This window comes from bacterium 336/3 (assembly GCA_001281695.1).
In the GTDB taxonomy this organism is placed as follows: Bacteria; Bacteroidota; Bacteroidia; order Cytophagales; family Thermonemataceae; genus Raineya.
This window is the reverse complement of record LJIE01000001.1, coordinates 2,082,280-2,139,950: the sequence shown is the minus strand read 5'-3', so window position 1 is coordinate 2,139,950 and position 57,671 is coordinate 2,082,280. Positions and strand designations below refer to the sequence as shown.

Annotated in this window: 49 protein-coding genes and 5 pseudogenes (2 of these 54 only partly in view); 28 read left to right on the top strand and 26 right to left on the bottom strand. The window is 32.3% G+C overall.

Annotated elements, in window-relative coordinates; genetic code table 11:
• The 6 genes and pseudogenes from AD998_09910 to AD998_09885 all read right to left on the bottom strand — a co-directional run.
• Window positions 1–1,092 carry the start of a valine--tRNA ligase gene (locus AD998_09910; GenBank protein KOY86417.1) on the bottom strand. It extends 1,599 nt beyond the left edge of the window, so 1,092 of the gene's 2,691 nt are visible here — the first part of the coding sequence; the start codon lies at window positions 1,090–1,092; its stop codon lies beyond the left edge, outside the window.
• A gap of 31 nt (window positions 1,093–1,123) precedes the next feature.
• Window positions 1,124–1,462, bottom strand: coding sequence for a hypothetical protein (locus AD998_09905; GenBank protein ID KOY86416.1), 339 nt, complete (start codon window positions 1,460–1,462; stop codon window positions 1,124–1,126).
• 55 nt (window positions 1,463–1,517) lie between these two features.
• Window positions 1,518–1,706 (bottom strand): annotated as a pseudogene (locus AD998_09900) (hypothetical protein).
• A 355-nt stretch (window positions 1,707–2,061) separates the two neighbouring features.
• Complete coding sequence (locus tag AD998_09895; protein ID KOY86415.1) at window positions 2,062–2,766, bottom strand: hypothetical protein; 705 nt, start codon at window positions 2,764–2,766, stop codon at window positions 2,062–2,064.
• 98 nt (window positions 2,767–2,864) lie between these two features.
• The gene (locus tag AD998_09890) at window positions 2,865–3,629 is read right to left on the bottom strand and encodes a hypothetical protein (protein ID KOY86414.1); all 765 of its coding nucleotides are present in this window, start codon (window positions 3,627–3,629) and stop codon (window positions 2,865–2,867) included.
• Between the two features lie 45 nt (window positions 3,630–3,674).
• Window positions 3,675–5,951 (bottom strand): hypothetical protein, encoded by a 2,277-nt coding sequence (locus AD998_09885; protein ID KOY86413.1) that lies wholly within the window; start codon window positions 5,949–5,951, stop codon window positions 3,675–3,677.
• Window positions 5,952–6,924: 973 nt separating this feature from the next.
• Here AD998_09885 and AD998_09880 point away from each other — a divergent pair.
• Both AD998_09880 and AD998_09875 read left to right on the top strand, forming a co-directional pair.
• A complete protein-coding gene (locus AD998_09880) occupies window positions 6,925–7,269 on the top strand; it encodes a hypothetical protein (GenBank protein ID KOY86412.1) in 345 nt (114 codons plus the stop codon).
• Window positions 7,262–8,524 (top strand): hypothetical protein, encoded by a 1,263-nt coding sequence (locus tag AD998_09875; GenBank protein KOY86411.1) that lies wholly within the window; start codon window positions 7,262–7,264, stop codon window positions 8,522–8,524. The genes AD998_09880 and AD998_09875 overlap by 8 nt, the downstream gene beginning before the upstream one ends.
• Window positions 8,525–8,590: 66 nt before the next feature.
• On the opposite strand, the gene AD998_09870 is transcribed toward AD998_09875, so the two are convergent.
• From AD998_09870 to AD998_09860, 3 genes and pseudogenes are all read right to left on the bottom strand, one after another.
• Window positions 8,591–9,664 (bottom strand): hypothetical protein, encoded by a 1,074-nt coding sequence (locus tag AD998_09870; GenBank protein ID KOY86410.1) that lies wholly within the window; start codon window positions 9,662–9,664, stop codon window positions 8,591–8,593.
• A 42-nt stretch (window positions 9,665–9,706) separates the two neighbouring features.
• On the bottom strand, window positions 9,707–10,762 hold the full coding sequence (locus AD998_09865) for a hypothetical protein (protein ID KOY86409.1): 1,056 nt from the start codon (window positions 10,760–10,762) through the stop codon (window positions 9,707–9,709).
• A 621-nt stretch (window positions 10,763–11,383) separates the two neighbouring features.
• A pseudogene (locus AD998_09860) lies at window positions 11,384–12,241 on the bottom strand (hypothetical protein).
• A 554-nt stretch (window positions 12,242–12,795) separates the two neighbouring features.
• Between AD998_09860 and AD998_09855 the strand changes: the two are divergent.
• Together AD998_09855 and AD998_09850 are read left to right on the top strand one after the other, a co-directional pair.
• Window positions 12,796–13,431, top strand: a pseudogene (locus AD998_09855) (hypothetical protein).
• A complete protein-coding gene (locus tag AD998_09850) occupies window positions 13,428–14,141 on the top strand; it encodes a hypothetical protein (protein KOY86408.1) in 714 nt (237 codons plus the stop codon). The pseudogene AD998_09855 and the gene AD998_09850 overlap by 4 nt, the downstream one beginning before the upstream one ends.
• A 17-nt stretch (window positions 14,142–14,158) precedes the next feature.
• Here AD998_09850 and AD998_09845 read toward each other — a convergent pair whose 3' ends face one another.
• From AD998_09845 to AD998_09835, 3 genes are read right to left on the bottom strand one after another with little or no spacing between them, the layout of a single operon-like run.
• Window positions 14,159–15,373, bottom strand: a complete 1,215-nt coding sequence (locus AD998_09845; protein ID KOY86407.1) for a hypothetical protein — start codon at window positions 15,371–15,373, stop codon at window positions 14,159–14,161.
• Window positions 15,374–16,141, bottom strand: coding sequence for a hypothetical protein (locus AD998_09840; protein KOY86406.1), 768 nt, complete (start codon window positions 16,139–16,141; stop codon window positions 15,374–15,376).
• A gap of 27 nt (window positions 16,142–16,168) precedes the next feature.
• Window positions 16,169–18,070, bottom strand: coding sequence for a hypothetical protein (locus AD998_09835; GenBank protein ID KOY86405.1), 1,902 nt, complete (start codon window positions 18,068–18,070; stop codon window positions 16,169–16,171).
• A 241-nt stretch (window positions 18,071–18,311) separates the two neighbouring features.
• Here AD998_09835 and AD998_09830 point away from each other — a divergent pair, with 241 nt between their 5' ends.
• A complete protein-coding gene (locus tag AD998_09830; protein KOY86404.1) occupies window positions 18,312–19,418 on the top strand; it encodes a hypothetical protein in 1,107 nt (368 codons plus the stop codon).
• A 26-nt stretch (window positions 19,419–19,444) separates the two neighbouring features.
• On the opposite strand, the gene AD998_09825 is transcribed toward AD998_09830, so the two are convergent.
• A complete protein-coding gene (locus tag AD998_09825; protein KOY86403.1) occupies window positions 19,445–20,161 on the bottom strand; it encodes a pirin in 717 nt (238 codons plus the stop codon).
• A 201-nt stretch (window positions 20,162–20,362) separates the two neighbouring features.
• Here AD998_09825 and AD998_09820 point away from each other — a divergent pair, with 201 nt between their 5' ends.
• From AD998_09820 to AD998_09790, 7 genes are all read left to right on the top strand, one after another.
• On the top strand, window positions 20,363–21,508 hold the full coding sequence (locus AD998_09820) for a hypothetical protein (protein ID KOY86402.1): 1,146 nt from the start codon (window positions 20,363–20,365) through the stop codon (window positions 21,506–21,508).
• Between the two features lie 114 nt (window positions 21,509–21,622).
• Entirely contained in the window at window positions 21,623–22,162 is a 540-nt protein-coding gene (locus AD998_09815; protein KOY86401.1) for a hypothetical protein, read from the top strand.
• 191 nt (window positions 22,163–22,353) lie between these two features.
• Window positions 22,354–23,160, top strand: coding sequence for a hypothetical protein (locus tag AD998_09810; protein KOY86400.1), 807 nt, complete (start codon window positions 22,354–22,356; stop codon window positions 23,158–23,160).
• 65 nt (window positions 23,161–23,225) lie between these two features.
• On the top strand, window positions 23,226–24,332 hold the full coding sequence (locus tag AD998_09805; protein KOY86399.1) for a hypothetical protein: 1,107 nt from the start codon (window positions 23,226–23,228) through the stop codon (window positions 24,330–24,332).
• Window positions 24,333–24,442: 110 nt separating this feature from the next.
• A complete protein-coding gene (locus tag AD998_09800) occupies window positions 24,443–25,486 on the top strand; it encodes a hypothetical protein (GenBank protein ID KOY86398.1) in 1,044 nt (347 codons plus the stop codon).
• Window positions 25,487–25,586: 100 nt separating this feature from the next.
• Window positions 25,587–26,042: a hypothetical protein gene (locus AD998_09795; GenBank protein KOY88136.1), complete on the top strand. Its 456-nt coding sequence runs from the start codon at window positions 25,587–25,589 to the stop codon at window positions 26,040–26,042.
• Window positions 26,043–26,186: 144 nt separating this feature from the next.
• The gene (locus tag AD998_09790) at window positions 26,187–27,248 is read left to right on the top strand and encodes a diguanylate cyclase (GenBank protein KOY86397.1); all 1,062 of its coding nucleotides are present in this window, start codon (window positions 26,187–26,189) and stop codon (window positions 27,246–27,248) included.
• Between the two features lie 178 nt (window positions 27,249–27,426).
• On the opposite strand, the gene AD998_09785 is transcribed toward AD998_09790, so the two are convergent.
• Both AD998_09785 and AD998_09780 read right to left on the bottom strand, forming a co-directional pair.
• Window positions 27,427–28,218 (bottom strand): hypothetical protein, encoded by a 792-nt coding sequence (locus AD998_09785; protein KOY86396.1) that lies wholly within the window; start codon window positions 28,216–28,218, stop codon window positions 27,427–27,429.
• A gap of 200 nt (window positions 28,219–28,418) precedes the next feature.
• Window positions 28,419–29,459, bottom strand: coding sequence for a hypothetical protein (locus tag AD998_09780; GenBank protein ID KOY86395.1), 1,041 nt, complete (start codon window positions 29,457–29,459; stop codon window positions 28,419–28,421).
• A 59-nt stretch (window positions 29,460–29,518) separates the two neighbouring features.
• Between AD998_09780 and AD998_09775 the strand changes: the two genes are divergently transcribed.
• Together AD998_09775 and AD998_09770 are read left to right on the top strand one after the other, a co-directional pair.
• A complete protein-coding gene (locus AD998_09775) occupies window positions 29,519–29,740 on the top strand; it encodes a hypothetical protein (GenBank protein KOY86394.1) in 222 nt (73 codons plus the stop codon).
• Between the two features lie 20 nt (window positions 29,741–29,760).
• Window positions 29,761–30,270 carry a hypothetical protein gene (locus AD998_09770; protein KOY86393.1) on the top strand — a complete coding sequence of 170 codons (510 nt, stop codon included), beginning with the start codon at window positions 29,761–29,763 and terminating at the stop codon, window positions 30,268–30,270.
• On the opposite strand, the gene AD998_09765 is transcribed toward AD998_09770, so the two are convergent.
• Together AD998_09765 and AD998_09760 are read right to left on the bottom strand one after the other, a co-directional pair.
• On the bottom strand, window positions 30,267–30,629 hold the full coding sequence (locus tag AD998_09765; GenBank protein ID KOY88135.1) for a hypothetical protein: 363 nt from the start codon (window positions 30,627–30,629) through the stop codon (window positions 30,267–30,269). The genes AD998_09770 and AD998_09765 overlap by 4 nt on opposite strands.
• A 379-nt stretch (window positions 30,630–31,008) precedes the next feature.
• The gene (locus AD998_09760) at window positions 31,009–32,259 is read right to left on the bottom strand and encodes a hypothetical protein (GenBank protein KOY86392.1); all 1,251 of its coding nucleotides are present in this window, start codon (window positions 32,257–32,259) and stop codon (window positions 31,009–31,011) included.
• Window positions 32,260–32,398: 139 nt separating this feature from the next.
• Between AD998_09760 and AD998_09755 the strand changes: the two genes are divergently transcribed.
• The 9 genes from AD998_09755 to AD998_09715 all read left to right on the top strand — a co-directional run bounded on the left by AD998_09755 (window position 32,399) and on the right by AD998_09715 (window position 43,181).
• Complete coding sequence (locus AD998_09755; GenBank protein KOY86391.1) at window positions 32,399–33,904, top strand: sodium:solute symporter; 1,506 nt, start codon at window positions 32,399–32,401, stop codon at window positions 33,902–33,904.
• 26 nt (window positions 33,905–33,930) lie between these two features.
• On the top strand, window positions 33,931–34,788 hold the full coding sequence (locus AD998_09750) for a phosphorylase (protein KOY86390.1): 858 nt from the start codon (window positions 33,931–33,933) through the stop codon (window positions 34,786–34,788).
• 119 nt (window positions 34,789–34,907) lie between these two features.
• Window positions 34,908–35,396: an acetyl-CoA carboxylase biotin carboxyl carrier protein subunit gene (locus AD998_09745; GenBank protein ID KOY88134.1), complete on the top strand. Its 489-nt coding sequence runs from the start codon at window positions 34,908–34,910 to the stop codon at window positions 35,394–35,396.
• A gap of 109 nt (window positions 35,397–35,505) precedes the next feature.
• Window positions 35,506–36,852, top strand: coding sequence for an acetyl-CoA carboxylase biotin carboxylase subunit (locus AD998_09740; protein KOY86389.1), 1,347 nt, complete (start codon window positions 35,506–35,508; stop codon window positions 36,850–36,852).
• Window positions 36,853–36,913: 61 nt separating this feature from the next.
• Window positions 36,914–37,153 (top strand): hypothetical protein, encoded by a 240-nt coding sequence (locus AD998_09735; GenBank protein ID KOY86388.1) that lies wholly within the window; start codon window positions 36,914–36,916, stop codon window positions 37,151–37,153.
• A 63-nt stretch (window positions 37,154–37,216) separates the two neighbouring features.
• On the top strand, window positions 37,217–38,233 hold the full coding sequence (locus AD998_09730; protein ID KOY86387.1) for a hypothetical protein: 1,017 nt from the start codon (window positions 37,217–37,219) through the stop codon (window positions 38,231–38,233).
• Window positions 38,190–40,430, top strand: coding sequence for a hypothetical protein (locus AD998_09725; protein KOY86386.1), 2,241 nt, complete (start codon window positions 38,190–38,192; stop codon window positions 40,428–40,430). The genes AD998_09730 and AD998_09725 overlap by 44 nt, the downstream gene beginning before the upstream one ends.
• 4 nt (window positions 40,431–40,434) lie before the next feature.
• Window positions 40,435–40,941 carry an endonuclease V gene (locus AD998_09720; GenBank protein ID KOY88133.1) on the top strand — a complete coding sequence of 169 codons (507 nt, stop codon included), beginning with the start codon at window positions 40,435–40,437 and terminating at the stop codon, window positions 40,939–40,941.
• 59 nt (window positions 40,942–41,000) lie between these two features.
• Window positions 41,001–43,181: a hypothetical protein gene (locus AD998_09715; protein KOY86385.1), complete on the top strand. Its 2,181-nt coding sequence runs from the start codon at window positions 41,001–41,003 to the stop codon at window positions 43,179–43,181.
• A gap of 120 nt (window positions 43,182–43,301) precedes the next feature.
• Here AD998_09715 and AD998_09710 read toward each other — a convergent pair whose 3' ends face one another.
• From AD998_09710 to AD998_09695, 4 genes and pseudogenes are all read right to left on the bottom strand, one after another.
• Window positions 43,302–44,147 (bottom strand): hypothetical protein, encoded by an 846-nt coding sequence (locus tag AD998_09710; GenBank protein KOY86384.1) that lies wholly within the window; start codon window positions 44,145–44,147, stop codon window positions 43,302–43,304.
• Window positions 44,148–45,200: 1,053 nt separating this feature from the next.
• Window positions 45,201–46,016, bottom strand: a pseudogene (locus AD998_09705) (hypothetical protein).
• Between the two features lie 260 nt (window positions 46,017–46,276).
• Entirely contained in the window at window positions 46,277–47,518 is a 1,242-nt protein-coding gene (locus AD998_09700; protein ID KOY86383.1) for a hypothetical protein, read from the bottom strand.
• Between the two features lie 13 nt (window positions 47,519–47,531).
• Window positions 47,532–48,155: an ABC transporter ATP-binding protein gene (locus AD998_09695; protein ID KOY86382.1), complete on the bottom strand. Its 624-nt coding sequence runs from the start codon at window positions 48,153–48,155 to the stop codon at window positions 47,532–47,534.
• Window positions 48,156–48,306: 151 nt separating this feature from the next.
• Here AD998_09695 and AD998_09690 point away from each other — a divergent pair, with 151 nt between their 5' ends.
• From AD998_09690 to AD998_09680, 3 genes and pseudogenes are all read left to right on the top strand, one after another.
• Window positions 48,307–48,642, top strand: a complete 336-nt coding sequence (locus AD998_09690) for a hypothetical protein (protein KOY86381.1) — start codon at window positions 48,307–48,309, stop codon at window positions 48,640–48,642.
• Between the two features lie 152 nt (window positions 48,643–48,794).
• Window positions 48,795–49,073: pseudogene (locus AD998_09685) on the top strand (hypothetical protein).
• 115 nt (window positions 49,074–49,188) lie between these two features.
• Window positions 49,189–50,001, top strand: a complete 813-nt coding sequence (locus AD998_09680; protein KOY86380.1) for a hypothetical protein — start codon at window positions 49,189–49,191, stop codon at window positions 49,999–50,001.
• Between the two features lie 119 nt (window positions 50,002–50,120).
• On the opposite strand, the gene AD998_09675 is transcribed toward AD998_09680, so the two are convergent.
• A complete protein-coding gene (locus AD998_09675) occupies window positions 50,121–51,509 on the bottom strand; it encodes a hypothetical protein (protein KOY86379.1) in 1,389 nt (462 codons plus the stop codon).
• A gap of 31 nt (window positions 51,510–51,540) precedes the next feature.
• Here AD998_09675 and AD998_09670 point away from each other — a divergent pair, with 31 nt between their 5' ends.
• Window positions 51,541–52,905, top strand: a complete 1,365-nt coding sequence (locus tag AD998_09670; GenBank protein ID KOY86378.1) for a hypothetical protein — start codon at window positions 51,541–51,543, stop codon at window positions 52,903–52,905.
• Window positions 52,906–52,960: 55 nt separating this feature from the next.
• Here AD998_09670 and AD998_09665 read toward each other — a convergent pair whose 3' ends face one another.
• From AD998_09665 to AD998_09655, 3 genes are all read right to left on the bottom strand, one after another.
• The gene (locus AD998_09665) at window positions 52,961–54,376 is read right to left on the bottom strand and encodes a hypothetical protein (protein KOY86377.1); all 1,416 of its coding nucleotides are present in this window, start codon (window positions 54,374–54,376) and stop codon (window positions 52,961–52,963) included.
• A gap of 196 nt (window positions 54,377–54,572) precedes the next feature.
• Window positions 54,573–54,821, bottom strand: coding sequence for a hypothetical protein (locus AD998_09660; protein ID KOY86376.1), 249 nt, complete (start codon window positions 54,819–54,821; stop codon window positions 54,573–54,575).
• A complete protein-coding gene (locus AD998_09655) occupies window positions 54,818–55,513 on the bottom strand; it encodes a hypothetical protein (GenBank protein ID KOY86375.1) in 696 nt (231 codons plus the stop codon). Before AD998_09655 ends, AD998_09660 begins: the two co-directional genes overlap by 4 nt.
• A gap of 79 nt (window positions 55,514–55,592) precedes the next feature.
• Between AD998_09655 and AD998_09650 the strand changes: the two genes are divergently transcribed.
• Window positions 55,593–56,150: a cupin gene (locus AD998_09650; GenBank protein KOY86374.1), complete on the top strand. Its 558-nt coding sequence runs from the start codon at window positions 55,593–55,595 to the stop codon at window positions 56,148–56,150.
• 14 nt (window positions 56,151–56,164) lie between these two features.
• On the opposite strand, the gene AD998_09645 is transcribed toward AD998_09650, so the two are convergent.
• A protein-coding gene (locus AD998_09645; GenBank protein ID KOY86373.1) for a hypothetical protein crosses the window boundary here: on the bottom strand, window positions 56,165–57,671 show its 3' portion. The gene runs 527 nt beyond the window's last position; only the last 1,507 of its 2,034 coding nucleotides appear in the window; its start codon lies off the right edge, out of view — the gene reads right to left on this strand; it ends in the stop codon at window positions 56,165–56,167.

Sequence of the window (57,671 nt, the reverse complement as noted above, 5' to 3'; positions counted from 1 at the left end):
CATTTTGAGCCACCACTGCATCGAGAGTTTGGGTTCAATGACTGCTCCTGTACGCTCTGATGTACCTACTTGGTTTTTATATTCTTCTACTTTTACAAGTAAGCCTTGTTCTTCTAAATCTTTGATAGCCTCTCTTCTTACCCAAAAACGATCTTTTCCTATGTATTTTTCTACTTCTACGGCAGCAGACATGGTTCCATCATCTGCAATGGTATCAATTACAGGCAAATTGTGTTTTACACCAATTTCGTAGTCAGCAATATCGTGAGCAGGCGTAATTTTAAGCGTTCCCGTTCCGAATTCCATATCTACATACTCATCAGCTATTACAGTTACTTCTCTGTTTACCAAAGGAACGGTTACAGTTTTGCCAATAAGATGTTTGTAGCGTTCATCATTAGGATTTACGCATACAGCCACGTCACCAGGGATGGTTTCGGGGCGTACGGTAGCCACTGTGATAAACTCATCACTATCTTTGAGTTTGTATTTTACATACACCATTTTAGACTGCGATTCTTTGAAGATTACTTCTTCATCAGAAAGGGCAGTTTTACCTATAGGGTCCCAGTTTACCATTCTTACACCTCTGTAAATCCAGCCTTTTTTGTACAAATGCACAAAGCTTTCAATTACAGCAGCAGAAAGGTCTTCTTCCATTGTAAAACGGGTTCTATCCCAATCACAAGAAGCACCCAGTTTTTTAAGCTGGTCTAAAATGATTCCACCATATTTTTCTTTCCAGTCAAAAGCGTATTTCAAGAACTCTTCACGGGTGATGTCTTTTTTAGAAATACCTTTCTCTTTGAGCATATTCACGACTTTGGCTTCAGTAGCAATGGAAGCATGATCTGTACCAGGCACCCAACACGCATTTTTACCCTGCATTCTGGCTCTACGAATCAGAATATCTTGAATGGTATTGTTGAGCATGTGTCCCATGTGTAAGACCCCTGTGACGTTTGGAGGAGGTATGACAATTGTAAATGGCTCACGATGATCGGGTTTAGAAGCAAAAAATTTGTTCTTGAGCCAGTGAGCATACCACTTCTGTTCGGTTTGGCTGGGGTCGTATTTGGTTGAGATTTCCATGATTGTTACTAATTGAATCCTAAAATCTGGTCTATGGTTTTGTAATTATTTCGTTTTTGATATTTTGAAGCACTATTTCTAATTCTTTCTTGATTTTATATTTTTGACGAATCCATATGCCCACATATACAAGAAGGGCTGGAAACCATAAGAAAGCAAGAAATATCCATAAATAGCATATGCAATTCCCCATAAAAACCCCTAAGACAACCATCCAAGGAAATTTCCCTGTAAATGTATTAGGTTCAGGCAGGTTTCTTGCGTAGGGTTTTTCTTCAAGATATTCAAATACTTCAATATAGGAGCTTTTTCCAGCAAAATATCTGTGTATTTTCTCTTCAGAAACCTTTATCTGCTCGTATGGTGTCATACTTTTTAATGCTTCAAAAAGCAAAAGTACAAAAAAAGTTTGAAAAATGTATTATTTATGGGGTGGGTAAATTTTCTATATCCAATATATCTTTGGGACGACCAACAGCCTTTTTATTTTTGATGAGTTCAGCTAAACCAATAAAATTAATAGGCATATTCTCTATGAAAATCGTTTTTTTATTCTGATAAGCTTCATTAAATATTATTCCGAGAGTTGTTGTCAAAATTTCTATCTTAAAAGGAACATCTCCAAAAGATACAAAACCTCCTTTATTCAGCATATCCACCTATTACTAGATACTCTACTTCATATTTATTCAGCAAAGAAATAAAATTTTTAAATAAAGGTTCAAGGCTTTCTTGTGGGTTGTTTTCCATTTTTTTGTATTTCAAATGCAAGTTTTCTTATTTTTTGCAAAGCAATAAGCCTTTCTTCTGGACTAATATCTTTCCATATTTCCCAACCTTTGACTTCATCATCAAATGATTTTCTTTCTATTTTATATTTTCCCATATCAAGAAATTGTAATCCTTACAAATATACTAAAAAATAAAGTTCTAAATAAAAAAGCCCCTAAATTTATCATTTAGGAGCTTTTATTTGTATTCAAATTTAACAGGCATACTTTGCCTTCTGATGTCTAATTTCCACAAGAAAATATCCAGCATATCTTGTAATCCTTGCAGAAAAACTGTTTTTTCTCGTTCCAAATAAGGCTTTAAGATAGGAAAATATGCTTTGATAGCGTCTTTGGTATAGAGTTCTTTGCCATCATCCAAACCCACTGTTTGTCCCAACTGAAAAGCAATGCTTTTTCGAGCATCCAAGTCGTTCACCTCAGAAGCCAAAATACCTATAAAATCCATTTCCTTCAGTGTTTGATATTTGAGGTCAATATCTCCTCTCAGGGCTTCTTTTACAGCTACTCTGATGGAGGTTCGTGTGAAATAAGATAAAATACTTCTACTGGCTCTCATAAACTTCAAATCTACATCTCGTTCAACCAATTTGCTTATCACACTTTCGCAATATTGGTTGTGTAAAGAATATGTATAATACAAAGCATTATTGAGTTCGTCTTTTGTACCTTTAAACACATCTGTAAGTACGCCATTCTCAGCTACTACCAAATTACCATTTACAGGACGAGTAAAACCATGTATTTCAGCAAGCATTTGGCTATAATGTTTACTCAAATTGGCTCTTTCTTGTGTAGTTTCAGGCAATACATCCAACACAAAAGCCACATCTATATCTTGTGAGTTTTGTGAGCCGAAAAATTGATATTGTAAAGTTTTCATAATTATTTTGTTTAGATGTAAGAACAAAGAATTTGGAGAAAAGAGTTTTGATTTGTGCACCATCTTATTTCCTTTCTCTTATCTCTATTTTCTCAATTTCAAAAAATTTCATCTTTCATGTTTATGGTTTCATCATTACATTTCAAAAATATCCCTTCTGAAGTATAAATCCCATAATGCTCTGCCATGGTAAGCCAATATTCCAAATAAGTTTGTAAAATCTGCTTTTCTTGGATTGTGATAGCCTTTCTATAAACCAAATTTTCAAGATTTGGGTGATACTTTACCAAATCTTTTTTTGTATAAATTTCTATGTTATTTTCAATGAGAGAAATATTTTGTCCCAAATAGAATGCAATCGTTTTCCAAATGTCTTCGTTTTTGGTATTTTTTTGATTAAAATCTTCTATTTCAAAAAAATTCACCTTCTCCAAAGCCTTTAGTTTCATTTCGAAAGGGTGTACTCCATTGACTACAGGACGGACAGACGTTCTTAAATGTGTACGAGTCAGCAATGTAAGTGTTGTTCGGGCTGTTTTATAAATTCCTAAAAGTTTATTCCTTTTCATTAAACCCCCAATGGGGTTAGAATGTTTTTGTGTATGTAAATGATATGTGGTGTATAAAGAATTATTCAAACCATCTATCCATGCTTTTGGATAAATGGTATCTGACAAATAGCCATCCTTGATGGTTACTAAAGTAGCATTCCAAGGTTTCTGATAAGTTTGTACCAAATTTTGAACCAAGATTTTTCTTTCTTGTTGTGTAGGTGGCATTAAAGTATCAGGTATCCAGATGATTACATCTTGATCTTGGGAGTCGTCAGAACCATACAAATAATAAGGATATGGAAAGTCCATAGTTGTAATTTTTTATAAAGTGGGTACACTATGTACCCACTTTGGTTAATCCACAAGCAATTTAGTTACAGCCGCCGAATTGATAGCCCAATTTGCATCATACACTTCATCTGCATTTTCAGCAGTTTCAAGGATTGTCAAATTCTGAGCTTCTGCCTTGATAGCAAGCAAGTTACCTACACTTAATTTGCTCTCTAATTTTCCTAACAAAGCCTTGATATTTCTCAAATCTAAGCCTTGTACTACTTGTCCATCAAAAGGCATTTCAAGCCATACTATCTCTGCTGCCTCTACATCCAACACCCCAAAAACCAAACCTTTGGTTAATTTTTGTGTTACACGAACTTGGTGTTGTACACAAGCAGGATCGTAAGCTACACCTGTTCTTTCAGAGATTTTCATAGGGTGTTTGCTATTCATCCAACCAATCACCAAATTAGGTGTGATAGAGCCGTTACTGTAAGCATTACAAGTAAATGTTACGTATTTTGCTTTCGCTTTTTGTAATTCACTTACCGAAATCTCGATGTATTCGGCTGTACCTACTTTATCTGGGATACTTCGGATATCACCACTGTGTTTACATCCTGTTGTATGCAAGTTTGAAAATGAACAAAAATCTGTTCTATTTTCGTAGGCAATATGACAGCTCAAGTCCATATCCAAGTGTTGAGCAGGCATTCCTGTACCCCATTGCATAAACAAACGAACTTTATCACCATCTACCACAAAACGAGTACCTTGTAATGCTGTAGGCAAATCTTGCACACTTTCACTTCTATCACCTATTGCCACAGGCATTTTGTAGAGCATTGGGTCTATGTAGATTGTTTTGCTTTCTGTTTGGATGGCTGCAAAACGTTTTTTCATAGCCAATACACACAAATCAGCAATACCATCTTTCATCTCTCCAAGTTGCTCATCTGTGTATAAAGATAACAACGGATTAGCTGATACTCCTTTTGCCACACCACCCAAAGGCTTTACGGTTCTAAAACCACCTTTTTTGAAGTAGTTTTCTGCATACATATTGAGCGTAAACACCAAACGAGCAGGAACTTTGTCTATAATCTCAGCAAATGCTGACAATACTTCATCTTTTCCAAACCACAACATATTGGCAAACAATGAACGGGCAAACAAACCTGGGCGTTGTTTTAACAAATTCATGGTTTTTACCACATCAGAACGCAGTTTGTAGTAATTGATTGTTCCCTGCCATACTGGGTATGTCTCGTTGTAAAACATATCCAAGATAGCTTTTAACTTCTCAAAACCTGCTTTTTTGCTGTATTCTGCAAGTCGCAAAGCTCTGATGAAGCGAACCCACATACCACGTTTAGGGTGCATCGATTCACAGATTTTCTCTGTGTCCATAGGCAAATCGTTCAACCATTTGGCTACTCGCAAACATTCTGCTCTGTTGTATTTGAGTTTCAAATCTTTTTTAGCTTCAAGCAATGCTAGCCCACTTGTGCTTGATGTAGAAAATACTATTCCATTTCCTTTAACATCAGGCTTGATTACCACTTTACGGTATGTATTATTTTTCACAGAACGTTTTACAATCGTTTTAGGCTCTATAATTTGCAAGAATCCAGTATTTTTGTACCACAAGTAACGTAAAATATCTGTTGGTGAAGCGAATAAACTTTGTGCTTTTTCTGGTTGATTTTGTTCAATACACAAATCAATGACAGCTATCAACGTTTCTTTTACTCCTACTGCCACTTGAGGCAAAGGGAATTCTGATAACAATATTTTCAAGCTATCCATTTGGGTAGCATCCAAAGCTGTTTTGGAAGTCAGCAAATCTGCAAAAAACTCTTTTGCTTCTTTTTCAGTCCACAGATTCAGTAATTTTAGTTTACTTCCTTGTCCAAAGGCTTCAATTTCACCTTTTTCGAAAGGAGTTCCACAAAAAGGGCAACCGTTGTAACGCTCTAGAGGAAATGTATCAGCAGGGATAATATGTCCACATTGCAGACGTGTACCTTTGGCTTGGAAAACGTTTGCAAACCAAGTCATGATATGGTCTGTAAGCGTTTCACCTGTTGGTGTATCCCAACCTTTTACTAAGGGTGTCCAATTTTTATTTACGCCCATTACTTCACGAAACTGTTCCAATAAATCTAACTGATAGGTAGGTGAAGTTTGGTTTAAAGCCTTCAACAAAGGTTCGGAAACACTAAAACCCAATCTTGCCAAATTAGCTACCAAATTGGCAGTTGTTGGTCTGATAGCCTTATTATCTGATGCATTTTGTACATCAGTTATAAATACTGCTTTTTGACGAAGGGCTACTTTTTGTAAATTTTTCATAATTGTATTGTTTAAAAGTAAGATAATTTAGTTACTAGGTTCAGTAAAAGTGAAGTGCCTTACGGCAGAAGTAAGTAACTATTGACCTTAAAGTGAAACAGGAAGGATTCGAACCTCACGACCAGCCTTACAGGATTTTGAAGTAAGCTTTTTTTGACCTTTTACAGATAATGAAAAAACTCAAAATAACTGGCATGCTACCATTACATCACTATTTCTTTTTTTAGCTTAGGTAATTGAAATGCTATTTCGTCCAATGAATAGAAGTAAGCATTGCTTGACCTTAGCTAGCGAAGCAGGTTGGACTCGAACCAACGACCACGACATTAACAGTGTTAGAAGTAAGTCTAAATTGACCATGTTTGGTAATTTTTAAGCTTACGTGCTCTACCAACTGAGCTACTGCTTCGTATTTTTTTATTTTTGAGAAACAAGAAGGAATCGAACCCTCACTACAGCCTCCCCACTTTGAAGTAAGCCTTTTTTGACCTTTTAAAAGATAATTAAAATGCTCAAAAATGGCTGTGTGCTACCATTACACTACTGTTTCCATATTTTAATTAGGTAATTGTGATGCTATTTGCTTTTATCGAAAGATAGGAAGTAAGCATCACTTGACCTTAACTAGTGAAGCAGGCTGGACTCGAACCAGCGACCTACGGCTTGGAAGGCTATAGGAGTAAATTTTGTTTGACCAAAACGATAATTACAAAATTTTACGTCGCTCTAACCATCTGAGCTACTGCTTCTTTTTATCATCAGGTAATTGAACAAATTTTTGACTTGGAAAAAAGTTGTTTTAGAAGTAATTTATTCTTGACCTTTCTGATGATACAAAGATACATGCTATATTACGCAATAGAATTGCGTAATTAAAAATATTTTTAATTTTTTTTATTTTTTTGTCCCCAAACTCAAAAGTGGATTGTCATTGTATAAAAATCATTATTATTAACCTTTAAATCCTACTTTTATGAAAGAGTTTTTAATGCTTATCCGAGAAAATGCTAATTATGGTAACCTGACACCCCAACAAATGCAAGAAGATATCGAAAAGCATATTCAATGGGTTGAAAATTTAGTTGCTCAAGGGCATTTTAAATCAGGTAGTCCTTTGGAGTCGGCTGGGTCTCATATCAAAGGTGAAAAAAGAATTGTGATGGATGGACCATATATTGAAAGTAAAGAGTGTATCAGTGGGTTCTATTTTCTGCTTGCTGACTCACTTGCCGAAGCCACTGAAATAGCCAAGGGTTGCCCTGCTCTGGATATGGGTGCAAGTGTAGAAATCAGAGAAATTATGCCTACCAATGAATAACACAAACACCATAGAACACATAGCAAGTCATCTTTTCCGAGAAAATTCGGGAAAGATGGTAGCTATTTTATCCAAAAAATTTGGTTTGGCTTATTTAGAAACTATTTTGGATGTTGTTCAGGATACTTTTGAAACAGCTCTTATCAAATGGCGATTTTCAGGACTTCCTGATAATCCTTCGGCTTGGCTAATGACCGTTGCTAAAAATAAAGCCTTGAATGCTATTCAAAAACAGAGTAAAAACGTTTCTGATACAAAAATTAAGTCTTACCATCAAATTGCTGAACAAAACGCTGATTTTAAGCTATCTGAACAGGAAATTTCAGATAGCCAGCTCTATTTGTTACTTGCTTGTTTGCATACAGAACTTTCTCAAAAAAATCAGATTATTCTTACTTTGTATGTATTATGTGGCTTTGGAGTACCTGAAATCAGTAGTGCCTTGTGTATGACTGATGAAGCTGTAAAAAAGGTACTTACACGAAGCAAAGCTATTTTGATAGAGTCTGACAATATTTTTGATGTACAACTCAAGAGCAAAATAGAAACGCATATTCAAACCGTTCATGCCATATTGTATCTGATGTTTAATGAGGGTTATAAAACGACCCGAAACCAAGCTGGCATCAATCAGGATGTATGTTTTGAAGCCATGAGGCTTACAAAATTACTTTTGGATAATCATTATTCCAACCACGAAACACAAGCCCTGATGGCTCTGATGTTTTTCCATATTTCTCGTTTTTCGACTCGTATCGAAAATGATGAATGGCTTATTTTGGAAGAACAAGACAGAAGTCAGTGGAATAAAATTTTTATTGAGGAAGGTTATTTTTATTTGAATTTAGCTACTCAGTCAAATATTTTAAGCCGTTTTCATTTGGAAGCCTTGATAAACTCTTTACATTGCATTGCTCCCAATTTTGAGCATACAGATTGGCAAAAAATCATTTTTTTATATCAGGAGCTTGAAAACCTCGAAAAAACACCCCACATCACGCTCAACAGAATTATTGCAGAAAGCCATGTTTCTATCCATTACAGTCTCATCGAAGAATTAGAGGCTTTAGAAAAAGCCATTCCACAAGAACATTTATGTGTTTTTCTTGTTACAAAAGCCGAATTGTATAAAAAACATGGCAATCTTTCTAAAACGCAAGATTTTCTTTTGGATGCTTTAAAATATTGCAAATCTGATATAGATAAGCGTTTAATTGAGAGAAAATTAAAAAATATTTTTAATATAGTTACTTAAATCTACTAACTGAATTGGTATTTTCGTATTGGATGTCATGAAAATTTCTTTACAAGTTTATGTTGTTTATTCAAAATAAAATTTAGCTATTTCATCAATAAAGTTTTCTGGTGATGCACCTTGTAAGTTTGTAAGAACAATTATAGAGAGTTGCTCTTTTGGATAGATAAATATTGCAGAACGCCCACCACCAATGGATGCTACTGCTGGGCGATTTTTTCTTATAACAGTAAACCAACCAATAGCATATCCATTTAACAAATCACCAAAACCTGCTGTTTTACCATTTTTTAAACGTGAGGGTGTCCACATTTCAGTCAGTGATTCTTTATTTTTTAATAGTTGTAGATTTTGCAAATTAATTAACCAACTTGCTATTTCTGTAGCCGTAGATTGCATACCCGCAGCTGTTCTTGTAATAGGTGGAAATATTTCTGGGTTAATATTAGTAAGGTCTCCATTTACAAAATATGTATAGCCTCTTGCATGATTATATGTTACATCATAAAAATCGCCAAAGCCTCGTTTAGTAGTATTTTTCATACCAACTTTTTCAAAGTGATGCTTTTTTACAAAATCTTCAAAAGAAATACCTGTAACTTTTTCTATTGCCTTTTTTAGTAGCGTATAATTTGTTTGATTATAACTAAATTGTTCTCCAGCTTCAAATTCATTAGGTAAAGTCTGTACTTTTTTCCAAGATTCTTCTGCATTTTCTGCAATAAGTTTTGCATTACTATCCATCAAATTTGGGATACCAGAAATATTACTGGCTAATTGTCTTATGGTAACTTTTCGCCATGATAAAGGCAAACTATCTACATATTTTGAAATAGGATCCTGTAAACTTATTTTTCCAGCTTCTACTAATTGCATTATGGCTACACCAGTAAATGCTTTTGTAATAGAATTTATAGTGAAAATGGTGTTTTGATTTACCAAAATAGAATCTTGTAAATTGGCGTATCCATAATTACCAGTTTTTACAATTTTGCCATTTTTTACAATAGCTAACTGTAATCCTATAATTCTTTTTTCTTTCATTTTATTTTCAATGAAAAAATCTATTTTATCTTTTGTTTGAGCAAATACAAATGTATTTAATAAATAGAATATCATTATTGAAATCAAATCTTTCATAGATAATTAAGTGTTTAATAAATTTATATTTTACTATTTTTTCTAATAAGTCATTTCCTCTTCAAGCAATGCAAATAGTTTATGCATAAACATAGAGGAAAATAAATTGTCACAATTGCTAAATACCACTAAGCCAAACTTTTCTTCAAGATAGAAATGAGTATAAGCCTTTGCATCTCCATTATTACCAGAATGAAAATATCGCACCTTCCCATTTGTAAGTTTGTAGGGAAACCCATAACTACGATACAAGCTATCTGGTTCTTTAGGTAAAGAAGTGTTTAATGCCACAAGTTGTTGGCTTACTTTATTTTTTTTATTCATGACTTGTAGTAAAAACTTGGCATAATCATGAGCATTGCTATGTAAACTTCCTGCAGCCCCAAACCAATCTGCAGGTCCTTGTGAGCTGTTATCTGTTGGTTTTCCTTTTCGGTGAGAATAAGCTTTTAATGCCTGCAAAGACTTATTCCAAGTAAAATTCATACTTTTTATCTTCAGAGGTTTCACTACTTCTTTCTGAAAATAGTCGTTCAATTCCAAATCAGTTTTTTTCAGAATCTTGCCTAAAACTCTTGCCAAATATTGATAGCCTTCTCCAGAATAGCCATACTTAGTACCTGGTTTGGCTATAAAAAATAGAGGATTATTGAAATCTTCATCTTTACGCCAATTGGGAAACCCTGAACAGTGATTTAGAATCATTCTGGCTGTTACCTCTTTATAATACCCTTTCACTGTATCTATTTTTGAATCGGTATAGTATAAATAAAGTGGTTTATCTAAGTCTAAAATATTTTTTTGCACTTGTAATAATACAAAGTAGGCAAATACTGGTTTTGATACAGAACACAATTCAAAAATGGTCTGCTCATTTACCTTTTCCTTCGTTTCTAAGTTTTTTACACCATAGTTTTTGTAGTGTACTATCTTCCCATTATTGATAACAGCCAATGAAAACCCTGGTATGTTTAGACTATCCATTTGATTTGTTATAAATGTATTTAATTGCTCAATACTTATTTTTTTCCCTTTTATTGTTTCTATATTCTTGGATTGTGAAAAGCATGTATTAAATAAGCAGAAAGAAAGAATCATAGTGTTAAAAAACGTCTTCATAGTCTTTTAATTTTTAGATTTAAGTTTATTTAAAAGATATGCCCATCGTGGATTTTGAGGCTCTATTTCTACTAATTTTTCAAAATATTGAATAGCATTTTTTTTATTCCCATTTCGTTTATGTATTTCTCCAAGGCTTTCATAAACATTTGGTATCTTTGGATATTCACTCATATTGAGTTCAAATATTTTAATAGCCTCACTTATCTTTTTTTGTTTTCTCAGTTCGTTCCCTAAATGATATAATTGCATGGGATTAAAAATAAAATCTCCTTTATTTTCTTTCTTTAGTTGATGATATAATGCAACAGAAGCATCAATACCTTTTAATTGAATAGAATTATAAAGCGTATCTACTAAATTCCACTTGTATTGATAAGGTTTTATTTCATTGGTATTATCCATAATATGCAAACCAATATCTGTAACGGGGTTATCTGCATTAGAGAGAATCACAATACCATATTTATTTTTTTTATCAATACCAATAAAAGTTCTACAACCAAAAGTACCCCCATCTTTCCAAAGTATATTTTGATTATCTTCACTCATAATCGTCCAACCCATTGTAACAAAGCCATCGTTGCCATCTTTTTTTCCCTGATTGATGTGTGATAATTCCATTGCAGGTAATAAATCTGTTTTGGTAATACCAAGATTTGCAGCAGCAAAATTTAATAAGTCATTTGTTGTAGAACGAAATGCACCTGCACCTGCTAAAGTTTGTGTCCCACCACTCCAACCTTTTACGGGTCTTCCACATTCTGAATGCCCTGTAGCGTAATTAGAGTGTTTTTTGGAGTTAAATGTTACAACTGTGTTTTTCATTTGTAGTGGGCTACAAATTTTTTGTTTTATTAAAGTTTCATAGTCTTTTTTAGCTACTAAAGAAAGAATATGCCCTAAAAGTCCATATCCTACATTAGAATACTGCCACTTTGAATTAACATCTCTATTCAACTCAAAACCAGAGATATATTCATACAATTGAGCATCTGTATAGTCTGCAAAAGGATCATCTAAGTTTTTTGGATCAAGATTATACTGTACTCTGGGAAGCCCTGACCTATTAGTGGATAAATGAAGCAGGGATATTTCTTTCCCATTTTTTACAGGCGTTTTTACAGTTTTTGGTAAGAATTTTGAAATTGGGTCATTATAATTCAATTCTTTTTTCAAGTTCATTTCTGCCATTGCTAAAGCAGTAAAAAGTTTTCCAATAGAGCCAATTTCATAAATCGTATTGCCATCAGGTTTTTCTTTAGACACATCATTTTTCACACCAATACTTATGATATGCCGACCATTGGCATCCACAATACCAACAATTATACTTTTGCTTCTTTTATTTGATACTTCTTTTTCGATGATTGATTTGATGCTGTCAAGTGGTATTTGTCCAAATACTTTTACAGAATTTGTGGTAAGAAACACCAAGATCAAAATATGAAGAACAATATATAATTTTTGTTTCATTTGACTATAAGTTTTTAAATAGCTTTAGTCAAAAATATGTATTAAAAATATCACAACATACAATTATCATAAATATGAGACGAACAGCTAATTTTTGCGACAAATAGCAGTAATTTTATAAATTATTACCTCAATTTTGATTTATGAGAGAACCCTCTAGTTTTATACAGAAATATTTTTTCCATATTTTACTTTGGATAGTGGTGACTATTTCGTTGGGAATTGATGCCAATGAGTTATTTAAGGTAAGCAAGTTTTATTTCATCATTTATGTAGTAGTAAAAACAGTAGCCCTTGTGGTTTTAGTTTACTTAAATCTATTGTTGTTTTATCCAAAGTTGTTTATTGCTAAAAAATATTTTCTCTATTTCATTTGTATATTTTCAATTACTGCTTTAGTTGGATATGTTAATTCAAGATTAGAGCTATTTGTCAGAGATATCAGGGACTTAGATAATAAAGATTTGACATTTATATTTTTTATAAAACAATTCTTTATGGCTGTAAGGTATGTATTGACAGCTTTCTTTTTACAGATTACAGTTGATTTTTATGAGCAAAAAGAAAAGCTAAAAAGAATTGAGCTTGAAAAAACAATTGCTGAACTTAATTTTCTGAAGGCTCAAATAAATCCTCATTTTTTATTGAATACACTTAATAATCTATACGCATTAATTTTAGAGAAATCGGAGCAAGCAGGTGAATTTGTTTTAAAGTTAGCAGATATTTTAAAGTATATATTAGCAGAAGGGAAAGCAGATAAAGTCTTCTTAAAAAAAGAGATATTACTATTAAAAAATTATATTGAACTAGAAATGCTTCGAAAACCTAAAGCAGATATTTTGTTTTCATCTGATCACACAAATAATAACCATCAGATTACGCCTTTGATACTACTTCCTTTTGTTGAAAATGCTTTTAAACATGGACTAAATACAGTTTCTAAGAGTGGCTTTATTCATATTCGTATTCAAACAAATGAAGGACAACTTCATTTATCTATTGAAAACAATATTCCACCAGAAAACAATACTGTTGCTGTTGAGTCTTATGGGATTGGTATTGAAAATGTAAAAAAAAGACTTGAGTTATTTTATCCTAATAAATATAAATTACTTCTTGAAAAAAATAAAAAATCGTTTTTAGTAAATCTACATATCAATTTAGTATGAAGTATCAATGTATGATTATAGATGATGAACCCCTAGCTCACTCTGTTCTTAAAGAATATATTCAGTTAAATGAGCAATTAGAACTGGTTGAGCAATGTTATTCTGCTGAGGAAGCTAAAACTTACTTAATTGATAATAAAATAGATATTTTATTTTTAGATATTGAAATGCCTGAAGAAAATGGGATTCATTTTTTACAATCTTTTCAGGAGAAGCCCATTACTATTTTTACAACAGCCTATTTAAATTATACACTTGAAGGTTTTGATTTGGGGGTTATGGACTATTTAGTAAAACCCATTCGAAGAGAACGTTTCGATGTTGCAGTTAGTCGAGCTACTGAGTTTTTGAAGCTACAAGCATTGAAATCTAGTATTGAAAAAGAAAATCCTCTTCAGTCACAACTGATCATTAAAACGGGAAATAAAACTATATTAATTGATAGAATGACGATAACTCATATACAAGCATTAAAAGATTATATGATTATTTATTGTCAAGGGAAAAAATATGTGGTTAGAAGCACAATGAAAGAAATAGAAGACTTATTGGGTGAAGAAGATTTTATAAGGGTACATAAATCATTTTTGGTTGCAAAGCAAAAAATACAACAATTGTCATCAACAGAAATTGAAATTGAACAATTCGAAATTCCCGTAGGAAGAAAGTATAAAACAAATGTAGAAGATTATATGAAGACTTTAAAATAATGGTTGCTTATTCCAATTCATAAAATCACACTCATAGAGCGAATATATTCTACAGGCGTCTGAGCATGAATCTTTTTAAAAGCTCTGTTAAAAGTAGCCTTAGAATTGAATCCACAATCATAAGCAACACTTAAAAGTGTTTCTGTTTTATGTTGTCCTTTATTTATTTTTTTTACAAACTCTTGAATCCGATAAGCATTGATAAAATCATTGAAGTTTTGCTCGAAACGATCATTGATGACTCTTGATAAATAAGAAGTATTGGTTGATAAAGCTTTTGATAATTCAGAAAGTGTAAGTTCTGGATTGAGATAAGGCTGATATTCAAGTATATATTTTTCTACTTTAACCCTCCAAGCCTCTAATTCAACTATATCTTGAGGCTGAACTTTTTCTAAAGATTTTTCTTCTACTTGTGTGTTTTTTTCTTCTTCAAAGTGGAGTTTATAGGGTTTATCTGTATAATAGCCATAAATACTAATATAATAAATCAGAATACCTAATATTAAGTATGCCACCCAATCTTGGGAATAACTTAATTTTACAAAAAATATACTTACAATAAAAAATACAAAAGCAACCATGCCTACAGCAAATACTGCATACAAGAGGTTTCTCAACCATACAAAATCTATTTTTTCTGTAGAAGAGAAGTTTTCAAGAATATAAACCTCATATGCTTTATATTTTTTTAATGTCAGATACACATAATAAAAAAATGTAATATATGAAATTGTATTAGCTACAACAGATTTATCTAACTCTGCCCAATATCCTTTTGTTCCATATTGTAGTTCCTCTATTTTGGGAAAAGGATAATAATATATAAAATCTACTACAAACTTTAAAATTATCATTAATATCCATAAAATGGGCAAAATGAAGTGTTTGTAATGTTCTTTTTTGAGTTGAAATTGTACATTGGTAACACTTAGAAAATAAAAATACAGCAATGTTCCTGTCGCTATTAGATTATTGAATGGGAAATAAAACATGAATGTTGTATAAGCATTGTGTTTATCGTACCACCCTGCATAGCCAAGCATCCAAAAAGCTATTCTGATGGTTAGTATCCCTAAAATACCTGCAAGCCAAATATCACTTTTTCGGTTTTCTCTATAAAATCTTTGTAGCAATAAAACTACAAAAATTACCCCCTGAAAAAAAGGAGGTAATAAAAGTGAACTATAAAAGTTGAAATTAAAAGGCACAAATAAATCTACAAAATACATTTAATAAGGTTGAAAAGTGTAAACCACTCTGAGAGCATTGTCATCAGGCTTGATAATTCCTTTATAAAAATCATACCACCCATCATCTCCTCCACCCTGCCCCTGATTGGTGTGTACCATAAAGCGTCCATTTTTATAACAATAGCCATCTACCACGACAGAATGCCCAAAGTCTTTTAGATTAGCAAAATGCAAAAAAACAGGTCTTTTTTCATTAATTTCTTCATAAATAATTTGCTCTAATTTACCCAATCTGTAAGGTACAAAATTATGCCAAGCAATATAACGACTTACTTTTACACGATAATTTTTTTCAAACAAGCTTGCTGGAGCCAATTTATTCATATATCGGTCTGTTCCAAAGTCTTTTTGAACAATCAAGGCAGCATAATAATTGTATTTGGCAAGTTGTTCTTTAATTTCTTGAGGAGTATTTTGATCAATAGTATTGGTGAATTTCTCTAAAGAGAACTGATTGCCATCCATAGTTTCATTGATTTTATAACCTTGTCTAGAAGTATATTGCACCTGTCCATAAGGTTTTAATTTATGATAATAAGCTATTTGAGCAAGAGCCGTACTCCAACAACCCAATCGGAGTTTGTCGGGGGTATATTTTTCAAAACCTCCCATTTGTTGCCACTGCGTTTTGGTAAGATATGCGTTTTCTTGCATACATTTGGTTTTATCAGGAAAGAAAAATAGAGAAGTGGACAGAATCCCATAACCTATAATGATAATTCCCAAGATTGAAGCTACGTATTTCATAAATAGTTATTTAATTTGTGTAATATTTTATTTAATTAGCTTTTTTGTGATAAACTGTATTTGAGCATCTTTAGAATTTGAAATATCATTTTTAGTAGTTTTTATTTCAAAATCTGGCAGAATGCCTTCATCTTTTCTTTGTGTAATTGGAGCTTGATAGATAAGAGGCACATCCATTTCCATTTCAGAATTTGGTAAATATAAAAAGAATATTTCCCCTCCATTAATTCCTTGTTGGCTACCACCCGTTTTTTCTCCTACAATTGTTCCAAGTTTATTTCTTTTAAAAATGTCTGCCATTGTAAACGTTGCTGAACTATTCGTTGCATCCGTAATCAAGTAAATTTTCCCTTTGAAATGATTTGGATTGGAAGGAATTACTTTTACTGTACTTTTTTGGTTTTTATGCTCATGAAAACCTTTTTGAGTGAGAACATAATCTGTTTTAGCTTTCTTAAAATTATCATCCCATGTATCCAAATATGCTAACAAACTATCAGGAATAGATTGATAACGATATAACCTTTTTGTAGTAATGCCATTTATTGGTTTTGAAGTCAAATAAGATAAAACTGCATCTCTTGCATCATCTGCTCCACCCTCATTCTGACGAATATCTACGATTAAGTTCTGATAACCAGACTGATTGATATGTACAAAAACGCTATCTAAGTACTTATTGAAATCAAATTTCCAATTGTAAGTAGTAAAATCTCCTATTCTAAATAATACTGTATTTTGATTAATTGGTTTGATATACCATGATTCTTCATCTTTAGGAATTTTTCCATATCTTTCTGTAAATAAGTCTAAACGAGTATTTTTAGAAAGCCCCTGACAAGTAACTTGCATTTTTTTCTTTCCTGAAAGAATCTCAAAAGTATAATTTAGTTCGTTAATATCTTTTTTGAAAAACAAAGGGAAAAATATATCAAATAAACAATAGTCTTTCAGGTTCAGGCTGTTAGGATAAATTGAGATATTGTCTAATTGTTTATTCAAGCCATTTTCTCCATCCGATTTACTCACAGTCAGCAGACTATCTATGATAGTTTTTATTTTAAATCCATTGATAGCAACAATCTCGTCACCTGCCTGAACAGAAGCATTTTCTGAAAGGTTATGTGTAATTACAAATTTATTATCAATCACTCTAAACAGAAATGGCAGGTAAACACTTGAGTATAAGTTATTTTTAATTATTCTTTTGTTATTGTAATAACTTACAAAAGTATGTCCACAACGAATTTTGATATTGAGTTGAGATAACAAAATAAAAAACTGTCTCTGCTCCATCGGAGTTTTTATAAGTTCATACATCTCCTGAAAGTATCTTTCTATCTGAGCCTTAGAGTTATAACGATACAACCCAGCATGAACACTTTCCCAAGTAGCCTTCACAATATCAACATCTTGTTTCATCTGTTTGGTTGTGAGGTATTTGGCTCTTTCTTGATAATTATATTCGTGGCGTTGAAACCATGATTTTTCGCCTACAAATTGAACTTCTTTCTTTTTTGTAAATTTATTTTTTCCAAATATGTATGTAAATCGAAAATTTGCAGGCTTCTGGTCGTTTCCATCTTTTCCACTGCTAATTGTAACAATTTCTATATCACCATTTTGTAAAATATTTTTAGACTGAATCTCTTCATTATTAAGCATTTTACCATCTTTAGAAATTTTCAAAGTATCTGACCAAAAGACACTTGGCTCTTTTGGAAATGTATTTTTACATACAAAAGAGTTGCTTCTACCTATTTGTTGTATTTCTATATTGGCTTGTATATTGGTAATCTTATTAGATGTGTAATCCAAATAAGATAAAACACCTTGCCAACTCCCTACAACTAATTGTATATCTGAGCTTTGCACCAATTGTTGAGCCATTGACTCCAAGCCATAACCCAATGAAGCAATCAAAAACATGAAGAATAAACTAATCTTTTTCATAAAAAAATGATTTGAGGTGAATGATGCCTCAAAACTATCATGCGAATATACTTTTATCGCTTCAAAAAATGATTTGATACCATTTTAAGGTGTACCATTTTATAATTTGACACGTCCCATTTTTTATAAAAACTTGATAATCAATATTTTTAAATTTTATTTTATTTTTTTGAGTTATTCAAAAAATCGATAATATTGATACATATTTTGTAGAATTATGGAGTTTAGTCTTGTAAAAAGTGGAGAAGAATACTTTAAAGTTTTAGCAGAAATTATCCAAAAAGCTGAAAAAGTGATTCATCTCCAAACCTATATTTTTGAAGAAGATGAAACAGGTTTGCTTATTGCCAACTTGCTTAAAGAAGCTTCTCAGAGAGGCATAAAGGTTTATGTTTTGGTAGATGCTTTTGGGTCAAAACTTTCAGATGGTTTTATACAAAGTCTCAAAGATGTTGGTATCAGTATCAGGTTGTTTTCTCCTATCTACTTTTTTAAATTCCAGATAGGCAGACGTTTACATCAAAAAATAGTAGTAGTAGATGAACGCTATGCTCTACTTGGAGGTATCAATATTGCCAATAAATATGCAGGATATGCTACACATGCATGGCTCGATTATGCTATACTCATTGAAAATAAAGTACTTATAAAAGAATGTTTAAGAATTTGTTTAGAATTTTGGAATAAAAAATACAATCACTTAACCAAAAGACAACTTTTGAATGAAACTAAAAATCAAATTGTACAACATGATTTTGTAAGAAGAAAACAAGAAATAGGAAAAACCTATAAAAAAGCTATCCAAATGGCTCAAAAAGAGATTGTAATTGTTGCAAGTTACTTTCTGCCTAATAAAAAAGTTCTTTCTTTACTCAAAAAAGCCTCCAAAAGAAATGTAGCCATCAAAATTATGGTTTCTAAGTATTCGGATGTGATGATTTTTAAGAAAGCAACTGAATATTTATACAAAGAATTGTGTCAAAATAACATACAAATATTTGAGTATCTGCCCAGTGTAGTACACGCCAAAGTAATGATTGTAGATGTAAAATGGTGTACGATTGGCTCTTTTAATCTCAATGCCATCAGTGAATATGGAAGTGTAGAGCTTAATGCTAATATTGCTGAACCTTTATTTGTGAAACAAGTACATAAAGAGATTTCTCATGTTCTTCAAAACGAATGTAGTCTTGTTAATAAAAATAATATTCAGCTACAAATAAATTGGTGGGCAAAGTTTAATTATGTGTTGGTACGTTTTCTGATTCGTTTTTTCTTTTGGATACTCAAAAAAGCTAAAAGTTATAAGAGGCAACATGAATAGAAAAAGGGCGTTTGCCCTTTTTCATTTTAATTTTCTAAAGTCATGGGTACTTCTATGAGTAATATACGGCTTTTTTCCAGTGTTTTAACTTGCACAAAATCTGTTTCCCAAATACCTACGGCATCTCTAGGGCTTAAAGTTTGTCCGTTTACTTCTGCTTTTCCTTCAATCAGGAAAGCATACACTCCATTTCCTTCTTTCTTTATCTTATATTGTGTGTCAAAATTTTCATCCAAATTTCCTAATACAAAATACGCATCTTGGTTTATCCAAAGAGCATTTTCATCATCAGGAGAAACCACCGTTTTTAGCTCATTATGGTAGCTTTCAGGCAGATACGTTTTTTGGTCGTAACGTGGTGTGATGTTATATTTTTTAGGCATCACCCAAATCTGTAAAAGTTTCACAGGGACATCATGGTTGGCATTTTTTTCAGAATGATAAATACCTGTACCTGCTGACATAATCTGGACATCATGCTGACGTATAATGCCCTCTCCTCCTGTGCTATCTTTGTGAGCCAAAGCCCCTTCGAGAGGGATGGTTACGATTTCCATATTATCGTGTGGGTGGGTATTGAACCCTGTTCCTCCTGCCACAAAGTCATCGTTGAGTACACGCAAAGCACCAAAATGTACTTTTTCGGGATTGTAGAATTGCCCAAAACTAAATGAATGACGGGCTTTTAACCAACCAAAATCAGCTTGACCACGTCCCATTGCAGGATGAAATAACTTTTTCATAAAAAACTCCTTTTTAAATGTTTTAACATCTATTGTTATAACATTTAATATTCAAAAAAGTTTCAAAAAGATAGAAAAAGAAAATTTACAAAAAATTTATTTGATATAATATATATTACCTAACATTCGTTAATTTATTTTTTTAATATAACATTTGCTCAATTTTATAAAGGATAAATGCAAAAAACAAAGTATTTTAAAATGAAAAAGTATTTAATTTTAGGAATTATATTAATAAGCTTAAAGGTATTTGGTCAAAATAATACATCATCTGATAAGTTAAAATTTTTCATTGGGGAGCAGGTTATTAATGCCGGAGATGAAAATGAAAAACAAATTATCCAAATTTGGAAAAACTACATTTCATCAGGTCAATATGGTAATCCAGATTCACCCTATTGGTCATTTGAAAAAACAAATGTGCCTGATGAATATTTGTGGGCTTTAAACCTGACCAATATTCAAAATAATAAATATCAAACACAATGTAAAATTATAGGGATTTTTCCTGTTGAACATGGATACTACTGTTTAAAAAGTGCATTTATGCATATTGTTGAAGGAGAGATATTTTTAGATGTTATTCCTACTGTTTATGCTAAAAAGTTCAATGGAAAGTTTTTACTTGTTAATAGTACTACTTATCATAAAGAAATTTTAGAACATCATAAAATTGGTAATGTTAATTTTTACGTTCATCCATTTCACAAATTTGATATTGTAAAAGCCAAACAGATGAGTGCTTTTTGTGAAGAAATGGCAAAAAAGTTTGGAACAAGCCCTTTTGAAATAGATTATTTTGTCTCCAATACGTCCAGAGAAATAACTGAAATTTGGGGATATGAGTATATGGACAGAATGTATAGACCAGAACAAACGGGAGGAGTTGCCCTTGTTAGTCAAAATCTTGTATTAGCTGGTAATAATTCAGAATATTATCCACATGAAGTCGTTCATTTATATGCTTATAATGTTGCTCATAATTTGCCTTATTTTTGGATAAATGAAGGTATAGCAACCTATTTTGCAGGTAGCTCTGAAAAAACATTTGAATGGCATTTGAAAGAATTAAAGGAATTTCACAAAACCAATCCAAATTATGATTATGTAAATATTGATAAACTGGTCGATTTTGATATACCAAATGGCAAACACATGACTGATTTGAGATATATTATTGGTGCTCTTATTATTCGAGAAATTTATAAAAAAGAAGGCATGAAAGGTATTAAAGAAGCTTTGACAATTGGAGATACCAAAGATGATATGTTTGTCCTTATCAAAAAAAAGCTAAACGTAGATAAAAAACAATTCAATACTTTCATTCAAAAACAAATTGAAAACTGAGCATAACAAGGTACACCAAAAACGGAGCCAAATTCTTTGATTAAACTTTTATGCTAATTGCCAAGCTCCACTTCTATCCACCACAAAATTAGCTTGAAAAAGGTTTCTTAAACTATGAGCCACATATTTATTACTAATTTAGAAGGTGAACAAAGATTTATAGAATGGGAAGAATTAAATCAATTGAAAAAAGATATTCTTTGGTTTTTTGCTGAAAACACAAAACAGTTGAATGCTTCTTTTATTCCTAAAGAGTCTTTTAAAAATAAATATTGGGAGTATTTTACATTAAATTATAACGATTTTTTTAATAAAGAAGAGCATCAATTTTATGTAGAAGGAGTATTAATTATTACTCTTGGTATGTGTATTGAATATATTGATACATTAAGTGGAGACCAGCAAATTTTTGGAGAAACTTCAATTTCTGAAATTATTGAGTACATCAATAAGTTTAATCCGAGTAATGAAAACCAAAAGAAATTAAAAAAACTTGTTGAATTGGGTTTAGAAATAGCTAATTCTTTAACACCTGAAGATTTAATCAGTACAGAACTCAATAAATTTGAATATTTACATTTGAATAACTTTTACTCTCAGTTAAATTGGGTAGATGATACATTTATCAAAACTTATTTCCGTTCTCTTTTATAAACTCATTTTTAAATATTTTAATATTAGTTCGTTTTTTAGAACAATTATTTATTCATTTCCAAGTATTTAACAAAATATACAAATTAGATTAACGAATGTTACTAAAGAAAAAATAAACGAATGTCGTATATTTAAGTGTTAGCGATCATGCTAAAAACGAAACTTCAAACAAAAAAAAATGGCAATAGAATATGTTACTTAATCTAAAAGAAGGAGAATATTTAGGGCAAAACATAAAATCAGTAGATAACAGTTTTTTAAATCTAAGTATAACAAGCTATGAACCCTACTGCAAAATTGTAAACCATTACCATGATAATGATTACATCAGTATTTTGGTAAAAGGACATTATTACGAGAAAAATAAAGTGGAGAATAATTTAATTTCCGTAGGCCAAATTCTTTTCAGACCGCAAACTTACAACCATGAAAATCAGTTTGAAAGTTGGGGCGGAACTTGTTTCAATATTGAATTCAAATCAGAGTGGCAAAAAGAAATAGATACTCCATTGGTATTGCCCAGTAAATTTACAAATTATAAAACAGGTACATTTCCGTCATTGTATAAGTTATTAGTTCACTTCCAAAATCAAAACAGAGGTGATATGGATTTTGAATTTATTTGCGATTGGCTATTTGAACTCAATCAAAAGCAGCTTTCAAAAGGACATCTTCCATGGATTGATAAAATTATCCAAATATTAGAGAAGGAAATCAACAGCTTTCACACACTCCAATCCCTTTCCGAAAGGGTACATGTTCATCCAATATATCTTGCCCGTGCTTTTAAGGAAAAAAAAGGCTTAACCATTGGAGAATTCCAGTTAAAAATGAAACTTGAAAATGCAATTTCAATGCTAATGAATTCAATCCTTACCATAAGTGAGATTTCTTTTCTGAATGGTTTTTTTGATGATGCACATTTTATTCGCTCATTCAAATCGGTTTACGCAATTTCCCCACATCAATTTCGACTTTCTATAAAAAAGTTAATCTGATACAATTTTAGTTGAAAGCGATAAGAGATCTTTGTCTCTTAATAATTTTTAACTAAAAATATTTTATGAATAGTATAAAAACTGTTGCTTGCCTTTTTTTAATACTAACTTTAAATTTAGTCAATGCTCAAAATGCAAAAAATCCAGATTTTGACAAAATTTACAGCCATGTTTTAACTGCAAGAGTTGATAAAATACTCGCTATAATTGACTCAATTCCCGAGCAATCACTAAATCAGAAGGAACTTGAAATAAAAAAACGATATATAAGCCGTTTTTTAACAAAAGACGAAAAATTTACTTTTTATTCAAACGATAATGAAGTTCAACAAATTCTTAACTATTATTACTCCTATTGGCAAATGGTGCTGACCAGAGAACATCCTTATGATTCAAGTAAGTTAGCATTAGAAAATAAAATTGTTTTGCTATTAAAAGAAAAATATTCAGCAGTACAAAAAATCCCAACCGATAGCATAAAAAACAACCTACAGTCATTGCTTAGTGATTATTTGGGAGACGAAAAAAAAATAATTTCCGTAATTGATTTTAATAGTACCATTGCCGATATATATCTATGGGAGAAAGAGTCTGAAAAATCATATCGTGTAAAATTACCAGATACTACAATGAGTATAAAAGTAACTTTTATGGAAGACATCATTACTTTAGGTTGGTCTGAATTTGCATCATTAAATAAAATTACTACAGGTGGTTTTGTAGCAAATACAGGAATATATTGCGTTCCTAAAAGTTTAAGATATGGTGGATACGAACTAAAAAGTGAAAAATTTTTGATTAGTTATCTAAAACATGAAACACAACATTTTTATGATGTTCCTAAATTTCCAAATTTATCTTTCGCTGATAGAGAGTATAGAGCCAAACTTATTGAGTTAGTTTATGCAAAAAAAACGCTATACAATTTAATAGAGGATTTTACATCTCAAGCCAATACGGATGACAGGGAAAATTCCCATCCTTATGCTGATTATATATTAATAAGAGATTTATCAAGGGAAATTTTTCGTTGTGAGTTTGAAAAAGATATGGCCAAATGGAAATCTGTTAGTAAAAAGAAAATTAATAAAGCAGCTTATAAGACATTGCAATCTAACACAAAAGCTTTACAGCTTAAAGGGGCTAATGTTGAAAATTTTATTATGCATTAACTTGACAAGATGAAACCATAAGACATAAAAGCATGAACTGGATTTGACAATAGTGAGGCTGAAACATTTGTATTACTATGAGCTTTTGTACAATCATCAAAAAGACGACAATGAAATTAAACATACTTTTATTTCTGAGTACCATTACTCTATTGACATCATGCAATGGACAGACCTCTGATCAGAAGAAGAATACTGATTTATTCATAAAAGGTGATATTGTAAAAGAACTTGGTAAAAGCATAATGGTTATTTATCAAGACAGTAAGAATACTTATTGGTTTGGAAGCTGGGAAACAGGAGTGTATAAATATGATGGTAAAACTTTAATAAATTACACAACAAAACACGGATTGCATAGCAATAGAGTTGATGATATAAAAGAAGATAAATCGGGCAACATATATTTTTCTGGTATGAATCCAAACTCTACAATAACTAAGTTTGATGGAAAATCATTTACCAAAATTATAGCAACCCCAAGTAATGAATGGAAACTTGAAGCCAATGATTTGTGGTTAAGAAATGCTTATCAAGCCAAACAAAAAGTTTACCGATTTGATGGAAATATCCTTTATGAATTGACACTTCCAAAGCCACCTAAACTTAACAATCCATTTGAAGTTTATAGCATTTATAAAGATAGAAAAGGAAACATTTGGTTTGGCACAAACCCTGTCGGAGTTTGCCGATACGATGGTAAATCATTCGAATGGATTACAGAGGAAGATGTGACAGAATTTCGCAATGAAGGGGCAAATGGAGTACGTTCAATAACAGAAGACAAAAATGGTGACTTTTGGTTCAATACTGAATATCGTTATAATATTTATGACAGTACCACACTAAAAAGCAATAAATTTTACACAAGGCACAAAAGCATAGGTGGTTTAGATGGGAAAATGGAAAGCAATTTGGACGAGTATCTATCAACAGTGAGAGATAATAATAACGATTTGTGGTTTGTAACTTATCGTGATGGAGTTTGGAAATATGATGGTAAGAATATTTCTCATTATGTAGTTCAAGATAATTCAAAAAACATTACATTATTCAGCATTTACAAAGACAACAATGGTGATCTTTGGCTTGGAACACACGAAAATGGAGCATGGAAATTTAACGGACAAACATTTGTAAAATTTGTGCAATGACGAGTTTCTATTGGGTATTTGTGCTAAATTAAAAAGTTCCATCCTTGAAATCTGCAACTATGCAAAGCTGTAAAACGTTAGCTACAATTTTAAAATGACAATAAAATACATAATATTAGGCTTAACTTTTGGAACATCAATATCAGTTGTTTCTTGGATGATTGGGATTATATTTAATGGTATTTTTGGAAAAACTGAATTCTATAAAAAATTATCAAATCTAAATTTTATTGAAAGTAAATCTTTGAATAAAAATATTGGGATGGAATACTTTAAGTGGATTGTGAAGAATACATTTTTTAAGTTTTTTAATCAAAAAATAAAAATAGAAAATAAAAATAATGATTTCAAAAATATAAGAAATGAAATGACACTAGCTGAAATTAGTCATTTAGTTGGATTTATTTTTGTGGCACTTTTCGCAATTTATTTTAGTTTCAGGGTGAGCTTAACATATGGTCTGACAATAATGATTCCTAATACTTTTTTGAATTTATATCCATCTTTATTACAACAAGAAAATAAAAGAAGAATTGATAAATTAATTAAAAGATAAAACTGTAGCTAACACGGATTTTGCATCAGGTGGGCGGAAGTTAGATTCAGCGTTTGTATTGAGCATTTGTGCTAAATTAAAAAGTTCCATCCTTGAAATCCGCAACTACATAAAACGTTATGCGTCATATTAGAAAAAACCGAAATGAACAAAAGAATAAAATTGATTTTCTTAATACTCATACTGACACTAAACTCTTCTTGCGTTGAAAAGAAATCAACAGAGAAAGAAACTAACAAGTCTGAATTGGTAGTAGCTTCAAAAATCGACACGTTAAAGTTTACCTCTGGAATACGTGCTATCTTTCAAGACAGTAAAGGCAATTATTGGTTTGGAAGTCATAATGAGGGTGTAAGCTTTTATAATGGAAAATCATTTGAATACTTTACAACCCATGAAGGTTTACTAGACAATCAAATTCGTTCAATTCAAGAAGATAAGAATGGAAGAATTTGGTTTGAAACGTCAAAAGGAGCAAGTGTGTATGACAAAGGAATATTTACTAATTATTCGACAAAAACCAACGAACCAAAAAAGGAATGGAATCAAACCATGGGAGATTTATGGTTTTATGCAGGTGAAGAAGGCGGAATAAATCGTTTTGATGGAATAAATATGAACTATTTAATGTTCCCAAAACCCAAACATATAAATCCTGATAATACTTTTGGCGTAACGGATATTTCAAAAGATAACGATGGTAAAGTTTGGATTGCAACTTATTCAGCACTATTCAACTATGATGGTAAAATCGTAACTATCTTTGATAATAAAAAATTGAACCTAAAAAATAATGAGCTATTGCATATAAGAAGTGTATTAGAAGATTTAAAAGGTCGAATTTGGATAGGAAATAATGGAATTGGCGTTTTGCTAATGGAAGATAATTCAATCATTAATTTTTCTGAAAAGAACAATTTAATCCATCCAACAAGCACAAGAAGAGGAGATAAATCAAAACCAGGTACACTTGAACACGTTTTTGCTATTGAAGAAGATAGTGAAGGCAATATTTGGTTTGGAGATAGAGATACAGGGGCTTGGAAATATGATGGTAAGAAGATTACAAACTATATAATCAACAACAAACTTTTGTCCCCAATGATTTGGACTATTTATAAAGACAACAAAAATAATTTGCTTTTTGGAATGGCAGACGGAAGCATCTATAAGTTTAACGGAAAAGCTTTTGAAAAGCAATTTTAAGAAATACGAATGCACAAGAGCAGTTTACTTCGTCAGTTCGCTTCGCTCATGTGGCAAAATGGCGAGTTCGGTGCTAAATTCAATGGTAGTTCTTCGATTGATTTTTTGTATAAAACTGAAAAACAGCCTCTCTAAAACATAGAGAGGCTGTTTTATTCATTTATAATTAACTCTTTTGTTATTTTTTAAAAGAGAAGTTATGTTTCATGTTTTTATGGCTTTGAAGCTCCACTTCTACCATACCCACCACAAACTCCGCTTGTATGCGAACAGGTATTCGGTTTTTATCTGCTGAAATAAAGACTTTTACTGGTCGTTTGCCTTTAAAAAGCTGATTTTCGGGCATAATGGGCGAAAGTACATAACAATTGGTTTTACCCAATAAACATTTGGCTTCTTGCTCTCCCAAATATTCAACTTTCAAATCGTAGGTATCGCTTTCTAGTACAGCAGGTACGCTTAACATCTCTCCTTTTTTGTACTTTTCAAATGGCAGTGTTCTTAAAAAATAAAATCCACTTACAATATCTTGTACATAATCAGGAATACTGAAATTGCGTTGTCCTCTTTCATCCTTAATCTGAGCTGATTTTTGTAGAGGGCTGAAAACAGTTGTTTCTTCTTTTTTATAATTTCCTTCCAAAAGATTTCTATAAAACTTTTGTGTCTGTATAGAGGCTGTATCCACGTACGAACGCCAAAAATCCCTGATTTTAGTTACAGCTTCTAAACTACCAACGCTTTTACCATAAACATCAATTCGGTAACAAGGTCTGTTATTGACCAAATAAAGTTTATTATCCACATCAATGGTAGCAATACCAGCATTCAGGAAACCAAAATGTACCAAATATTCTAAATGTTCGCCTTTTCCAAAATTGTTTTGTAAAACAGTTCTATACCCTTGATTACTTGAGATAAAGGTACTTGTAACAAAAATCATTAAAATGGTTGTAAAAATCTTTTTCATATTTTTCTTCAATGTTTATTTACAATAGAAGTATTTTCAAAATTTGTACCAAACTACATAGATTTAAGTATTTGTACATAATTAAATGGAGAAAACCTTATAGGTTTTTAAGTTATTGTTTTGACTTAATTTTTTGATAATCAGAATTAAAAAATACAAACCTATAAGGTTTCAACATACATCTAAAAACATTTATGAACTTATAAAGAAGGATATTTTTCTTTGAGGAAATTGAGATAATTCTTCAAATTTCCTTTAAATTTTTGTTGAAATTCTTCTTCAAAGTTTGTTTGTTTAGCTCTATAACGTACATAACCCATAAAAAATGTATTATTGGGTTTGAATTTAGCCAAACGAGCTTTGTTGTAACGTATTTTCTTAAATGGCTGGTCAGCAAGCCCTGACACAATTGCTGAGATAGTTTCTTCCTTTTTTATTTTCTTCTGACTATCAGGCATTTTCTTAAATTCTTCACTTTCATAGAGTTTTTTGAGCGTTTGTGTATTCTTGAGAACATATTCGTAAAACAGCGAATCATCGTGGTTTTCAAAAATGTAATTTTTGTATTGTTTGGACTCTTTCCCAAATTTTCTTTCTAAAAACAACAATGCCCCTTTATCACCAATGAAACTGGCTAAGTTTTCGTTGAAATCTACATCATCTTTCACATATAAAGTACTATGTGTCAGTTCATGAATAATTAGATTTGCTAAATCACCTTCGGAGGCTCTGAGCATCGAACTTAAAATGGGGTCTTTGAACCAACCCAATGTACTCCAAGCTCTTACTTCTCCAATATCTGTGTCGTAGCCTTTTTGAGCAAGTTCAGCAGAGTCTTTCAAGGCTTTTTGCATCTCAAAATGCCCTTTGTACGAGAATTTACCTAAAAACCCGAATGTCCATTCGTGGGCTTTAAGTTCGTAGGGTGGGCAGGCTGTAACCACCCAAAGCAAAGGTTTTTTCTTCTGGTCGTAGAATGTCGTATAATTTTTAGTAGGGTTGATACCCAAAGAATCTTCTGCAAAGCGTTTGATTTCTTGTATAAGACGGAGTTTATTTTTGATGCTGTCTGTTATGTTTTTATCTTCCAACACTTCTGTAATGGGGCGAGCTCCCCAAATGATTTTTGCTTGCCCAATTCCCTGATTTATTCCATAAATGAGCAACTCATGATACCAAATAGCCAGTATCAAAAGTACAAATAAAACACCCCAAGCTATTCTTTTTAGCTTTTTTTTCATAAAAACTTGAATTATTTCCTTATAAATACTACCTTAAACAAAGATTTATTGTTCCAATTATGCAAAAAATTACTGAAAAATATTACGATTATATTCTCTACAAAGATAATGAAGATTATATATTCTCTGTTGTGTGTGGCACAATCGCTGTTTTTGATGTAACCATTAAACTCAATACACAAGAACAAAAAGAATATCAGCAAAAAGGAGAAGCTTTTTTAGATACTTTTTCAAGTACTATTCGTAGTAATCCAGAAGGTTTTTTTGACAGACGCATTTAGTTTTTATATTTAGATAATGTATGAAAAATTTATTTTTAAGCATTTTTTTATGTGTTAGTTTTGGTCTTTTTGCTCAACAAAAAGATTGGAAAACCCACAAAGTAGCCAAATATCAAATACAATATCCTTCTAATTGGACATTGACAAATGGAAAGCCAAGCAGAGAGTTTTTTTTAATAGCACAACCCGAATCTGATTTGGATACATTCAAAGAATACATCCATTTAACAGTTTTTAATTATGAAGGCACAAAAATGACTTTAGATTGTTTTGTAAATGACGCTGTAGATAGAATAGAAACACATATAAAGAATGCAAAAATTTTAGAAAATATAAAAAATAAAAAAAAATCATATCACAAGATTACCTATCAAAGTGAGGCAAATGATCGAACTTTAAAAGTTTTACAACATTATTGGATGGTTGAAGAAAAGATATATATTCTTACTTTTACAGCAGAAACATCTGTTTATCAGTCTTATTTAGAACAAGTCAATCAAATTTTTAAATCTTTTAAGATTGCTGACTAATCCCACTCAATATTATCTGCTTCTTTTTCTAAAATCTGATAAATTTTATCTTCATTTTCAACAAGGTAGGCTATTATTTTAAATAGTTTTTTAGACTTTTGCATATTATCTTCATTTAAAGTATAGTAAGCCACATACATACCTGCTTCAGGGTCTGTACCCATATCAGTGTACACATCTGGGTGATATTTAGAAAGATAAGTATCTAAAAAAGCTTTCCAGTTATAACCATTCATATAGGCATTGGGGTTCAACTCTCCCATTTTCTGCCCAATTCCGAAAGGTTTTTCTTTTTCTATATAAAAACATACAGAAATACTTTCTTCGTGTTCTATAATAGACAAGTAATCTTTTTGCATTTTTTGTTTTTTGAGTTCTTCTCTGCCTATTTCTCTTTTACACATCCTTCTAAACATGGGTGCTCTATCATCGCCTAATTCAGCACTTTTTATAAAATAAGGAAGAGCCATTTCATACTCATTTTTATAGTAATAAGCATACCCTACTCTAAAATGCCAAAGTGGATCATTTTCACCTTGTTGCTTGATAGACATAAAGATATCCAAAGCAATATCATATTCTTCTGTGTTGTTGTAAGCTCTACCTAGATGGCTTAAAAGATCATAATCCAACGTTTCTTTTGGAAGTCTGTTTATATTTTCAATAATTTTTTCATACTCTTCTTCTTCATGCCATTGTGTTAATTGCTTTATCAAAGATTCCATAAGTTTTATATTTTTAATTCATTTTTAAAATTCTACCTTCAAATCCTTTTAAATCAGTTTCTTTAGCTCCTGCCGTACTCAGTAGCCACATAATAGGAAAGCGACTTTTAATTTTTGGAGCATCACAATAACCATCTGTAAAATAGACAATTGCATCAGGTTTGTATTTTGTATTGGCAAATTCGATAGGAGCGTTGAAATCTGTTCCTCCTCCACCTTTTACAACTTTTGGGTTTTGCCCTTTGTAATAATATTGTTGATGAATCATGGTATCACACTCCACTATCAAAATTTCTGCTCCTTGTCGCCAAATATGATAAATTTCTTGAAAAAACTCTTTCAAATCGTCCTCTGCCACGCTTCCTGATGTATCAATGGCTACCAAAATTTTATTTCGACGTTTTATTTTTATACCTGGTGTGGTACCATAACGTTTGGAAGGGCGTTTCAGCGTATTTTTGATGTATGTTTTAGCACTGCTATTAGCAAACAAACGCAGAATTCTACGCCAATTCACAGAAGGCAACATACTTTTCTCAAACTCGTTGAGATATGTCTGAAGCCCTGCTGGTAGCTTTCCAAACTCTTTGCTACGAGTTCTTTTGATAATCTCGTAAATTTTCTGTTTAATAGATTCCTCCAGTAATTCTCTTTCAGCACTACTCAAACCCTCAAAATATTTCCAAAGGGCATGTTGTTGCTGGCTTAAGGCATCTTCTCTTAGAAAAGACTTCAAATTTTCCCAAGAAATATTTGGTTTGCCTTCTCCTTCTTCACCACTTTCGCTTTTGCCATTCCCTGTTTGTTCTTCCTTGGTTTTTTGTTTGTAAAGATTATGAAGTTTTTCGTAATAATAATTCAACGACTCAAAAGGGCGTAAGTTGAGTTCGGGGAAAAGCTCTAAGAAAACAGCTTCTTTGATGAGTTCTTTTCTATCAATCAACTGATTTACAACCAAATCGGCTGCTACATTAAAAATATCGTGATGGCTAAACTCTTTGTATCGAACAATATGCAACAACACAATATGGAGAATTTCATGCTTAATTCCTCCATACTGAAAGATTTGTTCTTTGAGAACATCATTCCAAAAAGTAGGATTGATATGCAGTGTAATACGGTTTTGTCTTGCCTCTACTGCCAAAGTAGGCAACATTTCTGATATATTTTTGATGATACCAGAAAAAAAATGGGCATAAAAAGCTTCTTTTAAAATAAGTTGAGAGCTTATTTTGTCTATTTCTTGAGCAACTTTTGTAATCATAGTTATCTTTAAATCTCAGCAAATAAAGCCATGCTTTTTTGTTTTTTACAAATTAAGAAATAATATTTCTTTTTCTATGAATCAGTAAGGCTTTTTTTATATTTTTGAACTCACTAAAAAAATACATACTTAAAATTTGATGAACCCTGCTATTGTCGTTTCCGTTTTATCTGCTTATTTCTTTCTGTTAATTTTGATTGCTTACTATACCTCAAAAAATGCTACTGCTTCTACATTTTTTGATGGTAATAAACAATCTCCATGGTATTTAGTCGCTTTCGGGATGATTGGAGCTTCTCTTTCAGGAGTTACTTTTATTTCTATACCTGGAGCTGTACTGACAAGATCTTTTGGATATTTCCAGTTGGTTTTGGGCTATGTGGCAGGCTATGTGGTCATTGCATCTATTCTCATGCCTCTGTACTATAAACTCAATTTAGTTTCTATTTATACCTATTTAGAACAACGTTTTGGGCGATATGCTTATAAAACAGGGGCTTCATTTTTCTTACTTTCAAGAACAATTGGAACATCTTTCCGTTTATTTCTAGCTGTAGAAGCTTTACAAATAGGCTTGTTTAATGCTTGGGGCTTTCCTTTTTGGCTTACAACAGCTATCAGTATTGCTCTTATTTGGGTTTATACTTTTAGAGGTGGTATCAAAACGATTGTTTGGACAGATACTTTTCAAACAACTTTTCTGTTACTTGCCTTATTTTCAGCAATTTTCTTTATCAAAGAAGATTTAAATTGGAGTGTTGGAACACTTTTTAATCAAATAGAAAGCAGTCCTATGTCTAAAATATTCTTCTGGGATGACTTTTTAGGTAGTAAAAATCATTTTATCAAGCAATTTTTAGCAGGAATGTTTATAGCCATTGCTATGACAGGTTTAGACCAAGACTTAATGCAAAAAAACCTGACTTGTAAAAACCTCAAGGAAGCTCAAAAAAATATGTTTTCTTTTGTGACTGTACTTGTTTTTGTGAATTTAGTATTTTTGGCAATGGGGGCTTTGCTATATTTATATACCGAAAATAAGGATATTACATTACCTACAAAAGCAGGAAAAATCATTACAGACCAAGTATATCCAGTTTTGGCATTTGAGCATTTTGGTATCATTGCAGGTATTGCGTTTTTGTTGGGTATAACAGCTGCCACATATGCCAGTTCTGACTCAGCATTGGCATCGTTAACTACTTCGTTTTGCATAGACTTTTTGGGAGTTACTAAAAATCAGAAAGGTGAAAAAGAATCAAAAAATACAGTTAGAATGGTTCATTTAGGATTTTCTATTGTTTTATTGATTATTGTGGTTATTTTTGAGAAAGTCCGAAATGCCAACCCCAATGTAAATATCATTGGAACTTTATTTCAAGCTGCTGGTTATACATATGGGGCATTATTGGGACTTTTTGCCTTTGGTATTACAACAAAACGTACGCTCCAAGACCCTTTAGTACCAGTAATTTGTATATTGGCTCCTGCCCTTTGTTTTGTCATCAATATCTATTCAAAAGAAATCCTTGGAGGATATGTATTTGGAGATGAGTTGATTATATTAAATGGATTTCTAAATTACTTAGGGCTTTGGGCTATCAGCAAAAAAAGTGAATACTCAATAGCATTAAAACAATCATAACTTATCACTCATAATTCATCACTATCATGACTCGTATTGCAGAATCTGAACTCATTATCAATAAGGATGGTAGCATTTATCACCTCAATTTAAAACCTGAAGATATTTCTGATACCATTTTGGTAGTTGGCGACCCCAATAGAGTTCATAAAGTGAGTCAATATTTTGATTCCGTTGATTTTGAGATGAATAAGCGAGAGTTTATCACTCATACTGGTATTTACAAAGGCAAACGTCTAACTGTTATTTCATCAGGTATGGGAACAGACAATGTGGAAATTCTGATTACAGAACTAGATGCCATTGTCAATATTGATTTGAAAACTCGTGAACGAAAGAAGAAACTCAAGAAATTAAATATTGTTCGTATTGGTACATCAGGAAGCCTACAAGCAGCCATCGGAGTTGATAGTTTGGTTGCTTCTTCGTATGGATTGGGTTTAGATACACTTATGTATTTTTATAAACTTGCTCAAACAGATTTTGAAAAAACCTTTTCTCAAAACTTTCAGAATTCTATGCAGTTGGGTTTTACTCCTTATTGTGTAGAAGGCTCCAAAAGTCTTACTGAAAAACTTGCTTTTGATATGCTCAAAGGCGTTACGGTTACTGCCCCTGGCTTTTATGCCCCACAAGGCAGAGAAATCAGGACAAGTATTCGATATCCTCATTTGGTAGATGAATTAAGCTTTTTTCATCATGAAGACCACTGGCTTACCAATTTTGAAATGGAAACAGCAGGTTATTATGCTATGTGCCGTTTATTGGGACACGAAATGCTCTCTTTAAATGCTATCATAGCCAACCGAATTACACAGGAATTCTCTAAAAATGCAGAAAAAACGATTGACAATCTCATTAAATTGGTTTTGGAAAGGGTTTAAAATTTATTTTATTGTTTTATGGTGAATTCACAAAAAAACAAACAGCAATTTTTGTTTTTCCAAGAAAACATTGCATATTTGGGGCTTTTAAACAAGAACATAAACCAAAATTTAACCCCATGAAAGCAAAGGAAATCAGAGATTTGATAGATTTTATAGCTCAATCACCTTTGGACGAAGTAAACATCGAAACAGATGAGTTTAAAATAAGTGTCAAACGTCATAGCGGAGTTGTTAAAATGGAGAATGTTTCAACTACTGTGGCTACACAACAACCTAGTTATACGCCTACTACAGTAATATCTAAACAAGATTCCACTCCTCAAGAAACACAAACAAACCCTAAAGAAGGCTCAAATGCAGGTAATTATATTACCATCAAATCTCCAATGATTGGTACTTTCTACAGAGCTTCTAAACCTGATGTTCCTAATTTTGTGAATGTTGGTGATGAGGTAAAACAAGGACAAATAGTTTGTATTGTTGAAGCCATGAAGCTTTTTAATGAAATCGAATCTGAAATTTCTGGAAGAATTGTGAAGGTTCTTGTAGAAAATGCAACTCCTGTAGAATATGACCAACCTTTATTCTTAGTAGAACCTATTTAATATTTTTAGAAACAAGACATTAGGCACAAAGATTAAGAAATTTTTATTTCTGTATATCACAATATTTTGCCTTTTATGTCTTGTTTTTTATATCTAAAAGCAACGTCTTATGTTTAAAAAAATATTGATAGCCAATCGTGGCGAAATTGCTTTACGCATTATTCGTACTTGTAAAGAAATGGGAATCAAGACAGTAGCTGTTTATTCTACTGCTGATAAAGAAAGCTTGCATGTTCGTTTTGCCGATGAAGCCGTTTGTATTGGTCCTGCCATCAGTAAACAATCTTATTTGAGTATTCCAAGCATTATTGCAGCAGCCGAAATCACCAATGCTGATGCTATTCACCCTGGGTATGGTTTTTTATCAGAAAATGCTGTTTTTTCTCGTACTTGTAGAGAGCATGGTATTAAGTTTATTGGAGCTACACCTGAACAAATTGAGAAAATGGGTGATAAAGCAACCGCTAAAGCAACCATGAAAATAGCTGGTGTACCCATTGTACCTGGTTCTGAGGGTTTGGTGAATGAACTTTCTGAAGCAAAAAAATTAGCGAAAAAAATTAAATACCCTGTTATTATCAAAGCTACAGCTGGTGGTGGTGGTCGTGGAATGCGTATCATTACCAAAGAAGAAGAATTTGACAAAGCTTGGGATGATGCTAAAATGGAAGCTGGTGCAGCCTTTGGCAATGATGGTTTATACTTAGAAAAATTTATTGAAAATCCAAGACATATTGAAATTCAGGTATTTGGAGACCAATTTGGCAATGTTTGTCACCTTTCAGAAAGGGATTGCTCTATTCAACGTAGAAATCAAAAACTAATTGAAGAAACCCCCTCTCCGATGCTTGATGAAGCTCTTCGTAAAAAAATGGGTGATGCAGCTATCAAAGGTGCTAAAGCCATTAACTACGAAGGTGCAGGAACAATTGAGTTTTTATTGGATAAAAATGGTGATTTCTATTTTATGGAAATGAACACTCGTATCCAAGTAGAACACCCTGTTACTGAAGCCGTTACTGGTTGGGATTTGGTGAAGGAGCAAATCAAAGTGGCTGCAGGTATTGAAATTTCAGGAAAAAATTATTTTCCTCAAGCATTTTCAATGGAGTGTCGTATCAATGCAGAAGACCCTGCCAAAGATTTCAGACCTTCCCCTGGTAAAATCACGAATTTACACATCCCTGGTGGTGCTGGCGTTCGTGTAGATACACATGTGTATTCAGGCTATACCATTCCTTCTAATTATGATTCTATGATTGCCAAAGTGATTGTAACAGCTCAATCAAGACAAGAGGTAATTGTAAGGATGAAAAGAGCTTTACAAGAGTTTGTGATTGAAGGGATTAAAACAACTATTCCATTGCTTATCAAGCTCATGGATGACCCTAATTTCCAAAATGGAAAAGATTTTACAACTCAATATATGAATACCTACGATTATTCAGACTTATAAAATATTTAGAGTGCTTAGATGTAAAACCTAAGCACTTTTTATTTAAATCCATTATAAAAACATGAAATACAACGATTTTTTAAAAGAATTTGAAGGAAAAGAGGTTTATTATTTTCCAAGTACTGGAGTATTCTATTTGTGTTCCAAAGAAAAAATGGGCTACACAAAATGCACATTAAACATTGTTGGAGAGGATTTTGTACTGCTTGGTTTTACCAAAGATAGCATGTTTACATCCAGCAAATCCTTATCTATTCCTTTAGGACTTATTATTTTTGAATTTCCTCCTATAAAATCATAAAATTAAAAGGCTCAAGTAAATTTGAGCTTTTTTAATTACATTTGCTCATATTTTTGAGTTTTCATGCAATTGTTTAAAGTTTTAAGTTTGTTTTTGGGTGTCTTCTTGATAGCCTGTGAGCCTGCTTCACGTCCAAATATTCATTTCTACCACTGGAAAGGAGCTTTCCAAGTAGATAGTGTAGAGCAGGCTTTTCTAAAAAAAGTAAATAGTAAAAAGCTTTATCTTCGTTTTTTTGATGTAGATTATCAAGTAGAACAAGGTGCTGTTCCTATTGGCATTACTCGAATAAATGATTCTCTTTCGTACCAATTTGATGAAATTGTTGCTACAATTTTCATTACAAACAGAACCATGATTCAAATTCCTTCAGATAAAATTCCTGATTTGGCACAAAAAATAACAAAAAAAATATTTTCTCAAGGCAAAAAACTGCCCGTCAAAGGTATTCAGTTAGATTGTGATTGGTCAGAACAATCTCAAAGAAATTATTTTATGCTTTGTACTGAAATCCGAAAAATTTGTAAATCTAAAAATATTGAGCTTTCTGCTACTATTCGTTTACATCAGTACAAATATGCTCATCAAACAGGTATCCCTCCTATAGATAGAGGTGTTTTGATGCTTTATAATGTGGGTGATATTGATGGAAGAAACACTCAAAACTCCATTTTAGATTTGAAAATAGTGAGTAGTTATCTTTCTGATACCGAATCCTATCCTATTCATTTGGATGTAGCTATACCTATTTTTTCGTGGGCTGTTGTACAACGTATGGGTAAAACTGTCAATTTGTTGAGCCAAATTAGTTTCCAAGAATTAGAAACCAATAAACATATTAAAAAAATACAAAAAAATCTTTATAAGATAACAGAAAATCACTATTTTGGAGGTGTATATTTGTATGAAGACGATTTTTTGCGTTGGGAAGATATATCCATAGAGTTATTAGAAAGCCTTTGCAAAGAAGTATCAAAGCACATTAAAGCAAAAGAACTTATATTTTATCATTTAGAAAGCAAATTTTTTAAACATTATGAAATTCAAAAGCTCACAAATTTGGCTAATTATTGGCTTTAATGTTCTTGCCTTATTCAATACTTGGCATGTAGAGAGTTGTTCATATTGGGAGCCAGATTGGGAACTTTATCGTTTTTTTAGTCCAGAGCAACCACAAACACAACGTTTTAAACCTCTGTACTTTTCATGGAGTAGGTTTTATGATGAAGAAAGTATTAAGAGGAATGAACTGGATGAGAATTTGGTTGAATGGCAAAATTATGTAGGTAATCAGGCTACGCAAAAAGACTTAGAAGCTATTATCTATAAATCCACACAACAAGATTGGGATAAAATTCGAAATTATGTGCTTTTACAGAAGCCCTTAAATGATAAAAAGTGGACAGATAATAGTGTTGTACAGTATTGGGCAAGTAAGAAAAAAGATGCAGAAGCAGTTGAATATCTTGCTTTTGCAAAAAAATGTGAAAAATATGCCTTCAAAGAAGATGTTTGGTCTGAATCTCCTCAGAATTCTCAAGAAATGCTCTTGAGTTACTCAAAAGAAGCTGAAAAGCGTTCTGTAGCAGCCAAAGAACCATTTTTCAAATTACGTTATGCTTATCAGGCTATTCGCTTAGCTCATTATGCATTTGATTATAAAAGAGTTATTGTACTACATGATGCATTGGTTGAGCCTTTAAAAACTGAGAATGTCATTCGTTATTGGGCTTTGGCACATAAAGCAGGTGCTTTACAAAAATTAGGACAACAAGCTATGTCTGCCTATTTATTTGCTGTGGTGTTTGAAAAGTCTAATGCAAAAAAAGTAAGTTCATTTTTAAGCTGTAAAGTCTATTCAGATGCAGATTGGGCAAAAGCTGTAAGTCTTTGTAAAAACAACAAAGAAAAATCTACATTATTCTTTATCAGAGGCATACATCCTCAAAACTTAGTTTTGCCAGAAATGATGGCAATTTATAACTTTGACCCAAATTCAGATTATTTGGATATGTTGCTTTCACGTGAAATCAACAAAATTGAGTTCACGCTCATGCCTCAAAAAGTTTCACAAACTGGTTTTGAAGGTTATGCCAACTCAGACCAAATTGCTTTATACAAAGCTTATATTCCTAAATTAAAGACCTTTATTTTACAATATTTGAGTACACAAAAAGACGCTCAAAAGCAAAGTTTGTGGTTAATGGCTTTAGGCTATTGCGACTATCTACTTGGTAATCCTCAGGATGCTCGTAAATCGTTTGCTAAACTCAATAAAACGAACCTCACTCCTGAAGGAAAAAAACAAATTGAGCTTTTTGAAACAATGGTTGAACTACTCGAAATCAATATTTTAGATAATGAACAAGAAGAAAAATACTATCAGAAAGTAAAAAGCTTCAATAGTTCTGCACTCAAAGGATTGATGGTAGCAACTTTTCAAAGACATTACCAAAAACAAGGTGAGAAAGCTAAAGAATATCTTTCTTATCATGGTTTAGGTGATATTCAGACTCATTATGCAAACTTAAATGAACTCTTAGAATTTGCTAAAAAAGACACTTATACTAGCTACGAAAAAGAGCTACTTACTAAAATAAGTGACAAAAATCCATATAAAGTATTGCAAGAAAGTAAAGCTACTATGCTCTTTGCAGAAGGCAAATTGGATGAAGCTGAAAAATTATTCAAAGAAGCTGGTATTCATACTGTTCTCAAAGGAGACCCAACAGCAGACGAACTAAAAGATTGTTTTGATTGTCCAAGAAACAAAACATTTACAAAAATGGGCTTAATTCAACAAATCAAGCTTTTAGAAGGGCAAGCAAAAAAAGGTTCTGTAGATGCTTATCTAAAATTGGGTAATATTTACTACAATACTTCTTTTTTTGGGCATAGCTGGCAAGCAATGGATTATCAAAGAAGTGGTTCTACTTGGACATCTTTTGGGGTTGATAATTATTTTAAAGAGTATATGCAAACAGATTGCTCTAAAGCATTAGAATACTACCAAAAAGCAATGGAAATAGCAGATAAAGCTGGTAATAAAGAGTTAGCTGCCAAAGCTTGTTTTTTAGCTGCCAAAGCAGAGCAAAATGCCTTATTTATTACAGAAGAGTTTAAAAAAGCTGATAGAACTCATGATGGATTAAAACCTTACTTAAATCCTAAATATAGAACTCAATTTGATGTACTTAAAAACAAATATAAAACTACACAGTTTTATAAAAGAGCTATCAAAGAGTGTTATTATTTTAATTTATACACAAACTTATAGAAACTTGATATTTGCTTTTGACACCCATTATAATAATAATAAAGCTCATACAGTTTGTATGGGCTTTGAAAACTGGACAGATAAGGAAGCAACTTTAGAATTAAGCGAAGATTTGGAAGTTCCTGACGAGTATGTATCTGGCGAATTTTATAAAAGAGAATTGCCTTGTATTATGAGCATACTTACTCAAATCAAATTGCAAAAAGAAGATATCATTGTGGTAGATGGCTTTGTGGTACTTGATGATAGAGGAAAATTAGGCTTGGGGGGACATTTGTATGAGGAATTAAACAGACAAGTTCCTATTATTGGTGTTGCCAAAAGCAATTTTGCTACACTCAATACGTTAAAAAGAGAGGTTTATAGAGGAGATAGTAAAAGGCCCCTATACATCACCAGTTTAGGTATTGATTTGGATAAAGCTACTGCTTATGTACAAAGTATGCATGGAGCTTATCGAATACCTGATATTTTAAAAAAATTAGACCAAAAAACTAAATTTTTAATATAATAATATTTCAAACTGTTCCACTCTTGAAAACTTAAAACTTCACTACCAAGGGTAAAACTATGCTTAAAAGAATTAATTTTCTACTACTTTGTTGCTATATTCTTTCATTGCAATCTTTTGGGCAACAAAAGATTTTCGAGGTTCCATCTGATTTTGGCTATACCAACATCAGTAAATATTTGTATGTTTTTGAGGATTCTACAAAAAAGATGGATTTGAAGAATGTTTTGGCTATTGATGATAATAAACTGAAAAACATCCAAACAGATGATCCTACTTATGGCTTTAAAAAGTCTAATTTTTGGGTAAGAGTAACTATCAAAAATTCGAAAAATTCAGTTCAAAATCTATTTTTAGAATTTGATTATCCTCTATTTGATAAAGTTGATATTTTTAGTCAAGATGCCCAAGGAAATTGGATTAATACTCAAAAAACAGTAGGAGATAAAGTTCCTTTCAAAGATAGGACTATTTTTTATAGAAATTCCATTTTTAATATTGATTTAGCCCCACAAGAAACTCGTATTTATTTCCTCAAAATAGATACAGAAAGTTCTATACAATTTCCTACATACCTTTATACTTCGAAAGAGTTATCCAATCATATTTCTAATACAGAGATACTTTTTGGAATGTTCTATGGCATTTTGCTTATCATGGGCATTTATAACTTGGTGCTTTATTTTGCTATCCGAAACAGAAGCTATTTGTATTATTTTGTTTACATCTTTTTCTATGGATTGGCTCAAGCATCATTAAACGGACATACATTCCAACATTTGTGGCCTAACTCTCTATGGTGGGCAAATGCTGTTGTACCTATCGGACTTACATCGGGTAGTGTAGGAGCTCTCCTATTTATGATTTCTTTCTTAAATACAGAAAAGTATTTACCTCGCTTCAATAAATATATTTGGGGATTTGTAATGCTGTTTACAGGTTTTACTTTGCTAGGGTTCTTTTTGGAATATCGAATAGCTGTTAAAATTGGTACAGCAACGATGATTTTTCTTGGTTTTTTTGAGCTTATTGTAGGTGCTTTTGTTTGGAGAGCTGGGAATCGTTCCGCAGGATATTTTGTTGTTTCTTGGGCTTTTTTCTTGATAGGTGTGAGTGTTTTGGCAATTATGTCAGCAGGTTTATTACCTAACCATCCATTTTTGAGAATTTTCCATCTTATTGGAGCAATGTTTCAAGTGGTAGGGCTTTCTTTTGCTCTTGCTGATAGAGTAAATATTATTCGAAAAGAAAAAGAGAAGGCTCAAGGTGAAGCTCTCAGAGCTACTGAAGAAAATGCTCGTATTATTTTGGAGCAAAATGAAATGCTTGAAAGGAAAGTAGAAGAAAGAACACGAGAACTTCAGCAGAAACAAGAAGAAATATTGGTACAAAACGAAGAATTGCACCAGCAAAGAGAAGAAATTATGGCTCAAAGAGATTTCATTGAACGAAAAAACAATGAATTGGTAGAGCTAAACCAACACATGAGTCAAAGTATCCAATACGCAAGCCAAATTCAAAAAGCTATTTTGCCCCAAGAAGATATCATTAAAGGAAATTTACAGGATTTCTTTGTAATTTATTTTCCTAAGGATGTGGTATCAGGAGATTTTTATTGGTATTCTAAAATAGAGAATAAACAATTTTTTGCAGCAGTAGATTGTACAGGACATGGTGTACCAGGTGCATTTATGAGTATGATTGGTAATACATTACTCAATAAGATTATTAATGAGAACAAAATATATAGCCCTTCCAAAATTTTAGATATGCTCAATGAAGGTGTTATTTCTTCCCTTAAACAAAAAGAAACTGGAAATAATGATGGTATGGATGTCTGTTTATGTTGTATAGAAGAAAAAACAAATGGACAATTTTTAGTTACTTTTGCAGGAGCAAGAAGACCTCTCTACATTTTTAAGGATAATGAAATTATTGAACTTCGAGGTTCCCGCAATCATATTGGAGGTAGTAGTATTGGTATTACACAAATCCCTTTTGAAGATAGTATTTATATTTTAGATAAAGGAGATGTTGTGTACCTTTCCACAGATGGTTTTGTAGATAACCCAAACCCCAATCGAGATAAATTTGGAACAGATAAATTCAAAACACTATTGCTTCTATATGGAAAAGAGTCTATGAGCAAGCAAAAGAACTTTCTAGTAGATGAACTTAAAACATTCCAAAAAACAGCTTCTCAAAGAGATGATATTTTGGTTTTGGGTGTTAAATTATAAAAAAGTATAAATTATATTTGTATTATCCAAATATAATATGCTTATTTGAGTAATCTATATTTTTACGTATGCTTAACAAAATCGAAGAACCTGACTAAATTAGTCAGGTTCTTTAGTTTTTTATAGATGATAAGAAACCACTGGAATTGCTGTATGTGTAGCTACTTCTTCTGCTACTTGTGTTCTTCTATGCCATAAACGCTCCAAAAGTCCTTTATAAAAGTCGGTTCCTACAAAAATCAAATCAGCTTTGTTGTGTTCTGCATAATGGATGATACCATGTGTAGGGTCTATATCTGTATAAGCATCTACTCCATAATTTTTGATATGATTTCTCAAAGCAAACTCATTCAAAGAACTCTCCATTTCTTCACGGTTCAATGTAAAACTTGGATGATTTACCTTGAGTAAAGTAACTTTAGCTCCTGTAATACTTTGCCAATCATTGAGTTCTTGCATCACTTTATCAGGCTCTTGTTCAAATTCAGAAGCAAAAACAATATGTTTAATATTGTCTATGTTTATATTTCCTTTGAGTACACAAACAGGGTGTTTGGTATTTCTGATAACTTTGTGGGTATTGCTTCCTAAATATTTTTTGTCTAATTGACTATTTCCATGTGAGCCTAAGATAATCAAATCTACGTTATCAGAAGCGATTTTTTCGGCAATGCTACCATATACAGAGCCTACATCAACTGAAATCTGTATATCTATAGCTTCAGTTTTAAGAGGTTCCACGACAGCATTAAGTTTTTTATGGGCTACAATATCCATGATGTTCATAAGAGCTTGTTGCTCAGAACTAGCATGTGTTTCTCCATACATGCGTGTATCTTGAAAGCCCTCAATAATATGATGTAATAAAATTACTGCGTTTGTTTTTTTGGCAATTTGTACAGCAAAATTTAAGGCATTTTGAGAGCTTTCTGAGAAATCAAAGGGAACTACTATTTTGGGTTTCATCGGGTGTAAGTTTTAAAGTTTCTTACAAATTAGCATTTTTTATGAAGAAAAACAAATGATAAATCACAAAAAAAGCCCTGATAAATGTCAGGGCTTTTTTCAATTTTTACTACATCCTTATCTGCTTAAAATCATTTTCTTGGTGTTTTTCTTTCCATTACTATTGAATTCATATAAATAAATACCATTTTTAAGAGTTCCATCAGCTTCCCAACCTATTTGGTGTTTGCCTGCATCTAAGTCAGAAAGATTTGTTTCAAACACTTTTCTGCCTGTAATGTCATAGATAGTTAAACTATTACTTCCTTTTTCTGTAATTTCAAAATAGATTTTTGTATTACCATTGCTAGGGTTTGGATATGCTCCAAAACCTTCCATTGTAAGTGAACTCTCTAATGATGTTTCAGGCTTCTCTCCTGCTACTACTGCAACACTTGTTACAATAGAACGTGTTACACCACCTTTTCCAGCTACTTGGATGGCTACATTATAAACACCAGTAGGTAAGTTGCCTTTTTGATAAGCTACAAAACTATCACCATTAGAAACAAACTGTAAAGCACTTGCCATTTGTGTATCATCTCCATTACCTTCTAAATCAGAAGTTCTAAGTAATGTACCAGTTACAGCTTCAATATTAGCTCCTTCCAATGAAACATTAAATTTCATGTCTTCACCTTGTTTGTAAACTAATTTGTTGTTATTCAAATCTGTTTCTAAAGTTGCTACAACATCTATATCTGTTTCTACAATAGCAAAGTATGGACTATCAGAATTGATGGTAAAACTTGCATTTGCCGATTTCTGTTCAAAAAGAAGTGTTTTGATATAGCTTCCCTCATCAATTGCTTCTGTGGAAACAACTGAGCTTACCTGACCAGCAGTTTCTACATCAGCACCTGTAGCCAATTCACTTTGGAAAATTGTTACTTTTACTCTACGAGCATTGGGTGTATAAAATGTTCTTTCACCTCTATCAGCAGAAATGAACTCTCCACTACTTCTTACAACAGATGTAGGATTGTAACCTTCTGGAGTAGTTTCCATAGCAGGCTCTATTTCTCTTGTAAGAGAGCTAGGTAATTGTGGGCGAACATGTTGCCACATAGGCGTACCTGTTGCAATTTCAGAGTGATTTACTTTTCCTCTTGAATCTCTGTTGCCAAAAATTACAGCAGAATTAGGTCTTTTTGTACTTGAATAATTTACCACACCGTCATTTCCACCTTGGCTGCTTCCGCCTCCATTCCAACTTAAATATACTCCAGAAACCCAAAGTAAACCACTATATCCCCAGCCTCCAAAAGTTCTAAAACTTGTTTTAGGACGATTAGGGTGTGGGTCTGTCTGGTTACGGAAAGTAGCCATAGCCCCTGACTGAAGACTTTTGGTTGCATTATTGTTTTGTCCGAAGATAGCACCTAACCATGAAGTCCAACCACTTGAAGCCAAATCGGCGAGAGGAGTACCAAAATGAGGAGTACCCAACGTAATAACTCTTTCTACTTTATTCCAAGCGTTATAATGTACTAGTGCAGCATCAGTGTCTACTCCACCTTTACTGTGAGCAACAACTACTACACGGCTTACACCATAACGACTACAAATAGTATTAAGCATTCCTGCAAACATTTGTCCATTTACCCATTGGTTTTGGTCAGGATTTACAGAAACAAATGCTGTACGATAACCATCTGCATAAGCTTTGTTATACATATCGTTACCATCCCACCAAGTTTTTGCACTACTGTTATAACCGTGAATAAATACTAAAACTGGTTTAGTACCTGCATTAGCGGGAACAGTTCCATAATAGATAGTTCCTGCATCATTACTACCTCCAATTATTTCACCTTCAGTGGATACAATAGAAGAAGGTTCAGGAAGCTCAACTGTTTTTTGAGCAGAAGCAGGTAAAATTGCTCCCAAAGCAATCATACCTGCTAGGGCAAATTGATAGATTTTTTTCATGGGTATAAGTTGATTTAATTGCAAAAAGCATACGTAATATTTAATACAAAAATACAAAATTATTTTTGGCATAAACAAGAAAAAACAATACTTTTTTTTGAAAAAGTGCAAATAAACAGCAAAAAAGCTAGTTTTGGCTGTTTATTAGTATGCAAGCATCATTGTAAGTTATGGAGAGTTTTTATCACATCTATACGATATACTTGTAAGGCTGGTAATAGAGACGAAATAACACTTATAATAAGTACTACCCCTATTAACAACCATTCTTCCTCTACCCAAAAAAAGCCTGTTAATTTAAAATGGATATTTTTTTCAAAAACTTGAGCAACTATTTCCAAACCTATATGTCCCAATACAAACCCTACTAGCATTCCTAAAAAAGTTATCAAAAAACCTTCAAAAACAATCATCCATAAAAGCCTTTGTTTGGATGCTCCAAGTGTTCGCATAATTGCTAAATCATACTTTCTTTCTTTGAGAGCATTGTAAATGCTAATCAGAATACTTAATAATGCAATGGTTATTAGGATATAACTCAATATATTTGCAATTTCTACTCCTATTCCTAATATACTTAAAAATCTTGCTACTTCGCCAACAGGTACCGCTGATTGCATATTGTCTAAGGCATCTACCTGACGAGGCAAATTAATAACAGCCATTGGTGAAGCAAATTTTATCAGCAAAGCTGTAATTTGTTTATCTTCCTCATGAATATGCTCTTGATGTACTTCATGGTCATGTTTTTCGTCATTTTTGTGTTCTTCGTGTTCACCGTGGATATGCCAAATACTTTCTAAATCTGTTAGGACAAGTCTATCTAAAATAGTTTTTGTTGGTTTCATTATTCCCACAACCACATACTTTTCATCTTTATGCAAAAGTTCCTCATTGTCATCATCTTGTGTACCATGTCCACTCACTAATTCACTACCTATTTTTAAATTCTCAGCAATGGCAACATCGCTTCCAACTACAACCTGCATTTCTTTATTCCACCAGTTGCCTGTTTGTAGCTGAGCATTATAGTTTTTAGGGTATTCTAGTGTTGTTCCTACAATCCGAAAGCCTCTGAAATTATCGCCCAAGCTCAAAGGAATAGCTTTTTTCACAAACAGTTTGTTTTGCATAATTTTTTGGGCTTCTTTCAAAGAAATATTACCTGTGGGTACATCTGCATGGTATACACTTGATAAAACCAATTGTAAAGGGCTACCTTCTGCTCCAATAACCATGTCTATATTTTTGGTATTTTTATAAAAATTTTCCTCTAATTGTTTAAAAAATAAGAGTACAAAAAGAATCAGCCCCAAGCCCAAACCCAATAACATTACATGTAGCAAAGTGTAAAGTGGTTTTTGACGCAAATAGCTATAAGCGATTTTATAAATATGCATAAATCAGAGATTTTTAGAGTATGTAAGTATTAGAAAAAGATTTTTTTACTCTTTGATCATGAGTAGCAATGAGTAAAGTAGCTTTTATTTCTTGGGCTTTTGTTTGTAATAAGTCTATAACATTATGAGCATTTTCATCATCCAAACTAGCAGTTGGCTCATCAGCAAGTAATAAAATAGGATTAGCAATCATGGCTCTGGCAATAGAGACTCTCTGCAACTCTCCTTGACTAAGCTGATAAGGGTAATTTTTTTGTTTGTGAGCCATATTTAAAGATTCCAAAATAGTATATATTTGCTGACTGCTTCCTTTATGTGCTAGATAAGGCACTAAAAGTAGGTTTTCAAATACTGTAAGTGTCTGAATAAGATGAGGTTTCTGGAAGACAATGCCAATGTTTTGAGCTCTAAATCTATCTATATCATCTGATTTTAATTTTTTTACATCAGTATCATTAACTTTTACTTCTCCTCTAGATGGTCTGAGTAGTCCTGCCAAAATATGAAGTAGTGTACTTTTTCCACTACCCGATTTTCCCAAAACAAGCCAATGTTCACCTTGCATTGCCTGCCACTTTTCCACTGAAAGAACTGTTTGAGACTGATACTCATGTATTAAACCTGAAATTTCGAACATTTTTTTATTTTGAACTTTTAGAATGAAAGATTAGTTTTATATTTGCAACAAAGTTGCAAATATAGTTTTTTTACCTTCAACCCCAAAATCGATGAAAGTTTTATTGAGCAAAAAATTCAATTTCAAACCTCTGAATCCTGATTTAATAGGCATGATTAGCTCTATGGCTTGCCTGATACATTGCTTATTTTTACCATTACTCCTGATTTTGCAACCTGTGATATTCAGTTTTGTAGGTGATTTACAGCAAAATAGCTGGTGGGAATACTTAGATTACATTTTCTTAATTTTAGGAGCTTTGGCTGTTTACTTAGCAACTCAAAAACAAAAGATAGCTCGTAAAATTCTGTTTTACATAGCTTACAGTATCTTTGCTTTAGGTATTTTTTTGGAAGATAACTTGTCTTTACTAAGCTATGTTGGTTCATTTGGCTTAATTCTTCTACACATCAAAAATTATTTAGAACATAAAAATTGTCCTCAATGAAATTTCTGCTCTTTTCATTCTTTTTAGTTTCTCATATTTCTTTAGCTCAGGTTTCGGGTTGGGAAAAACTGGATAAAGTGAAATTTTCGCCAAAGTATTTTGAGAAAATCCAAACGGATTTGTTAGCTCCTATTATGGAAACTTATGCCAAATCTATTGATGGAAAAGAAATAACCCTAAAAGGTTATTACATACCCATAGGAGCAGAATTTAACATCATGATTATCTCAAAAGTACCTTATCGAATGTGTTTTTTCTGTGGTGGAGCAAGTCCTGCCACAGTTGTAGAAGTCTATTTTCCTAAAGGTAAAAAAACACCTATTTACCCAACTGACAAACTTGTAAAGGTAAAAGGTAGGCTCAAAATAAATCCCGATGATTTGGAAAAACTTAACTTTATCATTTATGATGCTGTGGAGATTAAAGAATAAAAGTGTGGTTTTGGTAAATCAAAATAGTCATTTTATAAAGTTACACTGAAATTTTATTTTTTTTTGACGATTCTTGTGAAGATGAAATTCTAAATATTACAAAAATCTACTTCACATGAAAAAATTATCTATTGCATTTTTACTGTTTCTAACATTTTTCTCCGCTTTAGCTCAAGACAGAAACGTCAATTTTACCAGCATAGCAGACTGTCTGCAGGAATTTCAAACATCTGTAGGTGGTTATTATGGGACAAGAGTTTTACGTATTTCGCAAGGCATGACTATGCCTACCATTGAAAAATACATGGCATCTTGGAAGGCTAATCGTTGTTTACTTAGAGGTATCATGATGGCAAATGAAGAAGATTTGGGTTACAACCCAGATATGAATCTATATACATTGGTCATCAGTTTACCCAAAGGGAAAGCTTATCTGAGTTTTAGGCAAAATAATAAAGGTTTTTTTCGCTTTATAAAATACGAAACAGAAGGCAACATCAATTCTTGCCCACAAGGTAACACTCCTACCAATAACTTTTATGCCAATGTGGATGTAATTGGTGAGTGGTCTTTTAAAGACATTGTTTGGAATACCAAATCTAAAGAGCTTAAAGAGTACTTGAGTTCCAATGATTATGACGAAAATAAAATCAAGAATGCCTTAAATGAAAGAGTTAAAAGTTTAACAAATCCAGATTTGGCAACTTATGGTACAGTAGTATTTAAAGCTGATGGTACAGGCAAATATGTTACAACCAATGGAGATAAAGTTTTTCAGTGGCGTTTGCAATACAACCAGCTCCAACTTAATGATGGTACAGGGTGGTCAGCTACGAATTGGCGAATAGACAAAGATGGCAACTTAAATCTTATTGATTACCAAGGTGATGAGAAAGGAAATGTAGGTTTTATTTATGGAAAAAAATAAAAAATAGGCATTCTGTTCAGAATGCCTATAAAGTTTCATAGTTATAATATATATGTGTAAATTAAACAGTGTATTTTATTTTTTTATTCTAAATGCTCATTACTATTATCTATATTTAATTATTTACCTAATTCTTCTAATTTCTGAACATCATTTTCTACTGAAAGGATAAGTAAACAAGTAGCTGTACAGAAAACTGGGCTTGTGATACAGTGGTGTCCTCTCCAGCTACCATCATTTTCTTGAATATTGAGCAAACGCCCAGAAACATTGTTGTACCATTTTTTCCACTCTTTGTCTTTACCAATAATCAAAGATTCTCCAGTTTGTAAGAAACTTAAAAACTCTTCTCCTCCATTGTTACCAAAGCCAGACATCACTCTATCATCTTGAGCTTTCACTTTTGCTTGGCTATATACTTGATAAGCATTGGAATAGCGTTCTGCTTCTTGATCACCAAATCCTGCTTTTTTCAAATTTTCAGTAGATACAGGAGCATTTGCTGCTAATTTTCCATCTTTACGAGCTTTTTCCATTTTTTCTTCTGCTTCTCTGGCTTCTTTTGCTGATGAGCGTGTAGAGCCTGATACAGAGTACAATACGATACCTGCTCCCATGTCTGTATTTACATCACCAGTTTTGGTGTTAAAATTACCTTTGTTATAATCACGAGCTCTTTGAAGTGCTTTTTCATCTACTTTAGCCCCTTTTTTCTGAGCTGATTCTAAGGCATTGGTAGCAAATGAAGATTGTAATACGCCTGCCCAACCTGCACCTCTAACACTACCATCTTGGTTTTGAGATTTTTGTATTTTTTCAGTACAAACATCCAAGTTTTTCTTTACTCTTTCTTTGAGCTTTTTATCATAATCCAAATAATCAAGAGAGTTAGAAAGAGCTTGAGCCGTTAAGGAAACGTCTATGTTTTGTCCCAATTTACTTTGAATTTGTGTTCCTGTTTGTGTGGTGATGTTCAAATCGTTGGGAGATGATTTTTCTACACATTCCAAAAGATAATTGAGTGCTTTTAATGCTTGATTTTTGTAATCACCTTTTTCAAAGGTATTGCCACTTCTCAAAATAGACATCAATACCATAGAAGTTGTTGCGGGGTCAGTAGAAACAGCATGCGGGTCTGTTACATCTTGTCGGCTGTGTAAGCCTGCTCCCCATCCTCCATTATTTTGCTGGGCGTTTATCAAAAAAGCCAAACCCTTTTTTACAGATTTTTCTACATTTTCTGGAGTTTTATAAATAGCATGTCCTTCTGAGGATTCTTCGCCCATGGTTGTTCTAAATACACAACCTTGTGTAGAGTGATGCAATCCCTCTTCTTTTAAAAGTTTGCTTGATTCAATGCCAGCCCACATAGAAGCAGCAGCAGCGATACCAATTACGGGAATTTTCCAAGTGATTTTCATAGGGGTAAGTATTTTGTGATGAACTTTTTTATACAGGATGAGGAGTGCATAAAGATTCCATAAAAAAAAATAACTTTTTTTTATCAAGTTTTGATATATTGCCCAAAACTTTATTCTAATGAAGAAAATTCTTCTTTTTTTATTTTTTACATTTCTGTTTTTAGAAGCTTTTAGTCAGACCCGAATGGGTTGTAAGTTGGATAGCAATGCTTATAAAAATGTATTTTTAGCACAAATTCCTCAAAGGGGAGCAAATATTCAATTACCTAAAAATTTTAGCCTCAAACAATTTTGCCCTACACCCAAAAATCAGGGAGAATATGGAACTTGTGTCGCTTGGACAAGTGCCTATTATGCTCGTACAATCATGCTTGCACAAAAAAATAAATGGCAAGGCACAAAAGAAATTGATTTGCATGCAGGTTCGCCTTATTTTGTATATGAAAACATCAAAGGCTATACAGATAAAACCTGTCAGGAAGGTGCAGGCCTGATTATTGCCTTAGAAGCACTCAAACAACATGGAACTGTCACTTTTAGTAGTTTTTCTAAACCTTGTGGGCAACCTATTAGTAGTGAACTCCGAAAAAAAGCTGAAGATTATAAAATTGGAGAATACAGAAGATTATTTTTAGCCAATAGCAAAGAAAAAGTTCTTGCTGTAAAGAAAAGCATAGCACAAGGAAAACCAGTTGTCATAGGTTTACAGTGCTTTTTTAAATCTTTTATTCAAGCAAAAGACAGTGTATGGAAACCCAAAGAAAAAGAATTGGAAGAAAATTGGAAAGATGAAGGTGGACATGCTCTTACAATAGTGGGATATAATGAAGATTTACAAGCTTTCGAGGTAGTCAATAGTTGGGGAACTTTATGGGCTAACAAAGGTTTTATTTGGATGCCCTATCAATATTTTCAAGAAATTTGTTTTGAAGCTTATGAAATGTATGAGATTGAAGAACCCACCTCTCAAATTGCTGGTGAATTGAAACTCAACCTTTCTGTAGGAATAGAAATGCCCTTGAAACTCAAAGATGGCTTTTATGAAACGACCCAAACTTATCAGGCAGGAACACTTTTCAAAATGTATTTATCGAATACAGAGCCTATTTATATTTATGCTTTTAGTACAGATTTGATGGATAAAAGTCATCTCATTTTCCCCTCAGAACAAAAAAGTCCATTGTTGTATCAGAATATGAATACGACCTTACCAGACGAAAACCATTATATTCAAATAGATAATCCAAACACAACTGACTATATTTGTGTACTTTACAGCAAAGAACGTTTGCATTTGCCTTCGTTGTTGGAGCAACTTTCAGCTTTGGAAGGGAAACTGCTCGATAGAATTCAGAAAGTTTTGGGTAGCAAGTTAATTCCAGCACAACAAATTAATTTTCAAGAAATTACAGGAATAAAATTCACAGCAAAAACAGATAAAGGTTCTATTTTGCCTATTATTGTTGCTATTAAAAAGAAATAAGTATTTTTTCAGAAAAATAGAATCCTCCAAAATTTAATTTTGGAGGATTTTTAGTTTAATCCAAAGATTCTATAATGAGTTGATTCCCTGCTGTAATTAAACCTGGTACGTAGAATCTAATTTTAACAGTTTGTGAAGTACTAGCCCCTACTGTAAAATTTGCCAAAGATTTACGAGGGTCATTTAGTCTAACCATTACAGGAACTGTTGTTTCTGCATTGTTTCCAACTTTCACTTTCATAGCTCCTACAAATCTTGCATTGGGTTTGGAAGCGTCTGGACTATTGAAAGCAAAAGAAAGAGCGACATTTCTGCTTCTGGCTTGTGTATTAATAATTTTGAAGGTAATATCATAATAATGTCCATAATTGCCATAAGAACGAGTGGCATTGCTAAAATTTTTGATAAGGGGATAACGGCGAACATCTACAGGCGTAAGAGCTGTATTGGGAGAAGTTTGGTCTTCGGGATAATTGACAGTTTTACGGTCATTAATCATACAAAACCCTAAAAAACCTTTTGTTGCTGGCAAAGTAATATCATTGTTGATTTGCCAACCAGATTTCTGATATAAACCACACTCACGTCCATAACGACCCGCAGGAGTACCTACAGGCGTATTGCCTGAAAAAGTTTCCACAATATAGCCAAATTTATCAAGCCACTCACCATCTGCTCTTTTTGCAATATCAGCTGTAGATCCTGTATCTGTTGTAGCCATCTGAATGGCTCTTTGAAGCATTTTATCTATGGTTTCTCCAGATTTTTGAATAACAAAAACACTATAAATAAAAGCCTGTCCTGTAATTTTCATTTTAAAACGTCCATCAATGCCATTTCCATTGCCTACTTTTCTGTATGTTAGCACTTTCGCATTAGATTGTCCGCTACCTAAAAAAGGAATAGAAATATCTCCAGTATTTACGTTAAAATTGTTGTTGATAAATCTATCCGCAACCTCATACGATTCTTTTTCAATGACGTAGTTTGGAAAAGTAAAAACACCTACATCATCTTTAGCAAGCAATACACCCTGAGCGTTTATAGTAATGGCTTTATCACGTTGGGGATTACTTGCCAAAAGAACATAATAGCCAGCTACTTCTGTTTTGTTGTAATGGAACGTATAATATTCCATGTCTCCTGAAACTGCTTGTTTGTTGCTATTGATTTGAGGAGGAGCCATCAACCATCCTTCTGATTCGATAATCTCAGGCATGTTATCAACCAATATGGGATTTCCTACCAAATTTCCACCTGTAGCTTTTAAATCTGCAATAGGTATTACAGCACCACTTGCAAGTGTACCAGTAGTATTGAACTCTACAGGGTTTACAGCTCTCAAAGAATTTGATTTTTTTTGTTCATCAATAGGTGTTTCCATTACTGATTGAAGAGTGTTCATTTTACAAGCTCCTAAAGCCGTAATAAGAAACAAGACATAGCAAATAGATTTTAAAGAAATTGTCATCACTGAAATTATTTTGTTTTAAATGTATAAAAAGTACAATGATTAATTGATGGCACAAAGATCTTGGCATTTTCTTTTTTATACAAAAAATATAGGCAGACATTAAATGGACTGCCTATCAAAAGAGGTGGACACAAGGAGGACAATACTTACAATTCTTTAAAAAATTAAAGAAACACTACAAAAAGTACAATTTTTATATTTTGTTGGGTGAAATAATATTTTTTGCCAAACCCATACAAGATACCAAACACCATACTCCTTCCAAAATAATAAATGGGACATAATGGATGAGAAAAGAAGCATAACAAGCCAAACCAGCTCCTACAATATTCATCAGGAAGAACAGATTCCCGTCTTTTTGTATCAAAGAAAATGTATTTAGAAAATAAGCTATCAAAATCAGTCCTACTCCTATTGTCCCAATAATATCATTATAACTCATGAAAAAAACTTGTCTAATAATTGAAAAAAGTCATTTTTATTTTGTTCTAAAACAGGCATTTGCTTCTCTATTTCTTCTTTATTTTGGATGTATAAACCTTTTTCTTCGAGTTCATTACCATCATGTAAAAGCATTTTTTTGAGTGTTATTTCATTCATTTCCCAGTGGAATTGCAAAGCTAAAACCTGATTATCAACGATGTACCCTTGATTTTCACAAGCCACACTTGATGCAATACGTTTTGCTTGGTGAGGTAAGTCAAAAGTATCACCATGCCAGTGAAAAACAAGATTTTCGTTTTTCAAGTGATTAAAAATCGGATTTTCAAGCATATCTTGTGTGAAAGAAATAGGATAAAAACCTATTTCTTTCTGCTTGTTGGCATATACTTTACATCCAAATGCCGAAGAAATCAGTTGTGAACCCAAACAAATGCCCATTACTTTCTTCTGGCTATCAATGGCATTTCTAATAAACTCTTTTTCAGGATTTAGCCATACAAACTTTTCTTCCTCATACACATTCATATAGCCACCTAAAACAATAAGAGCATCTATTTTTTCTAAAGAGGGTATTTGAAAATCTTTCTCAAAAAAATAGGTATAAGAGATTTGGTGATTTCTTTCTTTTGCCCAGTCTTCTATATGCCCTAAACCTTCAAAAGATACATGTTGAAAACAATGAATATGCATAATTAAAATAAAAAATTAATGCGGAAATATATTTTCTTTTTACTAAATTACATAAAGTATTTTATTAATAAATGTCTTTATGCCTATAAAAGGACAAATTCTCCGGAATCCAAAATCTGGAGATACTTACGAATTTTTAGAAACAGCTCAAGATACACATGGTGAAAGGGTTACCATTAAATCGACAGTTATTAGTCGAGGAAAACTACTGCCTAATCATTTTCATGTGTTACAAGATGAAACATTTGAGGTTTTATCAGGAACTATGACTTTTTGGGTTGATGGGAAAACTTTTACACTCAATGCAGGCGAAAAAATAATTATTCCTAAAAACACACCCCATAACCATTATCATGTAGATGATTTTGCCATTACTTATATTTATACTGTAACCCCAGCCTTTGACTTTGACTATTTCCTTGAAAATTCAGTAGGTTTAGCTGTTGATGGGAAATTAACAAAAGGACATTATGGCTTCATTCAACAATTAGTCACATTAAAATATTTAGAAGGAAAGTCTTATTTAGCAGATGTGCCTGTTTGGTTACAAAAATTACTGATGAATACAATAGCTCCTATAGCCCGTTACTTCGGGTACAGAGCTATTTATAAAAAATATTCAGGGATTGAAAAATAATATAAACCTGAATATTACCTACTTAACCTATAAGATATCTGTAATAAAATTTCCTGCTTATGTTCTGGAATAGGATTGTCTCCACTATTATAAGGGTTTATAAACCAAAGATTCTGACCAAGCAGATTGTAGATACCAAAATTTATCTTTAGTTGATCGTTGGCAACAAAGTATGCTGAAAGATTTACATGAAACTCAGGTTTAAATTCTGTCAACACTAAATCTAAATTATTGTTAAACAGATATGTATATTTCTTACTGAAATACATCATCATTGGATTGAAATAAAATTTATTATTTACTTTTAGATGAGTATTGAGGGTGAGTTTGTGATTCGGCACACCCAAATATATCGTTTTATCTACATTTCCGTTTGCATCGATTACCTGATAATTGGGTGTTTCATTGTATTGGGGAGTATAATAAGAATATCCAAATTGTATAAGTCCCCACTTAGGTTTTGTTTTAAACTCTACTTCAAATCCTTGTGAACCTGTTTGATTCAAATTGGTATATCCTTCTGAAAAGGTAATTCTATCAATAAAATACACAATAGGTTTCTGAATTCTGATGTCAAAAATATTAGCAGTAATAGAAGTATTATTATTTAACTTATAGCCTATTTCCAACTCTATTGAATTTGTTCTTTCAGGTTGAATATCGTTTTCGATACTAAATTCAATATTCTGGATAGTAGGAGCTTTGAATGAGGCACTATACAATGCTTTGAAATGCCATTTTTCTAATGCTCTTGTAACTGCTATTCTGGGTACAATGGCGGGCTCTACAGCACTATAATCATCATATCTAACACCTGCAGTGATATTGGCAAATCTTGATTTATAAAGCACTTCTCCAAAGAAGGCAATGTTGCTGAAATTTATTCTATTTTTATTATTTGAAAATGTCAGCCCTTTTACTTGATAAGTAGCATTTTCACTAAAAAACTCCCCTCCTATGGTTATATTCATATTATCGTTAGGTGTATATAATGAAACTATACTTGCAGTATAACGATTATTATTGGTACGGTACCCATCATAAATTGCCTGATTAGCAGATGGTAGGTTCTGGTAGTTCTGATAATTCCAAGGTTGCAAGTTTTTCCAAGAAACTCTGGGTTTTAGGGATAATTTCTTAGAGATATGCCAATTATATGCAATATTAGCCATATAATCTCTAAAGCCTACTTTTAGATTATTGAGGTTTTCATATTCATAATTGTTAAATATAAAATTAAATTGAAAATCCTTTTTGATGAGTCCCATATTGATATTTTGGGTAGCTGTTTCTGAACTATCTCCATAATTGATATTTCTGCCTTGTAAATCTGTAAAACGGATATTGCTTTGAGTTCCTTTGGTAGCAAAAGCCGAAATAGAAAATCTTGAGTCATCTTTATATGACTGAAATACATCTACTAAAAAATTATTTCTTGAAAAACGCCCTTCAGATATTCCAGATGTCATTTTGACTTCTGCTCCAGATTTTGAGGTAGTTGTTTTTGTAATAATATTAATC

What these genes read in the sequence shown, in the direction of transcription:
- AD998_09905 (KOY86416.1), bottom strand. Translation starts at nt 1,462, where the DNA reads ATGACACCATACGAGCAGATAAAGGTTTCTGAAGAGAAAATACACAGA.
- AD998_09895 (KOY86415.1), bottom strand. Translation starts at nt 2,766, where the DNA reads ATGAAAACTTTACAATATCAATTTTTCGGCTCACAAAACTCACAAGAT.
- AD998_09890 (KOY86414.1), bottom strand. Translation starts at nt 3,629, where the DNA reads ATGGACTTTCCATATCCTTATTATTTGTATGGTTCTGACGACTCCCAA.
- AD998_09885 (KOY86413.1), bottom strand. Translation starts at nt 5,951, where the DNA reads ATGAAAAATTTACAAAAAGTAGCCCTTCGTCAAAAAGCAGTATTTATA.
- AD998_09880 (KOY86412.1), top strand. Translation starts at nt 6,925, where the DNA reads ATGAAAGAGTTTTTAATGCTTATCCGAGAAAATGCTAATTATGGTAAC.
- AD998_09875 (KOY86411.1), top strand. Translation starts at nt 7,262, where the DNA reads ATGAATAACACAAACACCATAGAACACATAGCAAGTCATCTTTTCCGA.
- AD998_09870 (KOY86410.1), bottom strand. Translation starts at nt 9,664, where the DNA reads ATGAAAGATTTGATTTCAATAATGATATTCTATTTATTAAATACATTT.
- AD998_09865 (KOY86409.1), bottom strand. Translation starts at nt 10,762, where the DNA reads ATGATTCTTTCTTTCTGCTTATTTAATACATGCTTTTCACAATCCAAG.
- AD998_09850 (KOY86408.1), top strand. Translation starts at nt 13,428, where the DNA reads ATGAAGTATCAATGTATGATTATAGATGATGAACCCCTAGCTCACTCT.
- AD998_09845 (KOY86407.1), bottom strand. Translation starts at nt 15,373, where the DNA reads ATGTATTTTGTAGATTTATTTGTGCCTTTTAATTTCAACTTTTATAGT.
- AD998_09840 (KOY86406.1), bottom strand. Translation starts at nt 16,141, where the DNA reads ATGAAATACGTAGCTTCAATCTTGGGAATTATCATTATAGGTTATGGG.
- AD998_09835 (KOY86405.1), bottom strand. Translation starts at nt 18,070, where the DNA reads ATGTTTTTGATTGCTTCATTGGGTTATGGCTTGGAGTCAATGGCTCAA.
- AD998_09830 (KOY86404.1), top strand. Translation starts at nt 18,312, where the DNA reads ATGGAGTTTAGTCTTGTAAAAAGTGGAGAAGAATACTTTAAAGTTTTA.
- AD998_09825 (KOY86403.1), bottom strand. Translation starts at nt 20,161, where the DNA reads ATGAAAAAGTTATTTCATCCTGCAATGGGACGTGGTCAAGCTGATTTT.
- AD998_09820 (KOY86402.1), top strand. Translation starts at nt 20,363, where the DNA reads ATGAAAAAGTATTTAATTTTAGGAATTATATTAATAAGCTTAAAGGTA.
- AD998_09815 (KOY86401.1), top strand. Translation starts at nt 21,623, where the DNA reads ATGAGCCACATATTTATTACTAATTTAGAAGGTGAACAAAGATTTATA.
- AD998_09810 (KOY86400.1), top strand. Translation starts at nt 22,354, where the DNA reads ATGTTACTTAATCTAAAAGAAGGAGAATATTTAGGGCAAAACATAAAA.
- AD998_09805 (KOY86399.1), top strand. Translation starts at nt 23,226, where the DNA reads ATGAATAGTATAAAAACTGTTGCTTGCCTTTTTTTAATACTAACTTTA.
- AD998_09800 (KOY86398.1), top strand. Translation starts at nt 24,443, where the DNA reads ATGAAATTAAACATACTTTTATTTCTGAGTACCATTACTCTATTGACA.
- AD998_09790 (KOY86397.1), top strand. Translation starts at nt 26,187, where the DNA reads ATGAACAAAAGAATAAAATTGATTTTCTTAATACTCATACTGACACTA.
- AD998_09785 (KOY86396.1), bottom strand. Translation starts at nt 28,218, where the DNA reads ATGAAAAAGATTTTTACAACCATTTTAATGATTTTTGTTACAAGTACC.
- AD998_09780 (KOY86395.1), bottom strand. Translation starts at nt 29,459, where the DNA reads ATGAAAAAAAAGCTAAAAAGAATAGCTTGGGGTGTTTTATTTGTACTT.
- AD998_09775 (KOY86394.1), top strand. Translation starts at nt 29,519, where the DNA reads ATGCAAAAAATTACTGAAAAATATTACGATTATATTCTCTACAAAGAT.
- AD998_09770 (KOY86393.1), top strand. Translation starts at nt 29,761, where the DNA reads ATGAAAAATTTATTTTTAAGCATTTTTTTATGTGTTAGTTTTGGTCTT.
- AD998_09765 (KOY88135.1), bottom strand. Translation starts at nt 30,629, where the DNA reads ATGCAAAAAGATTACTTGTCTATTATAGAACACGAAGAAAGTATTTCT.
- AD998_09760 (KOY86392.1), bottom strand. Translation starts at nt 32,259, where the DNA reads ATGATTACAAAAGTTGCTCAAGAAATAGACAAAATAAGCTCTCAACTT.
- AD998_09755 (KOY86391.1), top strand. Translation starts at nt 32,399, where the DNA reads ATGAACCCTGCTATTGTCGTTTCCGTTTTATCTGCTTATTTCTTTCTG.
- AD998_09750 (KOY86390.1), top strand. Translation starts at nt 33,931, where the DNA reads ATGACTCGTATTGCAGAATCTGAACTCATTATCAATAAGGATGGTAGC.
- AD998_09745 (KOY88134.1), top strand. Translation starts at nt 34,908, where the DNA reads ATGAAAGCAAAGGAAATCAGAGATTTGATAGATTTTATAGCTCAATCA.
- AD998_09740 (KOY86389.1), top strand. Translation starts at nt 35,506, where the DNA reads ATGTTTAAAAAAATATTGATAGCCAATCGTGGCGAAATTGCTTTACGC.
- AD998_09735 (KOY86388.1), top strand. Translation starts at nt 36,914, where the DNA reads ATGAAATACAACGATTTTTTAAAAGAATTTGAAGGAAAAGAGGTTTAT.
- AD998_09730 (KOY86387.1), top strand. Translation starts at nt 37,217, where the DNA reads ATGCAATTGTTTAAAGTTTTAAGTTTGTTTTTGGGTGTCTTCTTGATA.
- AD998_09725 (KOY86386.1), top strand. Translation starts at nt 38,190, where the DNA reads ATGAAATTCAAAAGCTCACAAATTTGGCTAATTATTGGCTTTAATGTT.
- AD998_09715 (KOY86385.1), top strand. Translation starts at nt 41,001, where the DNA reads ATGCTTAAAAGAATTAATTTTCTACTACTTTGTTGCTATATTCTTTCA.
- AD998_09710 (KOY86384.1), bottom strand. Translation starts at nt 44,147, where the DNA reads ATGAAACCCAAAATAGTAGTTCCCTTTGATTTCTCAGAAAGCTCTCAA.
- AD998_09700 (KOY86383.1), bottom strand. Translation starts at nt 47,518, where the DNA reads ATGCATATTTATAAAATCGCTTATAGCTATTTGCGTCAAAAACCACTT.
- AD998_09695 (KOY86382.1), bottom strand. Translation starts at nt 48,155, where the DNA reads ATGTTCGAAATTTCAGGTTTAATACATGAGTATCAGTCTCAAACAGTT.
- AD998_09690 (KOY86381.1), top strand. Translation starts at nt 48,307, where the DNA reads ATGATTAGCTCTATGGCTTGCCTGATACATTGCTTATTTTTACCATTA.
- AD998_09680 (KOY86380.1), top strand. Translation starts at nt 49,189, where the DNA reads ATGAAAAAATTATCTATTGCATTTTTACTGTTTCTAACATTTTTCTCC.
- AD998_09670 (KOY86378.1), top strand. Translation starts at nt 51,541, where the DNA reads ATGAAGAAAATTCTTCTTTTTTTATTTTTTACATTTCTGTTTTTAGAA.
- AD998_09665 (KOY86377.1), bottom strand. Translation starts at nt 54,376, where the DNA reads ATGACAATTTCTTTAAAATCTATTTGCTATGTCTTGTTTCTTATTACG.
- AD998_09660 (KOY86376.1), bottom strand. Translation starts at nt 54,821, where the DNA reads ATGAGTTATAATGATATTATTGGGACAATAGGAGTAGGACTGATTTTG.
- AD998_09655 (KOY86375.1), bottom strand. Translation starts at nt 55,513, where the DNA reads ATGCATATTCATTGTTTTCAACATGTATCTTTTGAAGGTTTAGGGCAT.
- AD998_09650 (KOY86374.1), top strand. Translation starts at nt 55,593, where the DNA reads ATGCCTATAAAAGGACAAATTCTCCGGAATCCAAAATCTGGAGATACT.